At 48.4% G+C, this 53,979-nt stretch carries 53 protein-coding genes, 1 tRNA gene and 1 pseudogene; 10 read left to right on the forward strand and 45 right to left on the reverse strand.

The window, feature by feature from the left end:
* The 28 genes from AB1756_08950 to AB1756_09085 form a co-directional block, all read right to left on the reverse strand.
* Nucleotides 1-252: nicotinate-nucleotide diphosphorylase (carboxylating) (locus AB1756_08950; GenBank protein ID MEW5807456.1), on the reverse strand; the 252-nt coding region annotated here is incomplete at its 3' end.
* On the reverse strand, nt 249-2,891 hold the full coding sequence (locus AB1756_08955; GenBank protein MEW5807457.1) for a valine--tRNA ligase: 2,643 nt from the start codon (nt 2,889-2,891) through the stop codon (nt 249-251). The genes AB1756_08950 and AB1756_08955, both read right to left, overlap by 4 nt.
* A gap of 113 nt (nt 2,892-3,004) precedes the next feature.
* On the reverse strand, nt 3,005-3,817 hold the full coding sequence (locus tag AB1756_08960; protein ID MEW5807458.1) for a response regulator: 813 nt from the start codon (nt 3,815-3,817) through the stop codon (nt 3,005-3,007).
* Between the two features lie 115 nt (nt 3,818-3,932).
* Nucleotides 3,933-4,703, reverse strand: a complete 771-nt coding sequence (locus tag AB1756_08965) for an enoyl-CoA hydratase/isomerase family protein (protein ID MEW5807459.1) — start codon at nt 4,701-4,703, stop codon at nt 3,933-3,935.
* A complete protein-coding gene (locus AB1756_08970; GenBank protein ID MEW5807460.1) occupies nt 4,661-5,077 on the reverse strand; it encodes a cobalamin B12-binding domain-containing protein in 417 nt (138 codons plus the stop codon). The genes AB1756_08965 and AB1756_08970 overlap by 43 nt, the downstream gene beginning before the upstream one ends.
* A 16-nt stretch (nt 5,078-5,093) precedes the next feature.
* Entirely contained in the window at nt 5,094-6,770 is a 1,677-nt protein-coding gene (locus tag AB1756_08975; protein MEW5807461.1) for a methylmalonyl-CoA mutase family protein, read from the reverse strand.
* 51 nt (nt 6,771-6,821) lie between these two features.
* A complete protein-coding gene (locus AB1756_08980) occupies nt 6,822-7,961 on the reverse strand; it encodes an acyl-CoA dehydrogenase family protein (protein MEW5807462.1) in 1,140 nt (379 codons plus the stop codon).
* 35 nt (nt 7,962-7,996) lie between these two features.
* Nucleotides 7,997-9,142, reverse strand: coding sequence for an acyl-CoA dehydrogenase (locus AB1756_08985; GenBank protein MEW5807463.1), 1,146 nt, complete (start codon nt 9,140-9,142; stop codon nt 7,997-7,999).
* A gap of 38 nt (nt 9,143-9,180) precedes the next feature.
* Complete coding sequence (locus AB1756_08990; protein ID MEW5807464.1) at nt 9,181-9,924, reverse strand: enoyl-CoA hydratase-related protein; 744 nt, start codon at nt 9,922-9,924, stop codon at nt 9,181-9,183.
* A 117-nt stretch (nt 9,925-10,041) separates the two neighbouring features.
* Nucleotides 10,042-10,605: a ribosome-associated translation inhibitor RaiA gene (raiA, locus tag AB1756_08995; protein MEW5807465.1), complete on the reverse strand. Its 564-nt coding sequence runs from the start codon at nt 10,603-10,605 to the stop codon at nt 10,042-10,044.
* 126 nt (nt 10,606-10,731) lie between these two features.
* Entirely contained in the window at nt 10,732-12,159 is a 1,428-nt protein-coding gene (rpoN, locus tag AB1756_09000; protein MEW5807466.1) for an RNA polymerase factor sigma-54, read from the reverse strand.
* A 9-nt stretch (nt 12,160-12,168) separates the two neighbouring features.
* Nucleotides 12,169-12,924, reverse strand: coding sequence for an LPS export ABC transporter ATP-binding protein (lptB, locus tag AB1756_09005; GenBank protein ID MEW5807467.1), 756 nt, complete (start codon nt 12,922-12,924; stop codon nt 12,169-12,171).
* A 4-nt stretch (nt 12,925-12,928) separates the two neighbouring features.
* Nucleotides 12,929-14,926 (reverse strand): LPS export ABC transporter periplasmic protein LptC, encoded by a 1,998-nt coding sequence (lptC, locus tag AB1756_09010; GenBank protein ID MEW5807468.1) that lies wholly within the window; start codon nt 14,924-14,926, stop codon nt 12,929-12,931.
* Between the two features lie 113 nt (nt 14,927-15,039).
* Nucleotides 15,040-15,822 (reverse strand): enoyl-CoA hydratase-related protein, encoded by a 783-nt coding sequence (locus AB1756_09015; protein MEW5807469.1) that lies wholly within the window; start codon nt 15,820-15,822, stop codon nt 15,040-15,042.
* Nucleotides 15,823-15,914: 92 nt separating this feature from the next.
* Nucleotides 15,915-16,640 carry an ATP-binding protein gene (locus AB1756_09020; protein ID MEW5807470.1) on the reverse strand — a complete coding sequence of 242 codons (726 nt, stop codon included), beginning with the start codon at nt 16,638-16,640 and terminating at the stop codon, nt 15,915-15,917.
* A 93-nt stretch (nt 16,641-16,733) separates the two neighbouring features.
* On the reverse strand, nt 16,734-17,237 hold the full coding sequence (locus AB1756_09025; protein ID MEW5807471.1) for a biotin/lipoyl-containing protein: 504 nt from the start codon (nt 17,235-17,237) through the stop codon (nt 16,734-16,736).
* The gene (locus AB1756_09030; GenBank protein MEW5807472.1) at nt 17,234-18,745 is read right to left on the reverse strand and encodes an acetyl-CoA carboxylase biotin carboxylase subunit; all 1,512 of its coding nucleotides are present in this window, start codon (nt 18,743-18,745) and stop codon (nt 17,234-17,236) included. The genes AB1756_09025 and AB1756_09030 overlap by 4 nt, the downstream gene beginning before the upstream one ends.
* Before the next feature lie 29 nt (nt 18,746-18,774).
* The gene (locus AB1756_09035) at nt 18,775-19,566 is read right to left on the reverse strand and encodes an enoyl-CoA hydratase-related protein (protein ID MEW5807473.1); all 792 of its coding nucleotides are present in this window, start codon (nt 19,564-19,566) and stop codon (nt 18,775-18,777) included.
* Between the two features lie 11 nt (nt 19,567-19,577).
* A complete protein-coding gene (locus tag AB1756_09040) occupies nt 19,578-21,185 on the reverse strand; it encodes a carboxyl transferase domain-containing protein (GenBank protein ID MEW5807474.1) in 1,608 nt (535 codons plus the stop codon).
* Between the two features lie 34 nt (nt 21,186-21,219).
* Nucleotides 21,220-21,609, reverse strand: a complete 390-nt coding sequence (locus AB1756_09045; protein ID MEW5807475.1) for a Zn-ribbon domain-containing OB-fold protein — start codon at nt 21,607-21,609, stop codon at nt 21,220-21,222.
* A 1-nt stretch (nt 21,610) separates the two neighbouring features.
* Nucleotides 21,611-22,768, reverse strand: a complete 1,158-nt coding sequence (locus tag AB1756_09050) for a thiolase domain-containing protein (protein MEW5807476.1) — start codon at nt 22,766-22,768, stop codon at nt 21,611-21,613.
* An 11-nt stretch (nt 22,769-22,779) separates the two neighbouring features.
* On the reverse strand, nt 22,780-23,832 hold the full coding sequence (locus AB1756_09055; protein ID MEW5807477.1) for a hydroxymethylglutaryl-CoA synthase: 1,053 nt from the start codon (nt 23,830-23,832) through the stop codon (nt 22,780-22,782).
* 182 nt (nt 23,833-24,014) lie between these two features.
* On the reverse strand, nt 24,015-24,875 hold the full coding sequence (locus AB1756_09060) for an RNA polymerase sigma factor RpoD/SigA (GenBank protein ID MEW5807478.1): 861 nt from the start codon (nt 24,873-24,875) through the stop codon (nt 24,015-24,017).
* Between the two features lie 82 nt (nt 24,876-24,957).
* The gene (locus tag AB1756_09065; GenBank protein MEW5807479.1) at nt 24,958-25,410 is read right to left on the reverse strand and encodes an Hsp20/alpha crystallin family protein; all 453 of its coding nucleotides are present in this window, start codon (nt 25,408-25,410) and stop codon (nt 24,958-24,960) included.
* A gap of 1 nt (nt 25,411) precedes the next feature.
* The gene (dnaK, locus tag AB1756_09070; GenBank protein ID MEW5807480.1) at nt 25,412-27,337 is read right to left on the reverse strand and encodes a molecular chaperone DnaK; all 1,926 of its coding nucleotides are present in this window, start codon (nt 27,335-27,337) and stop codon (nt 25,412-25,414) included.
* A gap of 172 nt (nt 27,338-27,509) precedes the next feature.
* Complete coding sequence (locus tag AB1756_09075; GenBank protein MEW5807481.1) at nt 27,510-28,766, reverse strand: DUF4388 domain-containing protein; 1,257 nt, start codon at nt 28,764-28,766, stop codon at nt 27,510-27,512.
* A 7-nt stretch (nt 28,767-28,773) separates the two neighbouring features.
* Nucleotides 28,774-30,756 carry a tetratricopeptide repeat protein gene (locus tag AB1756_09080; GenBank protein ID MEW5807482.1) on the reverse strand — a complete coding sequence of 661 codons (1,983 nt, stop codon included), beginning with the start codon at nt 30,754-30,756 and terminating at the stop codon, nt 28,774-28,776.
* A 39-nt stretch (nt 30,757-30,795) separates the two neighbouring features.
* A complete protein-coding gene (locus tag AB1756_09085) occupies nt 30,796-31,101 on the reverse strand; it encodes a DUF1844 domain-containing protein (GenBank protein ID MEW5807483.1) in 306 nt (101 codons plus the stop codon).
* Between the two features lie 139 nt (nt 31,102-31,240).
* Here AB1756_09085 and mazG point away from each other — a divergent pair, with 139 nt between their 5' ends.
* Nucleotides 31,241-32,023 carry a nucleoside triphosphate pyrophosphohydrolase gene (gene mazG / locus AB1756_09090; protein ID MEW5807484.1) on the forward strand — a complete coding sequence of 261 codons (783 nt, stop codon included), beginning with the start codon at nt 31,241-31,243 and terminating at the stop codon, nt 32,021-32,023.
* On the opposite strand, the gene AB1756_09095 is transcribed toward mazG, so the two are convergent.
* From AB1756_09095 to murJ, 9 genes are all read right to left on the reverse strand, one after another.
* Nucleotides 32,020-32,979 (reverse strand): acetyl-CoA carboxylase carboxyltransferase subunit alpha, encoded by a 960-nt coding sequence (locus AB1756_09095; GenBank protein ID MEW5807485.1) that lies wholly within the window; start codon nt 32,977-32,979, stop codon nt 32,020-32,022. The two genes, mazG and AB1756_09095, sit on opposite strands and share 4 nt — an antisense overlap.
* A gap of 34 nt (nt 32,980-33,013) precedes the next feature.
* On the reverse strand, nt 33,014-35,647 hold the full coding sequence (locus AB1756_09100; GenBank protein MEW5807486.1) for a CBS domain-containing protein: 2,634 nt from the start codon (nt 35,645-35,647) through the stop codon (nt 33,014-33,016).
* 6 nt (nt 35,648-35,653) lie between these two features.
* A complete protein-coding gene (gene xerD / locus AB1756_09105) occupies nt 35,654-36,550 on the reverse strand; it encodes a site-specific tyrosine recombinase XerD (GenBank protein MEW5807487.1) in 897 nt (298 codons plus the stop codon).
* 70 nt (nt 36,551-36,620) lie between these two features.
* Entirely contained in the window at nt 36,621-37,061 is a 441-nt protein-coding gene (dtd, locus tag AB1756_09110) for a D-aminoacyl-tRNA deacylase (GenBank protein ID MEW5807488.1), read from the reverse strand.
* Between the two features lie 37 nt (nt 37,062-37,098).
* Nucleotides 37,099-38,124, reverse strand: a complete 1,026-nt coding sequence (locus AB1756_09115; protein ID MEW5807489.1) for a DUF4340 domain-containing protein — start codon at nt 38,122-38,124, stop codon at nt 37,099-37,101.
* The gene (locus tag AB1756_09120) at nt 38,103-39,710 is read right to left on the reverse strand and encodes a Gldg family protein (protein ID MEW5807490.1); all 1,608 of its coding nucleotides are present in this window, start codon (nt 39,708-39,710) and stop codon (nt 38,103-38,105) included. The genes AB1756_09115 and AB1756_09120 overlap by 22 nt, the downstream gene beginning before the upstream one ends.
* A 1-nt stretch (nt 39,711) precedes the next feature.
* On the reverse strand, nt 39,712-40,497 hold the full coding sequence (locus tag AB1756_09125; GenBank protein MEW5807491.1) for an ABC transporter permease: 786 nt from the start codon (nt 40,495-40,497) through the stop codon (nt 39,712-39,714).
* Entirely contained in the window at nt 40,494-41,237 is a 744-nt protein-coding gene (locus AB1756_09130) for an ATP-binding cassette domain-containing protein (GenBank protein ID MEW5807492.1), read from the reverse strand. The genes AB1756_09125 and AB1756_09130 overlap by 4 nt, the downstream gene beginning before the upstream one ends.
* 133 nt (nt 41,238-41,370) lie before the next feature.
* Nucleotides 41,371-42,957 carry a murein biosynthesis integral membrane protein MurJ gene (murJ, locus tag AB1756_09135; protein ID MEW5807493.1) on the reverse strand — a complete coding sequence of 529 codons (1,587 nt, stop codon included), beginning with the start codon at nt 42,955-42,957 and terminating at the stop codon, nt 41,371-41,373.
* Between the two features lie 157 nt (nt 42,958-43,114).
* Between murJ and AB1756_09140 the strand changes: the two genes are divergently transcribed.
* The 6 genes from AB1756_09140 to AB1756_09165 all read left to right on the forward strand — a co-directional run bounded on the left by AB1756_09140 (nt 43,115) and on the right by AB1756_09165 (nt 47,430).
* Nucleotides 43,115-43,513 (forward strand): single-stranded DNA-binding protein, encoded by a 399-nt coding sequence (locus AB1756_09140; GenBank protein ID MEW5807494.1) that lies wholly within the window; start codon nt 43,115-43,117, stop codon nt 43,511-43,513.
* 161 nt (nt 43,514-43,674) lie between these two features.
* Nucleotides 43,675-44,367, forward strand: coding sequence for a hypothetical protein (locus AB1756_09145; protein ID MEW5807495.1), 693 nt, complete (start codon nt 43,675-43,677; stop codon nt 44,365-44,367).
* 137 nt (nt 44,368-44,504) lie between these two features.
* On the forward strand, nt 44,505-44,780 hold the full coding sequence (locus AB1756_09150) for a 4Fe-4S binding protein (GenBank protein MEW5807496.1): 276 nt from the start codon (nt 44,505-44,507) through the stop codon (nt 44,778-44,780).
* Nucleotides 44,781-44,786: 6 nt separating this feature from the next.
* The gene (locus tag AB1756_09155; protein ID MEW5807497.1) at nt 44,787-45,923 is read left to right on the forward strand and encodes a 2-oxoacid:acceptor oxidoreductase subunit alpha; all 1,137 of its coding nucleotides are present in this window, start codon (nt 44,787-44,789) and stop codon (nt 45,921-45,923) included.
* The gene (locus AB1756_09160) at nt 45,920-46,831 is read left to right on the forward strand and encodes a 2-oxoacid:ferredoxin oxidoreductase subunit beta (protein MEW5807498.1); all 912 of its coding nucleotides are present in this window, start codon (nt 45,920-45,922) and stop codon (nt 46,829-46,831) included. Before AB1756_09155 ends, AB1756_09160 begins: the two co-directional genes overlap by 4 nt.
* Before the next feature lie 50 nt (nt 46,832-46,881).
* Nucleotides 46,882-47,430: a 2-oxoacid:acceptor oxidoreductase family protein gene (locus AB1756_09165; GenBank protein ID MEW5807499.1), complete on the forward strand. Its 549-nt coding sequence runs from the start codon at nt 46,882-46,884 to the stop codon at nt 47,428-47,430.
* 71 nt (nt 47,431-47,501) lie between these two features.
* On the opposite strand, the gene AB1756_09170 is transcribed toward AB1756_09165, so the two are convergent.
* From AB1756_09170 to AB1756_09205, 8 genes and pseudogenes are all read right to left on the reverse strand, one after another.
* On the reverse strand, nt 47,502-48,221 hold the full coding sequence (locus AB1756_09170; protein ID MEW5807500.1) for a tetratricopeptide repeat protein: 720 nt from the start codon (nt 48,219-48,221) through the stop codon (nt 47,502-47,504).
* 20 nt (nt 48,222-48,241) lie between these two features.
* Nucleotides 48,242-48,318 (reverse strand) — tRNA-Arg (locus AB1756_09175).
* A gap of 126 nt (nt 48,319-48,444) precedes the next feature.
* Nucleotides 48,445-48,738, reverse strand: coding sequence for an antitoxin (locus AB1756_09180; protein ID MEW5807501.1), 294 nt, complete (start codon nt 48,736-48,738; stop codon nt 48,445-48,447).
* Nucleotides 48,731-49,018, reverse strand: a complete 288-nt coding sequence (locus AB1756_09185; protein MEW5807502.1) for a BrnT family toxin — start codon at nt 49,016-49,018, stop codon at nt 48,731-48,733. Before AB1756_09185 ends, AB1756_09180 begins: the two co-directional genes overlap by 8 nt.
* Nucleotides 49,019-49,192: 174 nt before the next feature.
* On the reverse strand, nt 49,193-49,471 hold the full coding sequence (locus AB1756_09190) for a DUF2283 domain-containing protein (protein ID MEW5807503.1): 279 nt from the start codon (nt 49,469-49,471) through the stop codon (nt 49,193-49,195).
* Nucleotides 49,464-49,730, reverse strand: coding sequence for a DUF4258 domain-containing protein (locus AB1756_09195; GenBank protein MEW5807504.1), 267 nt, complete (start codon nt 49,728-49,730; stop codon nt 49,464-49,466). The genes AB1756_09190 and AB1756_09195 overlap by 8 nt, the downstream gene beginning before the upstream one ends.
* A 144-nt stretch (nt 49,731-49,874) precedes the next feature.
* Complete coding sequence (locus AB1756_09200) at nt 49,875-50,267, reverse strand: hypothetical protein (protein ID MEW5807505.1); 393 nt, start codon at nt 50,265-50,267, stop codon at nt 49,875-49,877.
* Nucleotides 50,268-50,581: 314 nt separating this feature from the next.
* A pseudogene (locus AB1756_09205) lies at nt 50,582-50,821 on the reverse strand (tyrosine-type recombinase/integrase).
* Between the two features lie 650 nt (nt 50,822-51,471).
* On the opposite strand from AB1756_09205, the gene AB1756_09210 reads away from it, so the two are divergent.
* From AB1756_09210 to AB1756_09220, 3 genes are all read left to right on the forward strand, one after another.
* The gene (locus AB1756_09210; protein MEW5807506.1) at nt 51,472-52,758 is read left to right on the forward strand and encodes a TrpB-like pyridoxal phosphate-dependent enzyme; all 1,287 of its coding nucleotides are present in this window, start codon (nt 51,472-51,474) and stop codon (nt 52,756-52,758) included.
* 404 nt (nt 52,759-53,162) lie between these two features.
* A complete protein-coding gene (locus AB1756_09215) occupies nt 53,163-53,753 on the forward strand; it encodes a hypothetical protein (protein ID MEW5807507.1) in 591 nt (196 codons plus the stop codon).
* 42 nt (nt 53,754-53,795) lie between these two features.
* Nucleotides 53,796-53,979: hypothetical protein (locus AB1756_09220; protein ID MEW5807508.1), on the forward strand; the 184-nt coding region annotated here is incomplete at its 3' end.

The raw sequence follows: 53,979 nt of genomic DNA on the forward strand, positions 1-53,979 counted from the left end.
CCTAACCGAATCGCCGTCAAGATGGAACGGCTTGAATAATACCTCTTCCTCGAGGATCTGAAACGCCCTTCGCGCCACCTGTAGCCCGGCTGCTATCATCTCTTCGTTTGCGATGATATGTCCGCGAGCTATGACATCCTTTTCGATAACGGCCCTTGTCGTGATATCTCCCTTCCCGATATCCTCTCTGAGCGCCATCTTCAGAATGGCATCAACGCTTTTTGCGGAAACTCCATTGGCGATTGTCTTCATTTTCCGGCTTTAGTGATCAATGTTAGATTCTTGAGAAGCTTCTTCTTCTTTTCCAGAAGTTCTCTGTGAATCTGTTTTTCCTTTTCCACGATATCCTTGGGGGCATTTGATAGAAAGGCTTCGTTGCTAAGCTTCTTGTTCTTGTTACCGATTTCCTTGTCGAGTTTAGTGATCTCTCTCTCGATTCTGTTCTTTTCCCTGCTCGTGTCGATGATACCCTTCAGGGGTATGGCGACTTCAAACCCTGAAGCGACACATCTGGCATGAAATTCTTCGGGGAGAGGATCTTCTGTGATCTGAACTTTGGTGCTCCTCGTCAGATTCATGATGTGCGCCTCGTTGTCAGCGGCGAGTTTCAGCCTTTTCCTCTTATCGCTTCGGATGATCAATTCAATCTTTCTGGAAGGATCGATGTTATTCTCTGCCCGAAGATTTCTGATCCTGGTGATAAGCTCCATGAGGATCGCCATCTCTCCCTCTGCCTTTTCATCAAAGCATTCTTCCTGTGCTACGGGGTATGGTGCCACCGTGATGGAATCTCCCTGATGCGGAATCTTCTGCCATAATTCTTCTGTTAAAAAGGGCATAAAAGGATGAAGCAGTCTAAGGACCTTGTCCAGCACTTCGACAAGAACGGCCATACTGACCTCTTTCCTTTTCTCGTCTCCCATGAGCAGGGATGGTTTCACGAGCTCGATATACCAATCACAGAACTGATGCCAGAGGAAATGATAGAGTTGATTGGCGGCTTGATCGAAGCGGTAGGACCCCAGGGTCCGATTAACATCGCCGACAAGTTTGTTAACTGCGCTCAAGATCCAGCGGTCAACAAGGATCAAATCCTTCAGGTCATAGGTAAGCTTGATCGAGCCTTCCGGAAGACTGCCAAGGACAAACCGTGTCGCGTTCCAGAGCTTGTTGGCAAATGCCCGATATCCTGCCATACGTTCAGGAGCAAGCGGGATGTCCATCCCTGGGGCGGCGAGGATGGCCAGCGTGAATCGAACGGCATCTGTTCCATACTGCAACATGATCTCTTCGGTGTCGATAACATTTCCCTTGGATTTGGACATCTTATGTCCCTTCTCGTCCCGAATCAACCCGTTGTAGTAAACGCCCCTGAATGGAACGTCACCGCCGAATTTAAGGCCCATCATGATCATTCTGGCCACCCAGAAGAAGATGATGTCGAACCCTGTGATGAGAGTGGTTGTCGGGTAGTACCTCTTCAGGTCGGTCGTTTGTTCAGGCCATCCCATGGCGGAGAATGGCCAGAGTGCGGATGAGAACCACGTATCCAGTACATCTTCATCCTGCTTGAGTTCCTTATTCTCACATCTGGAGCATGCCGCAGGTTCCTTCACGTCCACCATGATCTCCCCGCAGGAGCAGTACCAAGCCGGAATCCTGTGCCCCCACCAGAGCTGCCTCGATATGCACCAGTCATGGATGTTTCGCATCCATTCGAAGTATGTTTTCTTCCAAATATCAGGTATGAACCTGATCCTGCCCTCATCGACAACCGTAATTGCAGGAGCAGCCAGTGTTTCCATCTTCATGAACCATTGGGTAGAAACAAGCGGCTCTACGACGGTGTTGCATCTCTGACATTTGCCGATCGAATATGTGTAATTCTTTACGTCTGAGAGAAGCTTTTCCCTCCGTAACCTCTCCACGATGAGCTTCCTGCATTTATAGCGGTCAAGCGACTTGAACTCGCCGGCATTCTCGTTCATCTTCCCCTCCTCGTCTATCACGACTATCAGTGGAAGCTTAAGCCGCTTGGATACTGCGAAGTCGTTGAAATCATGTGCTGGCGTTACTTTCACGGCCCCTGTTCCGAATTCCGGGTCGACAAAGTGATCTGCAATGATTGGAATCTCTCTTTCCATGATGGGCAGGATGATAGTTTGGCCGAGCAGTTTTTCGTAGCGCTTATCCGAAGGATTCACGGCAACGGCCGTGTCGCCCAGCATCGTTTCCGGTCGCGTTGTTGCGACCGTTACGTGAGCCTTTTTCCCTTTCAGAGGGTAGAGGATGTAATAGAGCTTCCCCTGAATCTCTCCATGAACAACTTCCAGATCGGAGAGAGCCGTCTTGCAGCGAGGGCACCAGTTCACGATGTACTTATCCCGGTAGATTAGCCCTTCCCTGTAGAGCCTGACGAAGACCTCTCTCACGGCACGCGAGAGCATCGGATCAAGGGTGAATCTTGTGCGTGACCAATCGCAGGATGATCCCAGTCTCTTCAAGGTTTCTATAATCTTTTCCGAGTACTGTTTCTTCCATTCCCAGACCCTTTCTTCGAATTTCTGTCTTCCAAGCATCTGTCTGGCGGTTCCTTCTTTCTGGAGTTCCCTCTCCACCACGATCTGCGTGGCGATGCCGGCATGGTCGTATCCAGGCAGCCAGAGGACATCGTACCCAGACATTCTCTTCCATCGCACAACAATGTCTTGAAGTGTGTAATTCAACGCATGGCCGACATGTAGCGTTCCCGTGATGTTGGGAGGAGGTATCACTATGCAGAATGGTTCTCTCTCCGAAAGAGGATCTGCCTTGAAGAATTCTTTCTCGATCCAGAATGAGTACCACTTCTTTTCAAATTTTTCGGGCAAGTATTCCTTTTCTATCTCCATGACCTTCCATCACTTCTTTTTCAACAATCTGCTCATCGTCTCCTCTAATAAAAAAAGTAGGTCTGCAAGCCTACTTTAGCAATAAACTTTAGTTTTTTTAGGGATGCATCCGATCATTCGGAAGCATGTTCTTCCAGTTCTTTGATCCGTTCCCTGATGATCCTTTCCGCTGTTTCTGATATGGTCTCTTTTATCACTTTCTTTACAAAATCTTCGGACAGCATTTGGAAGACCTTTCTGGCGATGGATTCAATCTCCTCCTCGGATAATCGCAGGAAGGGCTGTTCTGCATATTCTGGTTCTCTCTCATTCTCAGAACCTGCGCCTGATCTCCGAGTTTGAAAACGCTCTTCGCCTTTCTGTTCAACATGCACCGGAGCTTTTTGAGTCTTGAAATGAGGAGAGATTGCGGCAGTAGAGTCGGATATCTCGAGCGCCGTATCGAGATCAACCGGAAAATCTTCTATTTCTGATTCGCTTGGATGAATTCGGGCCTCTGACTGTCCAACCTCTTCATGAGCCGAAGCTTCCAGTTCAGGGATGGCAGGCTCTTCCATGACGGGATTCAGAATCTTTTCCACTTTTTCTATGAGGAACCTTGATTCGAAGGGCTTTGTTAGGATCCCATCAGCGCCGGACATTTCCGCTCTATCCCTGTCAAACGGTTCGAAAGCCCCTGAAAGGAGGAGCACTGGGACATGGGAAAAGTCAGCCATGCTTTTAATCGTGCTGCAGAGTGTGTAACCGTCCATTTCCGGCATGATCGTGTCTGCCAGAACGATATCCGGAAGATACTGGTTGAATTTTGAAAGCGCTTCCCTTCCATTCCCTGCACAGAAGACCTCGTAATCACCACCCATGAAGGCCATTTCTATAACTTTCTGTATCGTTATGCTATCATCAGCAACAAGTATCTTCTTTTTCATAACAGGTAGGAAGGCTTTAACCTATTTCATTGCTGAAAAATATCACTCAAGCCAAGAGTTGTCAAGCCTTTTGCGTAGCACGCCTGACACGAAATGATAATTTGAAGATTAGCCTTTATAAAGATATGGCATGAAGGTGAGCAAGATGGGATTCCATGACCAACCGGCTGGAGAGGCTGATCCGCCCTGACATGTTGATGGTTTTCTTGATTAAATCGATCTGCCTGAAATCCAGTCGCGAGATTCTTTGTGCCATCGATCGTGCTTTCATCAGAATTTCTCCATCTCTCAAAGCGCGATCGTTGTCGTCATAATCCTTCGGCACCAGTCCGATCATTTCGGCCTCACGAAGATTGATCCTTCTTCCCTCGATCAGGATTGAAGAGCTTTTCCTCCTTCCCGCAACCCGGGCGAGTCTAAAATTGCCTCCCCATCCCGTTATGAATCCCCTCGAGGTTCCAGGATGCTGAAAGTAACTCCCAGGAGAAGCAAGGATGATATCGCAGGCCAGAGCCAGGTCAAACCCGCCGCCGATACAATAACCTTCCACTGCGGATATGAATATGATTTTAGATAAAGAGATGATGGAAAAGATTCTTTGACCTGATTCGGAGTAATCCACTCCGTCCCGACTGTTGAGCCCTTTCAGTTCCTGCATGTCGGCGCCGGCAGCAAAGCCGTCGCCGTGTCCGGATGAAATAATTGCCACTTTGATTGAGCCATAATTCCTAATTGTAGTTATGGCCTGCAGGAAAGAGGCCATAAATGATCGATCTAGAATATTGATGCCGTTCGACCGTTCTATCCGGACCTCGGCAATGGGTGGGGAAATCTTCAAATTGATCATTTCTTGAGTTGTCGAGGCTGAATGTTCATCTTGACCCATTCGATTATCTCCCTGGTGGAAGCTCCGGGAGTGAATAACTCCAGAACACCTTTCTCTTTCAATCCCGGGATGTCTTCTTTAGGGATGATGCCTCCTCCAAATAGCTTGATGTCGTCAGCCCCTCGTTCTGAGAGGAGCTGTAGGACGCTAGGAAAAAGATGATTGTGGGCTCCGGAGAGGATGCTTAATCCAATGGCATCAACATCTTCCTGAATGGCAGTCTGAACGACCATCTCAGGGGTCTGATGAAGGCCTGTGTATATGACCTCGAAACCCGCATCTCTCAGGGCGCGTGCTATGATCTTAGCCCCCCTGTCATGGCCATCGAGACCGATTTTCCCGATGAGAAGTCTGATCTTCTTCTTTTCAGGCATAATGTTCCACCTCTCTTCAGATGACGGAAGCTTCCCTGTACTCGCCAAAGACTTTCTTCATAGTATCGCAGATCTCGCCGATACTGGCATAGGCTCTCACAGCATCGAGTATGCGGGGCATGAGATTCTCCCCGCCATGTGCTGCTTCCATGAGCCTATCCAGACATTCCTTCACTTTTCCAGCGTTCCTCATGTTCTTGACGTTCTGCAATCTCTTCTTCTGTTCAATCTCGGTCTCTTCGCCGATCTTCAGTATCTCGATTGGCTTTTCCTCTTCCATGATGTACTTGTTCACGCCGACGACCGTCTTTTCTTTACGGTCCAGTTGCTGCTGATAACGGTAGGCAGCATCTGCAATCTCCTTCTGCGGAAATCCTGCCTCGATGGCGTTGACCATCCCTCCCATCTCATCGATCCTGTTGATATAACCCATGGCCTCCTCTTCTATCTTATCGGTAAGCGCTTCGACAAAGTAAGATCCCCCAAGAGGGTCGATGCTATTGGCAACACCGCTTTCTTCGGCGATGATCTGCTGTGTCCTGAGAGCGATCCGGACGGCTTTTTCAGTGGGAAGAGCGAGAGTCTCATCCATTGAGTTCGTGTGGAGCGATTGCGTTCCGCCAAGGACAGCAGCGAGAGCTTGAATGGTGACCCTCACGATGTTATTGTGCGGCTGCTGCGCGGTTAGAGAACATCCTGCCGTCTGCGTGTGAAACCGAAGCATCCAGGATCTGGGATCCTTTACCTTGAACCTTTCTCTCATGACCCGGGACCAGATCCTCCGCGCGGCTCTCATCTTGGCGATCTCCTCAAAAAAGTCGTTGTGGGAGTTGAAGAAAAAGGAGAGCCTGGGAGCAAAACCGTCAATATCGAGGCCAGCCTCTATCCCCGCCTTGACATATTCGATCCCATCGGCAAGCGTAAAGGCGAGTTCCTGTACGGCAGTCGATCCTGCTTCCCGGATGTGATAGCCGCTGATGCTGATCGTGTTCCACTTTGGTACTTTTTTCATGCAGTATGCCATGATGTCTGTGATGATCCTTATAGAAGGGCGCGGCGGGTATATCCATTCCTTCTGGGCGATGTATTCCTTGAGGATGTCATTCTGGATCGTTCCCTCGAGTTTATAGCTCTGGACTCCCTGTTTCTCCCCTACCGCAATGTACATGGCAAACAGGACTGAAGCCGGTGCATTGATTGTCATAGATGTCGATATTTTATCCAGAGGGATCCCGTCGAAGAGAACCTCCATGTCGGCGAGCGTGTCTATGGCAACCCCTTCCTTGCCTACTTCTCCCTGTGCAAGGGGATGGTCCGAATCTATCCCCATAAGGGTAGGAAGATCGAAGGCAACACTTAGCCCAGTCTGTCCGTGGTCGAGAAGGTAGTGATACCTGTTGTTGGTGTCCTTTGCCGTCCCAAAGCCAGAGAATTGCCTCATGGTCCAGAGGCGTCCCCGGTACATTGTGGGATGGATCCCGCGGGTATAAGGATACTCTCCTGGAAATCCGAGTTTTTCATAGTAATCAAAGTTCGCGAGGTCTTCCAGTGTGTAGAGCCTTTCGATCGGCATGCTGGAGACCGTTGTGAAAGAAATTGATCTTTCCTTGTTCTCGTTAAGATGAGGCTTGAGCGTCTGTTCGAGCCATTCCTTCTTGCTCTTCGCTCTGTTCTTTGATCTTGACACTTCCATCTCTCTTAAACAAAGATGTTAGCTTAAAGGTTATCAATTTCACCTGATTCTTCATGCGAGTAGCCTTCTCGCGATGATGAGCCTCTGGATCTCAGAAGTTCCTTCATAGATCGTTGTCACGCGGGCGTCCCTGAAGTATCTCTCTACGCTGTACTCTTTCGAATAACCGTAGGCACCATGGATCTGAAGCGCCATGGATGCCACATGGCAGGCCGTTTCTGATGCGAAGAGCTTGGCCATGGATGCCTCTTTCGTGAAGGACTGAACGTTGGCTTCCCTCAGCATGGAAGCATGCATGACGAGGAGTCTGGCCGCCTCGATCCGCGTGGCCATGTCAGCGAGCATGAACTGAATGGCCTGAAGCTCTGCAATGGGCCTCCCGAAAGCTTCCCTCTGTCTTGCATAAAAATTAGCCTCATCGAGGGCAGCCTGGGCGATACCTACAGCCTGCGCACCAACACTGATCCTCGAACCATCCAGCGAATGGAGGGCAATTCTCAACCCGTCCCCTTCCTTTCCCAGCAGGTTCTCAGCGGGAACCTTGCAATCCTCAAGTACGATGTCCGCTGTCTTGGAACATCGCAACCCCATTTTGTCTTCGACTTTTCCAAAGCTAAATCCCTTGAAGTTCCTCTCGACAATGAAGGCGCTGATGGCTTCTCTCCTGGAAGGGTCCATCGAAGCCAAGACAACGAAAATCTCTCCCACGATGGCGTTAGTCACCCATGCCTTTGTACCGTTCAGGATATACTGTTCACCTTGCTTCTCTGCCCGGCATCTAACATTGGCTGCATCTGAGCCAGCGCCAGGTTCCGTCAGGGCAAAGCCGCCGATCATCTTTCCAGAGGCCAGTGGTCGTAGGTATCTCTCCTTCTGTTCTTCAGTACCGAATCTGTAAATGGGATAGACGCATACAGAATTAGTCACGCTCACAGTGATAGCGACTGAAGCAGAAACCTTTGCAATCTCCTCGATGGCAAGGGCGTAAGAGATGGAATCTAGGCCCGAACCACCGTACTTTTCTGGAGCGGTCATTCCGAGCAATCCGAGCTCTCCCATTTTGGAAGTGATCACAGCCGGGAATTCCTCTTTACTCTCGAGGTTGCTGATGACAGGTTTGAGTTCAGTCTGGACGAAATCCCTGACCATATCCCTTATCATCAGCTGTTCTTGTGTAAATTCCAATCGCATGTTCCTCTCTTGCTCTGCATGATAATCATCTAAAATTAGTTTCCTTTGAGGATAAGGCCCGAGATGATCAGCCTCTGGATTTCTGATGTCCCTTCGTAGATCTCGGTGATCTTTGCATCTCTAAAGAAACGTTCCATTGGGTACTCGTTGATGTATCCGTAGCCCCCGAAGATCTGAATCCCCTTGATGGCAGATTTCATTGCCACTTCGGAAGCAAAGAGCTTGGCCATGGAAGATTCCAGGGTGTACTTTGCGCCGGAATCCCTCTTCATTGCAGCCCTGTAATTGAGAAGCCTCGCCGCCTCTATCTCCGTCGCCATGTCCGAGAGCATCCATTGGATTGCCTGAAACTCCGAGATCGGTTTCCCGAACTGAACCCTCTCTTTAGAATACTTGAGGGATTCATCAAGGATTGCCTGGGCGATCCCCACCGCCTGCGATGCGATCCCGATCCTTCCCTCTTCAAGCGCGTTCATTGCGATCTTGAACCCGTCCCCTTCCTTTCCGAGTAAGTTCTCACTGGGCACCTCGCAATTCTCAAGGACGATCTCGCAGGCTCCGGAGCATGTAATGCCAAGCTTGACCTCGTCTTTTCCCTTCGTCAGGCCGGAGAAATCCTTTTCCACGATGAAGGCGCTGATTCCTTTTGTTTTTTTCCCCCTATCCGTCATTGCAAAGATGATCATGTAATCGGCAGCGACACCGTTTGTCACGAATAGCTTGGTCCCGTTGAGAATGTACCTGTCTCCTTTAAAGACAGCAGTGGATTGCTGGTTTCCGGCATCGGATCCGGCGTTGGCCTCAGTCAGGCAGAAGGCGCCGATCTTTTCTCCCTTTGCGCAGGGAGAAAGATACTTGCGCTTCTGTTCCTCTGTACCAAAGAATAGGACAGGATGGCAATAAAGGGAATTATTTACCGAGATGATGACGCCTGTCGAAGCGCAGCATCGCGAGATCTCTTCCACGGCGATGACGTAGCTGACGCAATCCATCCCTCCTCCTCCATACTCCTCTGGAATCATGATGCCCATAAGGTTCAATCCGGCAGCCTTTCTGACATTTTCAAACGGGTATTCTCGCGTCTTATCATGCTCTGCCGCTTTCGGCTTTATCTCCTTCTCCGCAAAGGCTCTGATGGTCTGCTTCAACATGCTGTGTTCTTCGGATAATTGAAAATTCATGAGTCCGCTCCTTCTGACATATTATTCTCTGTTGAACATCATTCCTTCTTGTTTAAGAACAGATCTATTCTTTCCTTGACATGAGGCTCAGAGAAGCAGAGAGCAAAGTTGTATCGTTCCAGCAGGAGCGCTTCGCCGGGGTGAAGGTTTCTCGTATGAAGGGAAAGTTCTTTGATGACACGGATGGCATGCCTGTCTCTTTCAGAAAATGTTTTGATGAGTTTCGCCACCTCGGAATCAAGGTCCTCCTGATCGATGATGGAATGAAAAATCGAGATTTTCACTGGATGGGTGGATGAAAGGTCGATCCCATCCAGAAGGAACCGAAAAAGCCCTTCTTTTCCGAAAAGCTCCATGAGGTTTGTGAGCATCCCCATGACCGGGATGTACCCTTTCTCCAGCATGAGACTGGAGATAATGGTCGAGCGGCACGCTATGATGAAATCAGAAAAAAGGACGGTCTCCAGGATCGGTCCACAGATGAAACCGCGGATTTCCGAGATGACCGGGATCCTCAGTGAAAGGATCCTCTCCATGCATCTTCTCGAATATTCCTGTGCCTCAGCTCTCTCACCAACTTCAAAATTCTTCAGGCTCTTCTCTTCCGGAAAGCCATTGATGTTAAAGATCAGGAAATGGGTATCGCTGCGGAGGGTCTTTTCGAGTTCTTCATGGAGAGCTTGGAAGAAGCATGAGACATGGAGAGAGTCCGAATCGGTGAAATCGAATTTAATGGTGCCCGTTCTGCTCCCGGCGTGATAATCTCCTGTTTGGCTATTCATCACAGAATCCATCGGCATCCCGAATCTTTTATTATGCGTTATGCACTCAATTTGTGTGTTCATATTATCAGCTTTTTTCAAAACCTGTCAATATTGCGAGATTGCGTGGTAAACGGGTTAGGATTCTGGTTCGATGAGGCCGAAATCTCCGTTTTTTCTTCTGTAAATGACATTAATCTTCCGTGAGCGGAAGTTCCGGAAAACGAGGAAATCTCCCTTGGAGTTGTCCATCTGCAGGATGGCCTCCTCGATAGTCATCGGTTTTGCTTCCTGTGTTTCGGTCTTTACAATCCTGGGGAGAGATTTTTCCATTTCTATAGATTCTATCCTGGGATTCTGAGTGCCTGTTGCCCGCAGAGAAGAGGCGGCTAGCCCGGGCATTCTGCTGCTTCTCTTTCTTCCCATCAGTTTCTCCTTGTACCTCCTTGCCTGCTTTTCGATTTTATCGAGAACAGCGCTGATGGAGGCGTACATATCCTGAGTGATCTTCTTTCCGCTGAAGGTAGCATTCTTTCCTTTCAGGGTGATCTCAGCGATATGTCTGTATTTCTCGATCGCCAGAATGATATGTACTTCCATGATATTTTCAACGAATCTTTCCATCCTCTTCAGCTTCTCAGTCGTGAAGTCTTTGATCGCTTTCGATACTTCAAAATGCCGGCCGGTAAAATAAACTTTCATGCTCTTTCTCCTTTTAAACCGACTCTTCTTTCAAAAATTCGTTATAGAAAGCACCGTAAGAATTCGATGTCTCGGGCATCTGTTCACCATGTGAAGAAAGGAGCGCCTTGCAGGTGGGTTGATTCATCAATTCGGAAAGACCTGTCTCCGGATGTTTGATGAGGGAATCCTCAAGTTTTCCCTGTACTTGGCAACCGTCCTCCTGGCGATCTTCAATCCGCGGGTGGAGAGGATCTTAGCTATGTTTGAATCGCTCAGCGGTTTCTTTGGGTCTTCTTGATCGATGAGTTGCTTGATGCTGTTTTTGACGGCCAAGGATGAGACATCCTCCCCCTCCGAGGAGGCAAGGCCGCTGTGGAAGAAGAACTTCATCTCGAAGAGCCCACGCGGCGTGTGCATGTATTTGTTGTTGACGACGCGGCAGACAGTCGATTCATGGACTCCGATGTCCTCTGCCACGTCACGCAATACCATTGGTTTTAATCGCTCAATACCATGATCTAGGAAATTCCTCTGGAAGTTCACGATGCTACGTGCCACCTTGTAGATTGTCCTCTGTCTCTCTTCAAGGCTCTTGATCAGCCGGAAGGCTGATCTGAGCTTATTCCTCACAAACTCCTTGGCTTCGTTCTGGTCTTCATAACTTCCCCGTTCTGCCATCCTCCTATACATCGGGCTGATGCGCAGCTTGGGGAGCCCTTCATCGTTAAGCTGTATCACCCACTCGTCCTCAACCTTGAAGACGTATACATCTGGAATGACGTAATGCGATTTTTCTGTGCTGTATTTCCTGCCTGGTTTCGGCTCTAGCCCCTTGATTATCTCGATGTAGCTCTCAAGCTTCTTCATCGTGCATCCCAGGATTGAGGCAAGCTCCCTGTAATGCTTCTTCTGAAGCTTGTCGAGATGCCGCTCGACAATCTCATAAACGGCTCTGTCTTCTATGCCAAATATTCTTAGCTGAATTTTCAGGCATTCAGTTAGGTCTCTTGCCGCCACTCCGACGGGATCGAACTCCTGGATCAGCATTAGGGTCTTTTCGATATCTTCCATCTGGAAATTGCCTGAATCTCTGATCTCTTCGCGAGTCGCCTTCAGGTACCCGTCCTCATCTAAATTGCCAATGATGACCTCTCCGATCTCCTTCTGTTCCTGCGATAGAGAAGTCATGTGGAGCTGCCAGAGGAGATGGTCGGCAAGAGTGCTTGGCTTCGTGAGGACGTTTTCGAATGTGGGAGTGTCTTCTTTCTCTTCTCTCTGGTATTCCGGTACCCAGCTATCCTCGAGATTCCGGAAGAAGGCTTCATAATCCGTCTCATCGCTTTCTCTCTCTTTCGGCGGCGCTGCACCATCCACTTCATATTTTTTTGCCGTTTCCAGGGAGACGCCTTCATCAATGGTCTCTTCGAGAACGGGATTTTCCACGAGTTCCTGGGAAATCTCTTCCTGAAGCTCGAGCTTGGACATCTGAAGAAGTTTTATGGCTTGCTGCAGAGAGGGAGTCATGATGAGCTTTTGGCTCATCTTCAAAGTCAATTTTTGTTCTAGCACCATCGTTGCTCCCTACAGGCTGAAGCGGTCTCCCAGATAAATCTTCCTGACATCCGGGTCGTTCGTTAGCTTTGCAGGGTCTCCTTCCCTGAATATCCTGCCCATATTAATAATATACGCTCTATCGGTGATCTGTAAAGTTTCGCGGACATTGTGGTCGGTGATGAGAATCCCAATTCCCTTCTCTTTCAGGAGGGATACGATCTTCTGTATGTCCGAGACGGCGATTGGATCGATTCCGGCAAAGGGTTCATCGAGAAGCATGAAATGGGGGGAAAGAACAAGCGCTCGCGCTATCTCCACCCTTCTCCTTTCTCCGCCTGAGAGTGAATATGTCCTGTTCTTCGACAGGTGGGCGATGCGAAATTCTTTGAGGAGGGCATCGCATCTCGATCTGATCTCTTCTCTTGGAAGGTTGAGCGTCTCAAGGATGGCAATGAGATTCTCCTCAACGGTCATCTTTCGAAAGGCAGACGCCTCCTGAGGAAGGTAGCCGATTCCTTTTCGTGCCCTGACATACATGGGAAGATCGGTGATATCTTCCCCGTTTAGGAAGATCTTTCCCTCTTCGGGGGGGACGAGGCCGAGGATCAGATAAAAGCAGGTCGTCTTTCCGGCTCCGTTTGGTCCAAGAAGTCCCACGACCTCACCTTCATGGATCTCAAGGAAAACGTCATCGACTACGCTCCTGCCGCGGTATTTTTTTGCAAGCCCCTCCGCTCTCAGTATTTTCTTTTCGATAAATTGCTCCTTTGTGCAGCGATTCAAGATCTCATTTGAGGGTGATCCAGGTCCTGCCCCCCTCTTTGGAAAGCAGGCTTATCTTATCTTCAGCCATATCAAATGTCAAGGAAGCGCTGACGGCTATCTCTTTCTCCTGATGGTTGTAAATCCTTGCTGGCTCTGCATTTCCGCTGATTGTCGCAAGCCTGCTCGCAACCGCATAGTCAATTTTTCCTCCGGTTGCACGGAATCCATCTCCTTTGAGTTGAACCTTCAAAATTGCTATAATCCTTTCAACATTCCCGCTCTCATCAAAGTAGATATCCATCTCCTGACAGGAGAGCTCCCTCCCTGTGCATTTCAAGGTGACATTCCCCTGGTAAGCGGCCTTCTTTTGATCCTGGAGATATATAAGAGAATCGGATTGGACGATGGCGGGACGAGAGAGTTTCTTTGGGGCAGAGTCCTTGCTCTCCTTCTCATCAGCCAGAGCGGTCAACTTTCCGAATCTGCTGATCACCTTGCCACGCGCTTCGAATTTCCTTTCTTTCAGATGGATGAAGATGTCATCGGCATTGATGCTGTTATCTTCCTGCCATGCCATTGCGTTTCCGGAATGATGGACCACCTCATCTTTCTGCAAGAAGAGGGTGTTGGAAGCAATGAAGACCGCTTTTTCGTCATCGAAGAGGTAGAGCCTTTCTTCCGTTCCTCTCACGCCCTCGTATCTGCTCTTGACCTTTCCTGAAGCCTTCAGCGTGGAGTCGTTGACAATTTCAATCTCGCTTGCCTGGACCGACCAGTCTTCCATGATCATCCGAGGAAGTCTTCCTCTACTCTCCATCATCACGACCCTGGAATCGTTCTTTACGTAGTCAACTTCCTCCGCTTCGGCGCGGAGATCTCCTCTGCGGTACAGGACCTTTTCCTCCGCGTGTCCCCTCTCGACGGTATCATCTCCGCCGATAGTGACTCGAAGAAGGCCACAGGAGAGGTCTTCAACTACACTGGAACCTTTTGCTCTTTCATCTTCATGCCTCTTTACTTCAGCCATGACACTGCCTTTGAATTCGAGATGGGTGGTGCCCTGTTCATCCTTCTTTATCTCCGTGAAGTCGGCTTTGATAGTCATTGGTTCCTGCTCGGTAGGGAAAGTCGATGTGTCCCGAAGCTGGAGAGAAACCCGATCTTTACAGATAATTCTTTTAACTATACTATCATGGAAGAAGATCTCCATACTATCGGCTTGGAGTGAGCCAAAGCTCCTCCTTCCACCTCTTTCAAATCCCATTTCTCCCAGGACATTCCCGAAAAGAACAATGCTCTTCATTTGCTTCGCATCGCGCTCCGAGTGGATACGAGCCTCGGTGGCTGTTACAGTCGTCATTGGATCGCTGATCCTGACCCCGCCTTCGAGAAGACCTTCGCCCAGAGCCAGATCTCCCCGGAAGGAATAGGCCTGAGCTATAATTTTATTTTTTTTCGATGGAATTTCCAGATGGAAGTTTGGTGAGAGGATAGCCTCTTCTCTGTTCAGATCATAAGTCATAGACGAGGAAATGGCGTGGATATTTTCTCTTCTTATTCTGACCTCTTTATCCGCTCTCACTTTTTCCTCTTTTTCTTCGAAGAAGAGTGATTCAGTTTCGATTTCCGTACCATCCTCGGTGGCAAGCCTTACGTGGCCCTCCACGGCGATCCTTCTCTCCTTTCCCTCTGGTTCAAGCATGATTCCCCTGTCTGCAGAGGTTGCTATCTTTTTGCCATCTTTTGAATGGATAACAAGGGAATTAATCCCTTCAAGGCGCAGGAGCCCTTTCTCGAGTTGGAAGAATTTTTCAGCATTCAAGTTGAACGATTCCCGGTCGTCCCGAAGTCCTTTCATCTCGAATCTTTCCAGTCTGGTTACTTCTTTCTCCGCAGCATTACCGGGATGATTGATTGGGAGCGGAGTCTTTCTGTAAGAAATGACCTTATAAACGATGTAAGAGGTAAAGGGGACGAGGAAGAGGACGATGGAGATCTTCAAAATGGTCAGCTTTTTCATCTTCTCACAGGCTCATGGCAGAAATATTATATTTCTTGAATATCGATTTATCCATCGCACACATGAAAAAGGCGGTCGTGAGACCGCCTTTCGAAGGAGTATGATTCTGCCTTCTATTTGCCGGCGAATCTAGCCATCCTCTTCTCCATAAAAGCTTTCATCCCTTCGTGCATATCTTCGGTGCCGCAAAGCAGGCCAAATAGAGTTGCCTCAAGGAATAACCCTTCTTCGATCGGCATCTCAAGCCCCATGTTCACCGCTTCAAGAGCATATCTGATGGCAAGCGGTCCCTTGGACATGATCTTTTTCGCCATCGCTTCACAGGCTGGAAACAGTTCATCTGGTTTCGTGATCTTGTTGATAAGCCCGATCCTGCAAGCCTCATTGGCATCTATCATATCTCCCATAAGGATTAATTCCAATCCTCTCCCTTTTCCAAGCAGCCTCGCGAGACGCTGCGTTCCCCCATATCCCGGAATAATACCCAGATTCACTTCAGGCTGCCCGAACTTGGCGTTTTCCGAGGCGATCCTGATCGTGCAGGCCATGGCAAGCTCGCATCCTCCGCCAAGCGCAAATCCGTTGATGGCGGCAATAACGGGCTTTCCCAGATTCTCTATCCTGCTAAAGACACTCTGTCCATTCAGTGCAAAGTCTTTGCCTTCCTGAGGAGTCAGCAGAGAAATCTCGGCGATGTCAGCTCCAGCTACGAATGCCTTCTGTCCACTGCCCGTAAGGATGACGACGCTGATTGATCCATCATTTCCCGCATCACAGATCGCCTCATTGAGCTCTTCCAATGTTTTTTTATTCAGCGCATTCAACTTATCCGGGCGATTGATGGTGATCCAACCAATTCCTTCTCTCTTTTCATAAAGAATGTTTGTATAAGTCATAATTTTCCACCTTTCTTTGAATGATTATTATGGTAGCAATGGCATCTATGGAATATGCGTCATGCGAAACGATTATGCTTAACTGCTATTGATCATTCGTCGCCGAAACGAAAGCGGGCTTGCCGGATGTTGCTCCTGTAATCATCGCCTTTGATCTCTATGGAAACGCACATCTCGTAAAGTCTCGACCGGAGTCTTGCACCGATCCTCCTTTCCAGGCTTTCTCCATCGGCATCAATGGGAACATCCGGAAGATTAGACGTGATTATGACTGTCTTCTTCTCGTTGTATCTGGTGTTGATAATGTGCTCGAGAGTTTCCCTGACCCAGTCCGTCATCTTCCCCACTCCAAGATCATCGAGGACAAGGACATCCGCTGATATGACAGGGGCCAGGATATCCATCTCTGTAGTTCCAGATAAAGGGTTGTAGCTGTTCTGTATCTCCTTGAGTAGGTCCCTAAAGTCATAAAAAATGCCATAAACCCCTTTCTCTAGGATGAGAGCCTTCAGTATTCCAACGGCGATGTGGGTCTTTCCAACTCCGCAGTGGCCGAGCAGAAGAAGACCAGCCTCATTGAGCGGATATTCCCTGACGAATTTCTGAGCAATCTTCTTAACCTTCCTGTGCGAGGGATGGATCTCTTCGAAATTGTCAAGGTCGCAGTGCTGGTAGCGTTTTGGGATTCTTGCCATCCGGGAGAGATTCTTCATCCTTTCCTCCCTGTAACAGGAGCACCGCACGGCAATGGTCTTGGCTCCTTCCTGCTTGATCTCGAAGCCGGTGCCACCACAGATGTCGCAAATATCCTTCTTCATAATTTTGCATCAGAGATCTTAAGGATTCTCAAGAATAGCAAAAAAGCAGATGCCTTTCAATCACTTCATGACTGAATCAATTGATTGCTCCTGTCATTCGAGGAATTCGAGAATGGGATCGGCGAGATTGACCTGGTCTCCAACGTTGACCATGATCTTCTTTATGATGGCATCCCTGTGGGCGATGATGTTGTTTTCCATCTTCATGGCTTCGATGATGGCGACCGTCTGCCCTGTTTGGATGAAGTCGCCCTCCTTGAAGAGGATCTTTATCACTTTTCCAGGCATGGGCGCCTGAACTATGTTGCCTCCTTTCTTCTCTCCCATGATAGGGATCTGGTGAGTGGCATGAGCCAAGGCCTTCTCTAGGAGAAATTCTTCTTCCCTGACAGAGACATGGTACGTTCCGCCATTCTCACCAAGAAGAACCTTGAAGTTTTCTCCATCGACGTCGAGAATGAGGTGGCCCTTTTCAATGCTTTTTGCATTTACCTGATGATAGAAACGCTCTCCAACTTTTGCTGAATATCCCCCCGCGATCTTCTCGAGGGAAATGGAGCGTATTTCACCGGAAATTTTGAATTCGAGCTTCTTCATCTGCCAGACTCTCCTACTCTCCAGTAGCCGACCGTTTGCCAAGGCGATGGTCTCATACGTGTTCCTTCAGCCATTTGACCAAAAGGGATCCTTCCATTTCTTTCCGATTCCATGAGCGCAGCGGCAATCAATGCTATATCGCAGTACTTTTTGCTTTCTCGCTTCCACGAGCCGAGGTGTTCTTCGATGAACTTCGTGTGCGTGTTTCCAGCTTCAAATTCCGGATGGCCGATGATCTCGGTCAGGAAAGCAATGTTGTTCTTGATCCCAAGGATTTTGTATTCGGAGAGAGTTACCCTCATCTTCTTTAGAGCCATCGCCCTGTTCTCTGCGAAGACGATGAGTTTAGAAAGGATCGGGTCATAATGGACCGGCACTTCAAAACCCTGGTAGATTCCAGAGTCGACCCTGATTCCCGGCCCGACTGGTTCCCTCAGTACCAAGATTTTTCCGGGAGATGGGAGGAAATTGTTCTCTGGATCCTCAGCATAGATCCTGCACTCGATAGAATGTCCTCTCTGGAATAGCTTTTCCTGGGAGAGTGTTAATTTCTCTCCTGAGGCGATCCTCAACTGTTCGCATACGATATCTACCCCTGTGGTCATCTCTGTGATAGGATGCTCGACCTGAACCCTGGTGTTCATCTCCAGGAAGTAGAATCTCTGGTTCTGATCGAGAAGGAACTCGACTGTTCCAGCATTTCTATATCCGGCAGTCAGAGCTATCTTGATGGCTGTCGCTCCCATCTCCTTTCTCAGTTCAGGAGTCAGTGCTGGAGATGGAGTTTCTTCTACGATCTTCTGGTATCTCCTCTGAATGGAACACTCCCTCTCGAAGAGATGAATGGCATTCCCGTGATGATCCACGAGGATCTGGAACTCTATGTGTCTCGGTCGCTCAAGAAATTTTTCGAGGTAGATGCGCCCGTCACCGAATGCTTTCTCGGCCTCCCTCGCAGCGGCTTGGGCTGAGCCCAGAAGGTCGCTTTCCCTGGAGATAATCCTCATCCCCTTACCGCCTCCACCAGCAGAGGCCTTAATGATGACGGGATATCCTATCTGAGATGCAAAGCGCTCAAGACTTTTCGGATCATTTCCGGCTGATGTCATCCCTGGAATTATGGGGATGCCCTGCTTGGACATCATCTTTCTTGCAGTGACCTTATCTCCCATGAGAGCTACGGCATCACAGGGAGGACCGATAAAGATCAGACTTTCGTCGAAACATCTCCTTGAAAAATGGGAGTTCTCCGCGAGGAATCCGTATCCAGGATGTATGGCTTCCGCTCCGCGCTCTTTCGCCGCCTTGATGATGGCCTCAATGTTGAGATAGCTAGAAAGTGGATCAGGAAATCCTATGCGTACTGCCTCATCCGCATATTGAAGATGGAGACTGTGCTCATCGGCATCCGAATAAATGGCTATCGTATGAATCCCCATCAGGCGGCATGCTTTCATGACCCTGATTGCGATCTCTCCCCTGTTAGCGACCAGAATTTTCTTGAACATTCATCTTCCCAATGGCGTGAATTCCTTGTTTACTCTGTCCACTTTGGCTTTCTCTTTTCAAGAAAGGCGGTGAGTCCTTCCTGTCCCTCATCGCTCAAGCGAAGGCGTGCGATCATTTCCGTGGTGAATTCCTTGGCTTCGACGAGCGTCATCGATGGAACTCTTAGCGCTAGCTCCTTGCACGATGCGATTGCCTGCGGGCCATTCTGGAGGATCATCGATACAACATCCTGAACGGCATCGTCGAGGAGATCTACAGAAACGACCTTGTGGACTAGCCCAAACTCCTTTGCGGCGACGGCACCAAACTGTTCCCCGGTGAGCATGATTCTGCGGCAGACACTCTCCCCTATCTTTCTCAGAAGGATGGGATATATGGTGGCAGGGGCTATCCCGACCTTCACCTCACTCAGAGAAAAGGTCGCTTCTTCAGAAGCGATCACAATGTCACAGGCGGCAACGAGTCCAACTCCGCCGCCAAAGACAGCTCCGTGGACGCGGCAGATGACAGGTACAGGCATGGAGAAGATTCCCTGAACCATCTCAGCGAGCCTGAGAGCATCCTGGCGGTTTTCCTCAAGCGTAAAAGTCCTCGCTCTTCTCATCCACTCAAGATCGGCGCCAGCGCAAAAGTTCTTTCCCTCCGCCTTCAGAAGGACTACCCGTATCCTGTCGCTCGTGGAAGCTTCCCTGAAAGCCTCTATCAGTTCAAGGATGGTTATGTCATCGAATGCATTGTGCTTCTCCGGTCGCGACAGGATTACTTTAAAGACCTTTCCCTCTTCGCCTGTGACAATCCTAGTGTAGGAACGCTTTGACATCACACTGCCCTTTACATTCTGAAGACACCAAAGTTGTGATCGGGAATGGGAATGTTGAGAGATGCGGATATTGCAAGAGATAGAGCCGTCCTCGTTTCCATCGGGTCAAGGATACCATCATCCCACAATCTTGCCGTGGAATAGTAAGGGCTTCCCTCATTTTGATATTTTTCCAGAATTGGGAACTTGAATCTCTCTTGCTCTTCCGGAGTCATGGCCTTTCCCATGCGCGCCAGTTGTTCCAGCTTTACTTGGAGGAGGACATTGGCGGCCTGCTCTCCTCCCATGACCGATATCTTTGAAGTCGGCCACATCCAGAGGAGCCTTGGCAGATAGCCTTTTCCGCACATGGCGTAGTTTCCAGCTCCATGAGAGGCTCCCACAATAATTGTGAACTTTGGAACATTGGCGTTGGCGACGGCATGGACCATCTTTGCGCCATCCTTAGCTATCCCTCCGTGCTCATACTCCTTACCGACAATAAACCCGGTGATGTTCTGCAGGAACAGGAGAGGAATCTTTCTCACCGAACACATGGATACGAAGTGCGCCCCTTTCAGCGAAGATTCGGAGAAGAGGACGCCGTTGTTTCCAAGTATTCCTACGGGATAGCCCATGATCCTCGCGAAGCCGCAGACGAGGCTCGTCCCATAAAAGGGTTTGAATTCATGGAACCTGCTTCCATCAACGATCCTCGCGATGATCTCCCGCATGTCGAAAGGTTTTCTGAGGTCTTTTGGAACTATACCGTAAAGCTCCTCAGGCGGATAGGCAGGATCCTCCGGTTCCGTCATATCAAGCTCGAATTTTCTCGGAGCTGATAGATTCTCAACGATATTCCTGCAGATCTCGAGTGCATGCCTATCATTCATGGCATAATGGTCGGTGACCCCGGATATCCTGCAATGGACATCGGCGCCGCCAAGCTCTTCTGGAGTTACATCTACACCCGTGGCTGCCTTAACCAAGGGGGGACCGCCGATGAAGATCGTCCCCTGATTCTTGACTATGATCGCTTCATCGCTCATCGCAGGTTGATAGGCACCACCGGCAGTGCAGGAGCCTAGCACGACAGAGATCTGGGTAATCCCCTTAGCCGACATCTTTGCTTGGTTGCAGAAGAGCCTTCCGAAATGCTCCTTGTCTGGAAATACACCATCCTGCAAAGGAAGAAAGATGCCTCCAGAATCAACCAGATAGATGCAGGGCAACCTGTTTTCTTCGGCAATGGTCTGGGATCTGATATGCTTCTTAATCGTGATTGGATAGTAGGTACCCCCTTTAACTGTGGGGTCGTTTGCCATGATCATCACTTCACGGTCATGTACCAGCCCGATGCCAGTCACGATCCCCGCGCACGGGGCTTCATTGTCATACATGTCCCAGGCCGCAAGAGGCGAAAGCTCCAGAAAGGGAGTGTTGCGATCGAGGAGAAGCTCGATCCTCTCCCTAACGAAAAGCTTTCCAAGGGATTGCTGTCTCTCATGTGCGTGGGGGGGGCCTCCTTTCCTCACCCGGGCAAGCCGCTCCTTTAATTCGGAGACGGCCTTTTTCATATACTCTTGATTCTCCTTGAATTCCTGATTCTTTGTATCTATCTTCGTTTCAATCCTATACATAGTCGTTCTGTGAACTCTCTTTCAATCAACCATATCAAGCAAGAACAAACTTGTATCCATACTGAAGTATGCCGGCTTTTCCTTCCTCCTGGATCTTTCGGAACTCTACTCTCACCTTCTTTCCGATGTCTAGCTCCTTGAAGTCGCAATCGGCGATCTGTGCCATTAATCTGACGCCGTCCATGAGCTCGATGATGCCGATGGCAAAAGGAGCCTGATCTTTGAAAGGTGCTGGCGGAACGCGGATTATCGTATAGGTTACTATCCTTCCCTCGTCGGGAAGGATGTACTTATCGAATGTCCTCCCGCCGCAGGAGGCGCAGACGAGTCTCGGTGGAAAGTGGACCTTGCCGCACTTCGTGCAACGCCCTGCTTCCAGTCTGTATCTTTGCGGAATTTCCCGCCAGTATCGTGGTTCTGACATATCACTTGCTCTCCAGAATGTGGACGAGGGCGCTTCCTCCGCTTCCTCCCATGTTCTGAGTCAGCCCTCGTCTTGCATTTTTAACCTGTCTTGCTCCCCCTTTTCCTCTGAGCTGTTCTACGATCTCGATGGCCTGTGCCACTCCGGTTGCTCCAACGGGGTGTCCCTTAGATTTCAATCCGCCGCTAGTGTTGATTGGTATCTTTCCTCCGATAGCTGTAAGTCCACTTTTCGTTGCTTCCCCACCTTTCCCTCTATCCACAAAGCCGAGTGCCTCTATGATGCATATCTCGGCAATGGTGAAACAATCATGGACTTCGGCAAGATCTATCTCATCCGGCTTCACACCTGCCATCTTGTATGCCATTTCAGCTGCTCTGGATGTTGCATTGAAAGCGGTGAGATCCTGCCTATCATATAGTCCGATGGTATCCGTGGCGTGCCCTGATCCAGAGATGACTACCGGCAGGTTCTTTGACAGCTTGAATGCCATCTCTATCGGGGAGAGGATGACGCAGGCGGCTCCGTCGGTGATTGGAGAGCAGTCTAAGACGGTCAGAGGATCCGCTATCATTGTGGAGTTGATGACTTCATCCACGTTGACCTTCTGCTGGTACTGGGCATTTGGGTTATTAAGACCATTCTCATGGTTCTTGACAGCGACGAGAGCAAGCTGCTCCCGGGTTGTCCTGTACCTCCTCATATGTTCTCTGGCAATCATGGCATAGAGCCCCGGGAACGTCACGCCGTGGAAGACTTCATACTCTTGATCGGCTGCAGTGGCTAGGGCATATGTGGCTCCATCCCCGCTTACATCGGTCATTTTCTCCACGCCGCCCACCAGGACAATATCGCTCATCCCGGAGGCCACATCGATGAACCCCTGCCTGAGGGCAATCCCGCCAGATGCACATGCTGATTCCACACGGACAGCCGGGATAGGCGCAACCCCCAAATAATCAGCGAGCAGAGATCCCAGATGCTCCTGTCCCGCGAAGAGGCCACCAGACATACAGCCAACATACATGGCATCGATCCGGTCTATTCCCGCGTCGTCGATCGCGGCAAGAGCGGCTTCGACGAAGATATTTCTGAGAGACTTCTCCCAGAGTTCTCCCCACTTTTGCATTCCCACTCCTATAATCGCTACTTCACGCATCTTTCCTTTCCTCATGATTCAATCTTTTTAATTTTTCCGCGGAATTTCGAATAGGTTCCATAGTCGATGTAGATCTTATGGTTGTCAAGCATATCCTGCGTGAATGGGGCCAGCTTCCTGACCTTTTCGATCCTGTCGGTAACTCTGAAAATGAACCCATCACTCCCGGAACCAGAACCATAGGAAACCATGAAGATCCTGTCTCCCTCATTTGCCACATCGAGGATGGATGTCAATCCCATTGGCGATGAGCCGGAATATGTGTTTCCCAGCTTTGGGACGAGCCAGCCCTGTTCTATCTGCTCCTTACTGAATCCGAGCATCTTACCGACACGCATCGGGAACTTCCCATTCGGCTGATGAAAGACGGCAAAGGTAAAATCTTGCGGTCTATAACCCGTTTTTTCAAGGAGCCTCTGTCCGCAACCCAAGATATGCTTGAAATAAGCCGGTTCCCCCGTAAATCTTCCAGCATGTCTTGGATAATACTGGTACTCTCTTCTCCAAAAGTCCGGGGTATCAGTCATGAACGATTCAGTGAATTCGAGTTCTGCAACGATGTCGCTCTTTCCGAAGAGGAAAGCGGCAGCACCAGCTGAAGCGGAATATTCCAGGGCATCACCTGGGGCCCCCTGTGATGTATCGGCTCCAATGGCAAGTCCATACTTGATCTCGCCCGCCTTGACCAGCCCCGCACAAATGAACATCGCTTCGGAGCCGGCTTTACATGCGAATTCAAAGTCGGCACAGTGTACGTAGGGTGTTGCTCCAACGGCATCGGCTACGATAGTCCCGCTGGGTTTGACGGCATAGGGATGGGATTCGGAACCAATGTAAATGGCTCCTATCTCCTGCGGGTCGATCGCTCCTCTTTTTATGGCGTATCGGGCGGCTTCAACAGACATGGTGATAACGTCCTGATCGGGGGCGGGAACCGATTTCTCTTCGAGCATCAATCCTCTCTTGTAGCTCTGTGCATCCACACCCCATACTTCTGCTATCTCCTCAACTCTGATGCGATACCTCGGGACATAGGCACCGTAGCCGACGATTCCAACTGACATGAGTCTGCCTCCTTAATGCTAAATCCTCATAGATTGAGGTTGAGGAAAAATCTTCTGAGAAAAAATTCTCTATGATAAGAGAGTAAAACAGGCAACTTGTTTCCAAAAAAGAGGCTATAAGCCTTATTAAGTTAAAGAATTATAGGCAGGAAGAAGAGGAATGTCAATATGATAGCGCTGTCTCAATTGAGGTAGCCGCGGAGTTGCTGACATTTCTGAGAGTGGTTCAGCTTGGCCAGCGCCTGGGCTTCGATCTGACGGATCCTCTCTCTCGAGAGATTCAGTATCTCTCCGATCTCCTTCAGTGTTTTTGGTTCCTGGTCGTCCAGGCCGAATCGCATCCGGAGGACAAGTTCCTCTTTTTCGTCCAGGTCTTCCAGGCAGGATTTTATCTGCAGTTTCAGGGATGACCGGATGAGCATGATGTCGGCAGAAGGGATGGAATCCTGTTCAAGTTTGTCCTGAAGTTGAAACTCATGCTCTTCATCAATAACTTCATCGAGAGATATATTTTCGTCAGAAGCCTGGAGAAGAACGTTTATATCCTCCACGGAAAGGTCCATCTGTTCTGCGATCTCTTCAGGAGAAGGGGTTCTCTCGAGTTCAATCGAAAGTGTGGATACTGTTTTTCCTATCCTGTAAAGAAGGTTGGCCTGTTTCTGAGGCAACCGAAAGGCGCCACTGTGGTCGGATAGGGCATGGATTATCGCCTGACGGATCCACCAGACGGCATAGGTGATGAATTTGACGTTTTTCTTCGGATCGAACCTCTTGGCAGCTTCAATCAAGCCTATGTTTCCCTCATTGATGAGATCGAGGAAAGAGAGCCCGCATCCACGATATCTCTTGGCATAGCTGACGACGAATCTCAGGTTCGCCTCGACGAGCTTCCGGAGCGCTTCCTTGTTCCCCTTTTGTATCTGCTCCCCTAGTTTTCTCTCTTCCTCTGGGGTGATTCTTGGAATCCGAGAGATTTCTTTGAGATATTTTTTAAGTGATTCGGAGGCAACGGCTCGCTTGGAGTTCTTCTTCCCATCTTCCATTTTCCACCAACAGGTTTGAAAAATTATTATACCACCAAGGAAAGCAAGGCCATACAATTTCTCGTGGAATCTGAGGGATTGTTCAGGATCCGCTGACCCTAACTTTGATCTTCTTCGGTTTTGATTCTTCTTTCTTTGGAAGGAAGATGTTGAGGACACCATTCTTGAACGAGGCACATACTTTTTCTGTCTCAACTCCAGGAGGCAGCATGAAGGTTCTCGAGAAGACTCCATAAGCTCTCTCAATGCGATGGTAACTTCCCCCTTTCGTCTCGCGGTCCATCTTTCTGTCGCCACTCACGGTCAGCGCACTTTGCGAGATGCTGATATCGATGTCATTCTCACGGATCCCCGGAAGCTCGATGCTGATCGTGGCGCCTTGTTCGTCATCATAGAAGTCAGCTAGCGGAGACCACCCGGAATAAATGTCTCCTCCACCAAGATCCGTATGGGATAGCGCTGCCTCGAAAAGTCTGTTCATTCTCTCCTGAATGGAAAGCAGGTCCTTAAAAGGGTCCCATTTTACGATTGGCATGTTATCTCCTCTTGTTCTCATCTACATCAACGAATTCCGCATCGATGACGCCGTCGTCCTTTTTTCCGGAAGGACCTTTCTGTTCGCTCGCTTCGAACCCTCCCTGCGCCGTCGTGGTCTGTGATCTGGAAGCTTGCTGATAGATGATTTCTGCAAGCTTGTGAGATGCTTTCGTCAGTCTCTCCATTGCCAGGTTGATCTTCTCCGTTCCCCCGGTTTCCATCACTTTCTTCAAGTCGTCGCATGCCTCCCGGATCGTTCTGGCTTCCGCTTCAGGTATCTTGTCCTTGTGCTCATCCAATAGCTTTTCAGTCTGATAGACTAGCGCGTCAGCACGGTTTCTCACTTCCACTTCTTCCCTTCTCTTCTTGTCTTCTTCAGCGTGACTGGTCGCCTCCTTGACCATCTTCTCCACCTCTTCCTTGGAGAGACCGCTCGATGCCGTGATCGTGATCTTCTGGTCCTTTCCGGTTCCCAGGTCTTTGGCGGTCACATCCAGGATGCCATTGGCATCGATATCAAAGGTCACTTCTATCTGTGGAACCCCTCTGGGAGCTGGCATTATCCCCACCAGGTGGAATCTGCCGAGGGTCTTATTGTCCTTGGCCATTTCACGTTCGCCCTGCAGGACATGAATCTCTACGGACGTCTGATTATCGGCTGCCGTGGAGAAGATTTCACCCTTTCTCGTAGGAATCGTTGTGTTTCGCTGGATCAATCTAGTGAAAACCCCACCGAGCGTCTCGATTCCGAGAGAGAGCGGAGTTACATCTAGAAGAAGGATGTCCTTGATGTCTCCACCGAGGACGCCTGCCTGAATAGCCGCACCGATCGCGACGACCTCGTCCGGATTGACTCCCTTATGGGGATCCTTTCCGAAGAGGTCCTTCACGATCTGCTGGACTTTTGGGATCCTCGTGGATCCACCCACGAGAACGACTTCATCGATCTGTCTTGGGGATAATCCTGCATCGGATAGAGCCTGATTGCAGGGAGGGATCAACTTCTGAAAAATATCTTCAACCAGCTGTTCGAACTTTGTCCTCGTCAGCTTCATGCTCAGGTGCTTAGGCCCTGAAGCGTCGGCAGTGATGAAGGGAAGATTGATCTCGGTTTCCATCAATGTCGAAAGCTCGATCTTCGCCTTCTCAGCAGCCTCTTTGAGCCTCTGAAGAGCCATCTTGTCTTTGCTAAGATCGATCCCCTGATCTTTTTTATACTCGCTGATTATCCACTCCACGAGCCTCTGGTCCAGGTCGTCCCCGCCGAGATGCGTATCTCCGTTCGTAGATTTTACTTCAACGAGTCCTTCCCCTACTTCGAGAATGGAGATATCAAAGGTGCCGCCGCCAAAGTCGAAAACAGCAATCGTCTCGTCCTTCTTCTTGTCCAGGCCGTAGGCCAGCGCTGCGGCAGTGGGTTCGTTTACGATCCTCTCGACAGTCAACCCTGCTATCTTTCCGGCATCCTTCGTAGCCTGTCTCTGAGAATCATTGAAATAAGCGGGAACAGTGATGACGGCCCTTTCGACCTTTTCTCCCAGATACTCTTCGGCGGCCTGTCTCAACTTCTGAAGGATCATGGCGGAAATCTCAGGCGGAGAGTGCTTCCTATTTTTCACTTCCACCCAGGCATCCCCATTCTCAGCAATGATCACTTTGAACGGAACCATTTTTATCTCTGCTCCCACCTCGCTGTACTTTCTTCCCATGAACCTCTTTATGGAAAAAATGGTATTTTCCGGATTCGTGATGGCCTGCCTCTTGGCTATCTGACCAACCAGCCTCTCTGCCTTGTCGGTAAAAGCCACTATGGAAGGAGTTAGCCGGCTCCCCTCCGGGTTTGTGATGACAGAAGCCTCCCCCCCCTCCATGATGGCTACTACAGAATTCGTCGTCCCTAAATCTATCCCGATGATCTTGCTCATCTCTTCCTCCCTGTATCAAAGAATGATAAAAAACCCGACTTTATATAAGATGATAGTTGAAACCTGTCAAGGCACGACGATTAAATAACGGCTTACTCCTCCAATCCAACATGAGCCACCCTCAGTCTATGCAGAATCCATCTGGAAAGTCAGTGGATGTCCATAAAAATGTTTACGTCCCGATCTCCCCCTCTTCCCGAAAGCTTTGAATGATTACCTTTTGGATGGAGGAAAAGTTATTGATGATCATGAGGTCCTCATCGGGTTCGCCTGAACCGTTAAGCCCCCAGAGCCTGTAAGCATCGTCGAAAAGCACGTAGCGGTAACTATTCCCCCAGGGGTCCATGAGATGACTTTCCCTTAGGTAGCCCGCACGCACCAGCTCTTCCAGTTCGGCTGGGAACTTTCTCTTATTAAAGTAGTATATCTTCAAAGCTTTATCTATAGTACCTAGTTTCGTCTTGCTCGTGTATTTCAGGATCTCATGATGATACAGGTTTCCTGAAGTCAAGATGTTCTTTCCGGGAGAAACCAGAGGAATAAAAATGATGGAGATCACGGTCATAAAGACCAGAGCAAAGAGAAAGAGCCAGTTGGTTCCACCTTCAATCTTGGTGCCGGCAGTGCTTTTCTCTCTTTCGGATTGAGCTTCGGCGACTTTGATAAGATTCCGGTTCAGGAGTTCATAGAGGATCCTGGACGTCTCGAACTCTCCCAAGTCAGACTTGATGGCGATCTCTTCAACGGAGGATCTTCCATCAAGGAAATTATATATGAGGGCTTCACTGGGGCTCAGCTTGATTCTCGAGGTTTCCCCTTCCTTCCCGAAGCCAAAATCGATGTCCTCGTTTAAGATTGATTCCGAATTCTCCATTGCCACAACATCTTCTCTAAGGACTTTTTCGAAGATCATATCTTTGGACTTTATCTTCCTTTCGATCATCTGGAGTTCATCACTCATCCGGGCGCATTCCATCATGATGCTTTCAGCAGAAATGGGGCTAAAGTTCTCGCGATCGTATTCCAGTCTTTCATCCTGATCGAAGTCATAGTCTCCGTCTTTCCAGAGGAAGATCCTGTAAGCGATCATCTTCACCTGACGTGTGAGCGCTTCTCTCAGTTCATCTCTTTTGATGAAACCTTCTGAAACCATGATGTGGCCGAGTCTTTGCAGGGTCTTTCTCTGTATCGCGAGGGCTTTTTCGAGTTGACGAGTGGATATCTTTCCATTCTTGATCAGAACCTGCCCGAGTCTTTCCTCGAGTTCCCTCTGGGATGTATCTGCCCAGACGATATATCCATTTAGGAAAGATACTGTGATCAGCTCTTCTGCACTTTTCACTCTCAATATTCCTGACTTCCTCTGCAGGGAGATGAGCTGGAAAATGTCGGCCATGCTGAAATCTTTCAATGTCCCTTTTAAAGCCATTAGCCTGCTATTCCCTCCTGAAAAGAATGTTCCAGTTCCCAATCAACCAGCTTGAGGCAATCGTTAGACCGGCAAACGCGATCGATAGCATGGAAACGGGATTAGCGCTGGGTTCCAGACTTGTGATGACGTACCTCAAGAACAGGAGCCAGGTAATCCCGAAGAGCCAAAAGAACGTGATGATGTAGGAAACAAGTAGTTTCCCTCTTGCGTTTTGAGCAACACCCGGAAAGAAGATTGAAGAGATAAGCAGGTTCTTTCTCTTCCTGTTTTCATAGATCTCGATCTCCATCATCTTCCTGGCTTTGGCTTCCGGCTCGAGTCCGTCCATCTTGACGAAGAGATGAAGGCATTGCGTGCAGTGCGTGGAGCTATCGCTGTAAATCCTGCATTTTTGGCAGAATGGTTTGCCGCAGCGGACGCAGGAAGTCACCCATGGTTTCTCTGCGAATGATAAGATCATGAAAAGAAAAAGAGATGCTGCCGAGAGAGCGGAAAGCATGTTGAGAAACAGGAATGCTGGGTTCTTTCCCTTTTCAGGATCCCGGAAGCCATCCTGGAGGATCTTACCGTTCCCGAGCGCTCTCTTCCATATCCCAGGGACTCTGATCATGGCATCTATTACTTCCGCGCCGTGGTTGGTCGATCTCCTGCTGGCCATCAAGGAGGACACTTCTGCGCTATCAAGGGCTTTTGCCCTGGCGATGCTTTCCTCAGCCTCCTTGAAATGGAAAAGTTCCGACTGCGCCAGACTCATGTTGTAATAGGCCAGAATGAAGTCTGGTTTCTTTCCGATTGCCTTCCGATAATTTGCAATGGCCTCAGGATACTGTTCAAACAGGAAGAAGATGTTGCCTATGTTGTTGTAAGCACCAAATAAATCGGGATTGATTTGCAGGCATTCCATGTAATGGTCGTAGGCTTCTCGGTAATAGCCTCCCTTCTTGTAGTGATCAGCAATCAGGAAATGGAAGGTCGGGTCGCCGGTGTGATTCTTGATCTGCTCGCTCAGGCCAATGATGATCTGTGGATCGTAATTTCCGGAAATGGAATCAACGATCACCCGGTTCTCTTCATTAGTAGCAGCATCAAAAAGTGAACGCGTGATCTTTAATCCGGGAATGGCAAAAAAAAGGAAGAAAAACAGCAAGATGCACACGATCCGCTCTTTATTTTTCATGTACCGGAACATGATCAAGGGCCAGTAGATGATGAAGAAAATGCCTCCCAGAATGCTAAGGAAGGGAGCAAGAAGAACGGCCCATCCTGCTGCTATTACAGTAGATTCTGTCATGCGACCTGTGAGATGCTCATAGATCTCGTGTCTCAACAGCTTATTGTATTTAAGTAACATGGAGATGGAAAAGAATGCGAAGAAGAAAGAAAGAGACAAGATAATCAGCAGGAGAAAGTATGCCAGGATGATGATCCTTACCCAGAAATTCTCAAAATGGATAAAGAGACCCTTGATGAATTCTCCCAGCAACTTCATCATCCCCGACCCGTTCTTCCAGTGCGTCCTTGCAAGTTCGAATCTTGCCTGGGGAAACGAGGAATCAAAATATTTCGCAAGCTCGAAGCTATTCCTTGCTTTTTCAAAATTACCTTCCTTGAAATAATTACTTCCCTCAAAATTCAGAGCACGTGCTATCAAAGGAATCTTCTGTATCCCCTCCTGCTGACAGAAGGATTTCAGAAGGTCCATTTGTTTTTCTGCATCCTCCATGCGGTTTGCCAGAAGGAAGGCCTTTCTCTTGAACCAGAAGAAGTTGATCCTGTTCTCAAAGTTCTCAAAATCGAAGCTCTTGAGTCCAGCCGACATCTCGAGATGTCCTGCGGAGGAGATATCAGTGGTCATGCCAGGATCGGAGGTGATGGCATCTTTCTCCTGAAGAGAAGCGGAAAGAAGGAGGGTAAGAGAAAATACTGGAATGGCTGTAGAAAGAACGAGTAGGATCTTAAGGAAGTCTTTCCAGTTGTGAAAGGTCATAGAGCCTTAAGATAAGGATGAGATTTCATCAGCCAAGGTTCAATTCTTTACTTCTTTCGATTTCGTCACGTATCTTATCCGCAGGTCATAGAGGATATTCTCGATCAATTCGCTCTCGGAAGCACTGAGATTTCCTTTCGATTTCTCTTTGAGCATGCAGAGGATGTCGATAGCCTGCTTGGCAGCCTCGAGATCCAGCTTACTCTCACCGGTGATAGGATTCTGAGCCTCTCCGAGCGAAACAAGAGCCTGAGCGCTCATGGAGAGAACGAAGGAGGAGAAGTCAATCGTGGAAGTTTCTTTCCACTTTTGCTTGTCGTCCGATGGGCTTCCGTTGCCGCTCATGATGGTCACCCCTTTTTATTGTCATTGTGAAATTTAACACCCCTTCATCCTAAATGCAATATAAATGAATGGCTTGATTAAACTGATGTTGAAAGCACCACTACGATTGTTTAGAATGTAACGGAAATTCAATGAGAAGATGATGAGAAAGGCGGATTTTCAGGAGCTCGTCCACATTATGGAACGATTGCGTGAACCTGGAGGTTGTCCATGGGACCGGGAACAGACGCTGGAGACGCTGAAGGATTTTCTCATAGAAGAAGCCTATGAGGTGCTGGAAGCGATCAACAACAGGGATCTCGCTCATCTCAAGGAGGAACTCGGTGACCTCCTCTACCAGATTCTGTTCATTTCGAGAATCGCCGAGGAGGAGAATCAGTTTGATATACATGATGTCGTATCAGGAATCGCCGATAAAATGAAGAGAAGGCATCCCCACGTTTTTGGAACGGAGGATCTCAGAACAGCGGAACATGTTCTCGAGAGATGGGAAGAGATCAAGATGGAGGAGAAGAATGGGCATGTAAACTCTTCGACGCTGGCCGGGATTCCAGCTGCCCTGCCCGCCCTTCAGAAAGCGAAGAGGATTTCCGAGAAGGTCGCTCGCGTCGGCTTCGACTGGGAGACTGTCACAGATATAATGGAGAAACTGAACGAAGAGGTATCTGAGCTATCCGATTCAATCCAACATGAAGATTTTTCACGATCAGAAGAGGAGATTGGAGATCTTCTCTTCGTCATCGTCAATGTGGGAAGGAGGCTCGGTATAGATCCGGAAGTGGCCCTCCAGCGCTCTAACATGAAATTCATCAAAAGGTTCGAGTACGTGGAGAAAGAGCTTAAATCGAGAGGGAAGAAACCTTCCAGTAGCACTCTGGAAGAAATGGAATATCTATGGAAGGAGGCCAAGAAGTATGATTAGAGGAAACTTCCCCACTCGGAGATCTTCCCCATCCTTCTGAATTTTTCGTAACGCTTTCTGATTCTTTCCTCTGGATCCATATCAATAAGTTCTCTCAGCTGCCTGATGAAATACTGGTCCAGGGTATCTGCCATTCTCCTGAGATCGCTGTGTGCCCCGCCGGGCCCTTCCGGTATGATCTCATCGATGACACCGAGCTCCCTGAGGTCCTGAGATGTTATCTTCATGCTCTTCGCAGCGACTTTTGCCTTCGTCTGATCACGGTATAGGATAGCAGCACACCCTTCCGGGCTGATGACCGAGTATATGGCAAACTCAAGCATATTGATAACGTCTCCCACGCCAAGGGCAAGCGCTCCGCCGCTTCCCCCTTCCCCTGTCACGGTTATGATTAACGGGACCTTCAGCCTTGCCATTTCCCTAAGGTTGTATGCGATGGCTTCCGCTTGCCCTCTCTCTTCGGCGCCGATCCCGGGATAGGCACCAGGAGTATCGATAAAGGTGAATATAGGTCTTCCAAACTTCTCCGCGATCTTCATGATCCGGATTGCCTTACGGTAACCCTCTGGTTTGGGCATTCCGAAATTCCTGAAGATCTTCTCTTTTGTGTCCCGGCCCTTCTGATGCCCAACCACGGCTACTGGGATGCCTCTATAGAAAGCAAGTCCTCCAACAATCGCCGGGTCATCGGCAAATTTCCTATCGCCGTGGATCTCCACGAAATCCACGAAGAGATGGCCGATGTAATCGCGAGTGTAAGGTCTTCGGGGATGCCTTGCAACAAGCGTCTTCTGCCAGGGAGTAAGGTTGGAGTAAATCTCCGCTCTCACAACGTCGAGCTTCTTCCTGAGTCTTTGAAGTTCTCTCTCTTTGGCTTCATCACCGGTGAAGCCGGAGAGTTCCTCGATCCGTTTCTCCAGTTCTAAGATCGGTTGCTCAAAGTTTTCTTCTTCCATTTTTATAACATTTAAACGAAATGGGGAGATAGTGTCAAGTTTTTTGTGATTTTTTAATGAGATGCTTTGCAAGAGCGAGTTCATCTCTGCGGCTCTTCACCTTGCCATCAACCTTTGCGAGGAGCACTAAATTGAAGATCCTGGAGTACTCCGGACCTGGCAAGAGCCCCAGCGCTTTCAGGTCGTTTCCATCGATCTCCAGATCAAGGTTGCGGAAATGGAGGAGGAATTTTGTAAGGCTTTTCTTTAGCTCTATTCTTTCGGTTCTGGCGATGACAAACAGGATGATCTCGAGGGGAAGATTGCGGACGGAAGAGAAGATATCACTCGTTCTGATACTTTCTTTCTTGCGGATGGACAACATGAGCTGATGGATCCTTTCCTTGTATCCCACCAGGACCTCCCTGTGTTTGCTATTCAGGCTCAACCTCTGAGCGATCTTTATCCTTCCTTCCTCATCGATGGAATCGGCAAGGGCCATTAGATAGATCAACCAGTTTTCCGGCTTCTCTCCTCTGTACAGGAGACGGTACCAGGAGAGAACCTCCTCGATGCGCTCCAGGAAGGCAATGAGTGACTTCGTCAGTTTGATCTCACGGGAGATGAAGTCGAGGAGGTGGAAGGAATCCATCATCCTGACTGCCTTGACCGGATGCTCATCATCGAAGAGGAGTTGAAGCTCCTTCGTGATCCTGCGGCCAGAGAGCCGTTCAAAGATTCCCTTGCGGGAGGCCACCTCGATGAGATGCTGCGTCTCTTTGGCAAGCTCGAAGCCTAGTCTTGTGGCAAATCGTATGGCTCTGTAAGCCCGGGTCGGATCCTCGATGAAGCTAAGGCTATGGATGACCCGAATCATCCCTTCCCGCAGGTCTCTCCTCCCTCCGAAGTAATCGACTAGCATCCCGTACTCTCTTCTGTTGATCTTGATGGCCAGAGCGTTAATCGTGAAGTCTCTGCGATAGAGATCCTGCCGGATCATCCCTCTCTCGATGGTGGGAAGCGCAGCCGGATACTCGTAGTATTCCGTCCTTGCAGAGGCGATATCGATCTTGAGATGATTGTCGATGATGACAACGGCCGTCTGGAATTTGGCCGTCGCCCTGGCTCTACCCTTCAAGGCCTTTGCAAGCTGTCTTGCGTATTTTATGCCGTTTCCCTCGACTACCAGATCGATGTCGATATTCTCCTCGTCCAGTATCAGGTCTCTCACTATCCCGCCGACGAGGTATACATCAAGAGCGCTCTTATCGGCCGTTTCTCCAGCTACTTTAAGGATGCGGGAGACTTTTTTGGGAAGTCTCTTATCCATCATTGGTCTGAGGTCTTCCGTGAAGACTCCTCCCTCGCCTCGGGAGGGAAGTTTCCCTTTCTTCACCTGTTCCTCATAAAGGTTCCTGAAGAGAGCCATCCTCGTAATTATCCCGCGGACATCGTCGGGGCTTTTCCCGATGAGAACGAAACGGAGATTCTTCTCTATCATTACCTTCTGGACTTCCGAGAGATCCGCCTCTTCGGGAAGTATCTCGAGCGTGTCGAGCATGATTTCCCTGACAGTCGTCTTTCCCATTCCATGATAGATCGCTGTATCAATCATCTGTCTGGTGACGGCTCCCACGACTCTCCCCTTCTCGGTCAACGGAAAGGCATTGACCCTAGACCGATTCATAAACTCCAGGGCTTTCTCGATAGCGATGCTGGATGGAGCGCTGAAGACAACCTTCGACATAATGTCCCCGGCACGTATGGCTGGAGAAAGAAGTCTTTCGATTACTCCCAGGAGTCTATCTCTCGCCTCAACGAGCGTCATGTCCTTGATAGTCGCCGATGATGCAGAAGCATGACCGCCACCACCGAAAGCCTCTGCTACCTTGCCTGCGTTAAGCGATGGGATCTTGCTCCTGCCGATCAGGAAGATTCGATCTTCCATCTCAATTAGGGTATAGAAGTGTACGATGTTCTCTGAAGCGCAGTACTGGTGGACTACAAGGGCGGCATCGGGGATGTACCTCTCTTTTCGCACCATGGAGATCGTGACATCTTCGCCTTTGATGTGGAAGGTTCTGGAAGAGGTGATGAGGTCGTTGTAGAGGATGATCTGCTCTGAACTCAAACCTCTCTTGAGCGCAGATGAGACAACCCTCAGATCGGCACCGCATCCAAGAAGAAAGCCTACCGCCGTGAGGTCCTCAGGCGTCGTTGTCGGAAAGAGGAGAAAACCGGTATCCTCGTAAATTCCTATCGCCATCAAGGTCGCTTCCTTCGGCTCTATAGGGATCTTCTTATCTCTCAACATCTTCGTCACGATGGTGGTTGTCGAACCAACGGGAAGAATATGCTTCATGCCACGCTTATCCGCCAGGCCTGCATCTGGATGATGATCGATGAATTCTAAGTCCAGATTGTGTTTATGTCTGATGAAATCGGTCAGGCTACCTAGACGTTCTATGTTTTGAGTATCGACCAGGATGACTTTCCTGACACTGGAAGGATCAAGGAGTTTCAACTTCATTTCCTGAAGGTGGAAATAGCCGCTCTTCAGAAAATCCCTTACGGCCGGCTCTTTGGAGCCTGGGAAGACGATCTCCGCCTCAGGGTATATCTTCCTGACGCCGATCATGGCGCCGATGCAATCAAAATCGGCATTAAGATGTGTCGTTATGATTATCATGAGAACTTAAGCCCTAGGGTGAAAATCTCTGAAAATCTTCTTGAGCCTCTCACGGCTGATGTGCGTGTAGATTTGAGTCGTGGATATGTCCGAATGGCCAAGCATCATCTGAACGGACCTCAGATCCGCACCGTGAGCGAGGAGGTGTGTGGCAAAGGAATGTCTCACCGTATGCGGACTCAACGGTTTCGTTATCCCAGCCTGTCTCGCATATTTCTTGATGATCTTCCAGAAACCCTGCCGGGTCATCTTCCCTCCCCTGCTGTTCAGGAAGAGAAAAGGGCTTGCCCTTTTATTAAGGAAATGCCTGCGTCCCTGAGAAAGATAAATCCTTAAAATAGCGGTGCAGGTATCCCCTATCGGCACGATCCTTTCTTTGGAGCCTTTCCCCATGCATGTGAGGAAACCGGCGTCGATCTTTACATCCTTCAACTCGAGCGAGATGATCTCACTCGCTCTCAAACCGGTGGCATATAGAGTTTCGAGCATCGCCTTATCTCTCAGTTCAGAGGGGTTTGTCATGGCCGGTGCATTCAGTAGTTTCTCGATCTCCTCATAGTTCAGAAACTCTGGAAGATGTTTCCACGTTTTGGGATTCTCGATGTTTACCGTTGGATTATCCTTAATGATCTGCTCCGAGATTAGGAATTTATAGAATTGTCGCAGAGAAACTAGCCAGCGCGCGATGCTACGGGAGGAGAGACCCGATTCCTTCATCCTTCTCATGATTTTGAGCAGATCTTCCCGGCTCGCATCTCCGAGGCTCCTCCGAGATTTTTTTAACTCTTCTGCAGCTTTTGCGATATCCGAAACGTAGGATGAGACTGTGTTGTGCGAGAGCCCTTTCTCGGAGACAAGAAAATCTGCATAGATTCGAACGAAAGAGTTCTTTCCCTCACTCATACTATTGCAATTCTATATGATTATCAGCTATTTATAAACGATATATTTTGTGCCATCGATGTCGGAGATTCTATTTAGGGTCGATAAGAAAAGTGACGGGACCATCGTTGATGAGCTCTACCTCCATCTTTTCCTGGAATCTGCCAGAGGCCACGTTGATTCCAGATTCTCTGAGTCTGTCAATGAAAATTTCATAGAGGAGCCTTGCTTTATCCGGTGGGGCGGCTCCATCGAAGCTCGGTCTGTTTCCCTTTCGCGTCTTCGCCGCCAGCGTGAATTGAGAGACGACGAGGATCTCACCATCTACCTCTTTGATAGCGAGGTTCATCTTTCCATTCTCGTCCTCGAATATCCGGAAGCTCGCAACCTTATCAGCGAAGTAGAGTGCATCTTTAGAAGTATCCTGCTGTTCCACGCCTATGAAGATTAGAAGCCCTTTCCCTATCCGGGCAACGCATTCCCCTGAAACCCGGACCAGAGCCGACTTAACTCTCTGCACCAGAACCTTCATAACAAACTTCTTGCCGTTCTCAGGGGATCGATGCGAATCATTGCTTCTTCTCCATTTCCATCGAAGATTTCACAGGAAGATTTTCTGTGGATGAAGGAGATTTAATAAAGTCTTGAGCTTTAAAGTTAAGGTCATCGAGGATGCTTCTCCTGACCGAAAAAACTCCGGGACGCTCCGCTCTCTTTGCATAGACGAATTCTCTATCGCTTCCAGCTTCCTTCCGCTCATTTCCGAGGAGGAGAGTCTGCTCACCTTCATCCGTCCTCAAACTGACGCGGGCCACGGGCTCTTCAAGTCCATAGACACTCAGATCTGAAGGATTCACCTCGTGAAAGGCTTCGATCCATAAGGAGCATATCCTTCTCAGCATATTCTCTACTTTTTCTCTATCTGCACTGGATTTATCAGGGGCCGTCACCTCCCATTCCGTCAGATTTCTCTCCAGTTTTATCGTCTCTCCAGATCGCTGCAAGACGAAACATTTCACGCTCTCGAATACTATGTCGAATGCATTCTTGTCCCGGAAGTGATCGGAGTCTCTGTCCAGACGAAAGACAAGCGATCCATGAACCAGGTATATCCTCGGATCTCCTTCCACTGCAAGATATCTTCCCTCGCCTATAGGGCTTCTTCGCCCGACTTTCATTGTCTTCGAAGCCTGTCCTCTGATATCGAGTTGCACCGAAAGCTCCGGAGCGTCCAGCCCGTATTTTTTCAGGTTGCCGGAATTTTCTTCCACAATTCTGTCAAACTTAAAGGAACCGAGATAGGAGATGAGAGATGATATCTCGCCTGAATCGGCTTTATCGGAGATTGGCTGCTCTATGAACCATGCATCATCATTATTTCCTCTTGAGAGAACTATCCTTCTTTCTCCTTTCAGGATCGTGAGCCGCTGAAAGTTCCCCTCGTCCAGAGCCAGGAGTCTCTGGCTTTCTCCCTTGATCTTTTTTTCCTTCTCCCTCCTGGGAAGCTCGAAGAAGTAAAGGAAGAAGAGGAGGAACACAAGGAGAATGAAAAGTATGATGGTCGTTCCATATCTCAAAGATTTCTTCTCCACCACCAGACAAGGACCCCTGCTATGAGAAGAAGCTCTGGAAAAAGAAGGACGGAAAGTTTGAAGATAGTTCTGTAATCTCTGTCGGTCAGATCCAGTCTTGATGCCCTCAAGGTTCCAGTTCTAACGGAGATAAGATCTTCCGTGCCGGAGAGCCAGTTGACAACATTAATGAAGAAGTCACAGTTGTTATATTTATCGTAATGGGTGTTGATGACGAAGTCAGAATCCCCCATCACCACCAGCCTCATCTCATCCTTGCTTTGAGCCTCTTCGGGTTCAATCCTTTCTGCGGCTTCTCCCTTCGATTTACCCGGGAATGATGCCTTCTCTTCGGCTTCTATTTTCTTCGAAGCCGTTGCCACGACGGACAGAGGGCCGGTCTTATCTTTTGAGCTTGTGTTGAGAACTCCTCTCTCGAAGATGCTGGCAACGTCTGCGGCTGCGAAAGCGGAGGAAGAAGTCGTGGCGATCTCGTCAAGCGTTACTGAATAATCGCCAAAAGAAGGAATAAAGGAAACGGACCTTGCCTGAGGCAGCATTATCATCTCTTTGAAGTCGTGTGTTATGGGGTGTCTTGCAAAATCTTTGATGATTGGATCGAGCCCCAGGCGCGAACCGAAGAAAGGGATTTCCTGCCTGTCCACGATCACATCTTCGCCTACAGAAAGGCCCCAATCCGAGGCAAGCTTTTCGAGCCCAGTCTGCATGGTCGGATCCAGAAGAATGAAGACTCTTCCGCCTTCATTGAGAAAGTCGTCGATGAGCCTGATTTCGTAGTCGAAGAAACTCTTTCTGGGTCCAGAGACAACGAGTACGGAACAGCCATCGGGGACCCGTTGAGCCGTCGAGAGCAGGATCTTCTCCACTTTGTAATTCTCGAATTCAAGCATCTTGCGGATGTAGAGGTATCCATCAGCCTCGCCGGAATCCAAGTCATGTTCACCATGACCTTCCGTGAAGTAGATTATCTTAGGGTTCTTCTGGGATACTTTGATCAGGGAGTTCGTGATTCCAGACTCATCGATCTGTACGGTAAGCGTCTCCTGTTCCCCAGATCTGATTACAAGGACCTTGTCCTGTTTGACCCCATACTTATCGCTCAGTTGCGGATCTCTTTCCGGATCGATGAACTCAAAGCTGATCCTTCCAGAGTAACGCTGATAATTCTTAAGCAGATCTTTAAGTTTTTCCTTCTCCGGATCCCCGGATCTGAAGAAGGCGAGAATAGACACATCTTCCTTTAGAGACCTCACGACTTTTGTAGTCTGGTCGGAGAGCGAATGAATCTTGGCTTCCGTTAGGTCCCATCGCCGGCTGAACCCCCCTGCAATGAAATTTATGATGACGATTGCTGCAATGAGGGCAAGCACCTGTATCGTGATGTTGGCTCCCATGGCGGAGCGCCTACTCTTCAATGACTCGCGGATGGCACCAAGATTATAGGCAATGAAAAAGATCAGGAGGACAACACCCAGGACGGCGTGGGTTAATATCCAGATGTTGAATTCATCGATGATAAAGTAATTGATGATGCAGAAGACAAGAAGGATGACACCGGCAAGCCCCGAGAACTGTGCGAGCGCTTTCATCTTATCTTCCCCTCTGAATGTCGATGGATTCCTTTGTCAAAAAGATGCTGACGATGATGATGGAGATGAAGTAGATGATATCTTTGGTATCAATGGTCCCTTTTACGAATCCGGTGATGTGGGATGAAACAGAGAGATAGGAAAGGATCGCCCCCAGTCTTCCGCCGACAGCCTCGGAAGGCCAATCAATGACGAAAAGCATCAGCATAATGATGAAGCTTCCTATAGCTGCGACGATCTGGTTTTCCGTCATGGAAGAAACAAAGAGACCAATGGAAAGGAAGGCAATCAGCGCGAGCCAGATGCCCAGGTAGCCCGTGAAGAGTGGCCCCTTTTCGGGGTCTCCGTAGAGTGCAAGAATACCCATATAGATAAAGGTGAGAAGGATCAGGATAGTTCCCATCAGCAATGCCGCTATGAATTTGGCAGCAACCAACTGGCCGGTCGTGATGGGCGATGTGAGGAGAAGCTCTTCAGTCCTCTGCTTCTTCTCCTCAGAGAAAGTCCTCATGCTTAGCAGCGGCGTGATGAAGAGAAAGATGACCAGCATGTTCCTCAGAAGAGGCGAGGCGATCATGTCGTTGAGGTTGACCTGTTCAAGAAGCTCGGCATTCCCGTAGATCTGAGAAAGGTAGGTGTAATTCGCGAGCAGGAGGCTGAATTGGGAGACGAGATTGAAAAAGAAATAGCCCGTCAGGATGAGAAAGCCAGTCAGGACGACGTAAGCAGTGGGAGAATAGAAATATGATTTCATCTCTTTTATGATCAGGATGAAGACTTTCATCATATCCTCTGCTCTCTTTCTTCTTCCCCTCGCTCCTCCGCAATTAGTTTCAGAAAGACATCCTCGAGGCTTTCTTTTGCACCTGAGGTCAGATTCTCCAAAGTGTCCTGAACTACGATCTTTCCCCTGTTGATGATGATGACCCTCCCGCAGGTCATGGAAACTTCGGGAAGGATATGCGTACTCAGGAGGATTGTATGTTCCCGCGCAAAAGACCTGATCAGCTCACGGATCTCTCGTATCTGCTGCGGATCAAGGCCGGCAGTCGGTTCATCGAAGATAAGGACTTCAGGATTGTGGATTATACCGTTTGCTATAGCAACCCTCTGCCTGTATCCCCTGGATAGGTTTCCAATCAGCCTTTTGCGCACCTGGCCGAGAAAGCATCTTTCCATCGCACGGCTCTTTTCTCGTTTAAGAGCTTTTCCGTAAAGACCTTTCAATCTCCCCATGAATCCCAGAAAATCATCCACTGTCTTGTCGAGATAGAGAGGCGGATTCTCCGGCACGTAACCGATCCTTCTCCTGACTTCCAGAGGATTCCTGACGACATCAAAGCCTGCTACTCTTGCATTGCCGGACGATGGAAGGAGGTATGTCGAAAGAATCCGCATGGTTGTTGTCTTCCCTGCCCCGTTCGGGCCCAGGAATCCTACGATCTCTCCCTTCCCGATGGTGAAGGAGATATCGTCGATGGCGGCATAGTCGCCAAAATATTTTTTCAGCTTAACTACTTCGATCATGATACATACCGATAAAAAACTTATTATATTCTACATCAAAGAAATTAAAACATGCCAACCACGATGCTTATATCAGGAGAACAAACATCGCTATTTCCATCACGAGATTGCATGTGCGAACATGTGATCCTGGCTAAATGCGCTTGCGAGAGAAGATCTCGCGGATCTCCTCAACCCTGAAGAAATAGCTCAAGATGAAAGTCATCATAGCTCCTGCTAGCACCACTATCAGGATGTTTGCGGCATTGAGCAAGACGACTCGCGGGTCGAGGAAGCGCGCGATCTCCATGTAGAGGACGTTGCATGCAACTCCCATGAACGTGGAGATCAGGATCATTTTGATGATGAGCGTCCCGATCCCCATGTCCTTGAAGCTTCCAACTTTTGCAATGAGTCTGCGCGCAAGAAACGTCAAATTGATTGTTGCAGCAAGGGAAGTACACAGTGGCATAGCCAGATACGGGCTTACATTAGGCAGCGTAAGGAGCCGGAAGAGATAGATCAAGGCGAGGTTCATGATGATCTTGATGCCGATAACCATGGCGCTGATCTTTACAGGAGTCTTCGTGTCCCCCATGGCATAAAAGGTGGGGACTATGATCTTGACCAGCGAATAGGCAAAGAGTCCCAGGGCGTAGAAGAGAAGCGTGTTGGCCGTTTGAAGCGTGTCCGCTTCAAGGAATTTTCCTCTCTCGTAGAGTATCCTGATGATGGGAGTTCTGAGTGCAATGATGCCGGCCGTCGCTGGCACCGTAAGGACGGCGGCAAGCCTGATCGATTTTGCTATCGTTATCTTAAGGGCATTGATATCTCCTTCTGCCGCATCCTTTGAGACAGCAGACAGGTTGGCAGTGGCGATGGCAACCCCGAAGAGGCCGATAGGAAGCATCATGATCCGGAAAGAATAATTTAGCCAGGAGACCGGTCCATCCCCGAAGTAAGAGGCTATCTGATTGTCGACAAGAATGTTGATCTGCGTTGCGGCAAGCCCGAAGGTCGCCGGAGCCATCAGCGAAACTATCCTCGCGAGACCGGGGTGAGAAAAGTTCCATGAAAATCGGTATCGGTAGTCAATCCGGATCGCCTGTGGAACCTGGATGAAGAGCTGCCCAAGGCCTCCAAGGAATGCGCCTACAGCCATGGAGACGATCGGTTCCTGACCGATGGATGGCATGACCGGAGAGAGAAAGATTCCGCAAAGAATGCAACAGATGTTGAATACAGCGGGAGCGAAGGCGGGAATGAAGAACCTGTTGAAAGTGTTAAGAATCCCCATGAAGATGGCTGCGATCGCTACGAACAGGAGGAACGGTGACATGATTCTCGTCAGCTTGATGGTGAGCTGCATCTTCTCCGGAGTGAAGCCTGAGGCGAGAACGTATACAAAATACCTTGCAAAGACGAAGATGACAAGAGTGAAACCGCTCAGGATAACGAGCAGCAAGTTGATCACGATGTTAGCAAGTTTCATAGCTTCGAGCCTTCCCGCTTCCTTTAGATATCTGGTGAATGTGGGAACGAAGGACGCACTCATTGCTCCTTCTGCGAAGAGATCTCTCAGAAGATTGGGAATGCGGAATGCCACTATGAAGGCGTCGGTCAAAAACCCGGCTCCAAAGTAGGCGGCTAGAACCTGCTCTCTCACAACACCCAGGATCCTGCTGATCAATGTCGCGAGACTCACAAGTCCTGCAGCGGTGCTTATCCTGCTCTTCTTCATGATCAAGTGATTTTCTCAGATTTCCCCGATCCGTTCAACATGTATCGCGAGCAAGTCCATCCTGCCATGCATAAATTTCACTTGACAGGAGTATCCCTTATGATAAATTTATGAACCTCCCGTAGAAACCAGTTTTATCAAATAAGGAGAACCTCGTATGGCTAGCGTAAACAAGGTCATCTTGATCGGAAACCTCGGGAGAGACCCAGAACTTCGTTACACACCGGGCGGCCTCGCCGTGACAACGTTCACCATGGCAACCAATGAGATCTGGACGGACAAGAGCGGCGAAAAGAAGACCAGAACGGAATGGCACAGAGTGGTCGTTTGGGGCAAGCAGGCAGAGGCCTGCAGCGAGTATCTCAGCAAGGGGAAACAGGTCTATGTGGAGGGCTCGATTCAGACTAGGTCGTGGGATGACAAGAACGGAACAAAGAGGTTTGTAACTGAGGTCAGAGCACAGAGGGTCGTAATGCTGGGGAAGGCTGAGGAGAGAGTTCCCGAAGAGGTCTTCGGCGAAGAAACACCCGCTAACGACAGCGAAATTCCCTTCTAAGACATTTGCTTTATGAATGTTATATCTGAGGCGTCCTGTCTCGAATTGCAGGGGGCATACCCGACCCATTTAGAAATTGCGCATCTGCCGTTCGTCCTATATAATTTACATTCAAACTTTTGTTTCAAAGGCTGAACATTCACGAAATGTTTTCGAAATCAATGACACGGGAAATTTTCTTTTTCCTTCTCTTCTACACTTTCCCGCTTTGTGCCCAGACCATCGAGAAGATAATCCTTGTCGAACCCGAAAATGGCAAGATCACGAACAACAAACCGCTTTTTAAGATCCTCGTGGAAGGAGATGATATATCCCCGTCAACCAAATACAGAATCGAACTGAGCCGGGATGACTTTGAGACCGTCGAGCAGACGTTCGAGCAGATCTCCGAAAAGAGAGGGTGGTCCATCCACGAGTACGAGAACGAAAAAGGGGCCATCTATCGCGCTCAGAAGCCCCTTCCCGACGGTGTCTATCAGTGGAGAGCATCCGTTTACGATGGAATCTCTTACATCGATGGAAAACAGACTTCTTCGTTCATAGTTGATTCGATACCTCCAGTGGAAGTAACAGGACTAGATCTCGAGTTCGACCCAACGACTGGATTCACCCATCTGCGTTGGGATTCCGTCTTTCTCGATGCCAACGGGAACAGCGAGCAGGTCGACCATTACAACATCTATAGATATGAAAAGAGAAGTTTCTTCTTCGTCATCAGGGTATTCTATATCGGATCGACGGAAACAACTTCATTCATCGATAAAGATGTCAATAAGAATATTCCTGGAAAGGTGATTTATTATAAAGTCGTTGCGGTGGATAAAGCAGGAAACGAACTGGGTCGAAAGTACTGATCCTTTTTTGCTATAAAAAAATCTGTCCCTCTTTTCCTACACCAATTCTCTGCGGATAGCAGTAATGATGTGTAATTATTCACAATTTATGCTAAAATTTCTGCCCCTTTGGAAAGCTTGAGAAAAGAAGGATTGCTATGAAAAAGGCGAAAAACCTCAATCTTGCATGGATCAACGACGAAGAGAAAAGTCTCGATCTTCTGGACAATATTGAGGTCACGGAGAAGGTCATCATCAACCTTGCCTGGTGCAAGGGGTGCGGGATCTGCGCCGAGTTTTGTCCCAAGAAATCTCTCGGCATGGGAAGAGATGCCAAGGCACATGTCGTGAATCTGGAGAGTTGCAATAGCTGTGGATTATGCTATCTCAGATGCCCGGATTTTGCCATAAAGGTTCCGGGCTATAAAGGATAAACGTCGATGAAAAACAGAAATCTGGTTTTCATTCAGGGAAATGAAGCCTGTGCAGAGGGGGCTCTGCTTGCAGGCGTCCGATTCTTTGCAGGGTATCCTATCACTCCCTCAACGGAAATTGCAGAAGAAATGGCAAAAAAGCTTCCTGCTTTTGGTGGTCGTTTCATCCAGATGGAAGATGAGATCGCGAGCGTTGCCGCCATCTGCGGTGCATCAGAAGCAGGCGTGAAGTCGATGACCGCAACGTCTGGACCGGGATTTTCCCTGATGCAAGAGAACATCGGTTACGCTTACTTCACAGAGATTCCAATCGTAATTGTGAACGTGCAGCGCGGTGGCCCTTCGACAGGCCTCCCCACGAAAGTGTCGCAATCAGATACAATGCAGGCCCGCTGGGGCACCCATGGCGATTATACCGCCATAGCTGTTGCGCCAAACTCCGTCAGAGATTCGCTCTATCAAACGATCCGGGCGGTCAACCTTGCTGAAAAGTACAGAACCCCGGTCATAGTCTTACTCGACGAAGTGCTCGGACACATGAGAGAGAAGATCGAGATCCCGGATGAGAGCGAAGTCGAGATCATCAACAGGACGAGGCCAACGGTTTCACGGGATGATTTCATTCCTTATGGCAATAATGAAACCGGGGTCAACCCCTTCCCCATTTTCGGAAGCGGTTACAGAACCCATGTTACAGGTCTTACGCATGACATTCATGGATTTCCCACCTCCAACCCTCCTGAAGTGGCGGCCCTCCTTAGCAGACTCAGAAGAAAGATCGATTCCGATGCGAAGAGCATGATGGAGTTTGAAGAGGAGATGCTGGACGATGCGGAGATCGCTTTTGTTGCATATGGCATCGTGGCAAGAGCCGCCCGACAAGCCGTCCTCATCGGAAGAAAGCAGGGAAAAAAGCTGGGGCTTCTCACACTCAAGACCATATGGCCCTTTCCCGATGAGAAGGTCTCCAAGCTTCTAACTCATGTTGATTCTATCATCGTGCCTGAACTGAACATGGGGCAGATCATCCTTGAAGTGGAAAGGATTAATAGGAATGGGAAACAGATCCTGGGAGTTAATAAATTCGACGGAGAGATTCTCTCGCCCATAGAGATTCTTGCAAAGGCAGAGGAGATCAGATGAAAGAGATACAGGAATCGGATCATACAAACATCATCTATCAATACCTGAGGGATGATGCCAAGTGGCCGCATGTCTGGTGCTCGGGTTGTGGGAATGGGATGATCACGTCATCGCTTCTCCGCGCGATCCATCAGATGGGCTGGAAAAAGGATGAAGTTGTTATAGTTTCCGGAATCGGTTGCTCGAGTCGGCTGCCCACCTATGTTGATTTCAACACGCTGCATACGACACATGGTAGGGCCATCGCCTTCGCAACGGGTGTTAAGCTCGGCAATCCCGACCTCAACCTCATCGTCGTGACCGGTGATGGCGACGGACTGGCCATAGGAGGAAATCACTTCATCCATGCTTGCCGCCGGAACGTCAACCTGACGGTGATCCTCGTGAACAACTACATCTATGGGATGACTGGAGGACAGTACTCCCCAACCACTCCGAAGGGTAAGTTCGCCACGACGGCCCCTTACGGCAACCTGGAACCGCCATTTGACCCTTCGGAGCTTGCGAAAGCTGCAGGCGCGACCTTTGTTGGAAGGACAACCGTCTACCATGCCGTGCAGATGGACAAGCTCATCCTTCAAGCCCTTCAGAAGAAAGGGTTTTCCTTCGTTGAGATCCTTGCTGATTGCCCCACGCTTTACGGTCGATTGAACAGGCAGGGAACCCCAGTAGATATGATCAACATTTTCAAGGAAATGGCCATTCCTATCGCACAGGCTTCGAAGCTCGCTCCGGAGAAACTGCAGGGGCGCATCACTACAGGAGTCCTATGGAACATCGTGAGACCGGAATTCTGCGAAGAATATGATAAGATCATCCAGATAGCCAGAGAAAAGAAAGCGAAGATGGATAAGGTAGAAGAGGAATATCTTAGCAAGAAAAGGACCGAAGAGGTCGAAGAACTTTAGAATAACAGGATGTTCGATCCGGCTGAACGAAAAAAATCGAGGATTCAGGAATGAGCACAGAAAAGAAAGACAGATACGAAATAAGGCTATCTGGCTCTGGCGGCCAGGGTCTTATTCTGGCGGGGGTCATTCTGGGCGAAGCAGCCGGGATCCACGATGGGAAGAATGTTGTCCAGACTCAAAGTTACGGTCCCGAAGCCAGAGGTGGCGCAAGTCGCTCCGATGTCATCATCTCGGATTATGAGATATATTACCCTAAGACTATGAAGCTTGACCTTCTCCTTGCCCTCACCAAGGAGGCCTATGATAAGTACAGGGGGGACCTGAAGGATAACGGCCTGCTGATCGTAGATTCATGGGATTTCAAAGAAGCACCTGAAAATGCGGTTTTCCTTCCGATGGTGAGAGAGGCAAGAGAAACGCTCAAGAAGCCGATGGTGGGCAACATCATTGCGCTCGGCGTGATCGCCGAGCTGAGCGGGATCGTATCGAAGGAAGCCCTCACTAAGACAGTCTTGGAAAGGGTTCCGAAAGGAACTGAAGAGATAAATTGCCAAGCTTTAGAACTCGGCTACAGTCTCGCTCGCCAATTTAAATGACCCTTATTCTTTGCTAACACTCATGCTCATCGCGAGCAAGGCTAATAGGCATGCTTGCGAAATTAGAAAGCTTAACTTTGCAGCTTGTTTGCTGCTTCTTGGTAGCTGCTTGTTCCAGGGAATTCCATTGCTATCCTTCTATAGATCTCCTTAGCTTCCAATACCTTTCCCTGGAATTCCATGCTCTTTGCGAGGTTCAGAAGAGCATCGGCTTTCGGATAAAGCGTTTGATTGTCTTCTGTAAGCTCTTTCCATATCCTTGCAGAGGTTTCGAAGTCCTTTTTCAAGAAGTAAGATCTGGCCAGGGAGGATTTCGCAAGATCAATTAGGAGAAGGCCTGTCTCCTTTTTGATGAATTTCTCCAATCGAGAAATCGCTTCATCATAGTTCCCGAGGTTCATATGGCACAGACCGCTGTAATACAGGGCTATCGATGCCGATTTGCTCCTACCATAGCTGTTGACCACTGTATCGAAACTTTTCAGGGCTTCCCTGTTCTTCTCTTCTTCCGTAGGGAATCTCAGGGCAGATGCCGGAAGTTTAGCATCGGGTCCAGGATTTACAGGAGCGTGAAGCTTCTGCAGACCCTTATTGAAAATCTCCGATGCTCTTTCATCTCTGTATCCAGAATAGAAGACGATGAGATATGCCAGGATCGCGATAATGGCAACGATCCCGGCTCCGTAGGCAATGGGTTTCCAGTTCCCCTCAACGTACATGCTGGCCCTCGTGACCGCAGAGACAAACTCATCCTTCTTCATCTGCTTTCTTGTGATTCTATGTTTTCCCATGAATCTTACCTCAATAAGAATGGTGGGCCTGAGAGGACTTGAACCCCCGACACGGAGATTAGGAATCTCCTGCTCTGTCCACCTGAGCTACAGGCCCGTATCTTTTGTAACGCTTTAATTTACTATAGGTTGGCTCATCTTGTCAAATGGAGTGAAAACTTCGGATACTCACCATCCGAACGGCACGATGCTTGCCTCGCAAGCGGCATGACGCCGAAGACCATCAGCTTAAGCGAGTAGTTATGCTTCCTTTTTCAATTAAACGACCAGAAACATACTTATGAAGAAGGCTTGAAATCAACGTTTGGTAAGGAACACCCTCTTCCAATGCTCGTTTTTGAATTGCAAGCAAATCCTTGTTCGATATCCTAATATTTATTCTCCGATCCTTCTTGAAAGTCTCTTTTGCATACTTCTGAAAGCGCTCCATCTCTCTTTTAAAACGAGGGACAGACTTCCATTCTCCTCGTTCAACCGATTCAAGAATTCTTTTCTCTTCTGGATCTAACTTAGCCATTGCTTTTCACCCCTCCTAAATATTTCTTTGTAGCCTTGCGACTTGGAATAATTGTCTTCAAAATTACCTTGTTCTCCATTTCAAGATATGGTACCGAATAGACATACCCTTCTACATCGATGACAAATACTTGCTGCCCTTTATATTTCTCCTGGTTCGGATGCTTCAAGATGTCTAATATATCTCCTTGTTCGATATGAAAGACAACCTCTTCAAAAGAGATTCCCCGTTCTTCTTTTAATCTTTCATTTTTCTCGTTATCCCATTCAAAATATTTCACGATTCAAAATATGTCACAATGTGTGCCTATTGTCAATTAGTCTTTGATTGTGTAGCGTAAGCATAACGCACCGCTAAGCTGCGGCGAAGCGGCGCGGCTGTTGCCACGCAAGAGCCGTGACACCCCAGGTGGCAGCTTGAGCAGATAGTTAGAAAGTTCATTTATACTGCAAGTTCAAGCAGCAAGCAAAGGCGCCAGATCTCCCTTCTTGATCAAAGGGAGTCCAAGTTCGCGAAGGATTCGATTTAGCGCAGTGGCTGTAACTTTCGTAGGTGATGTTATCTCAATTCCAATAAGTTGACCGCTTCTGCTGTAATCCAATATCATCCCTGGTTCGATGCGTTGACTCCTATAACTTTTCTGTCCAGGACGCCGAGGGAGATAGTAATATGCAGCCACAGGACGACCGTGCCTAAATGTTACTTCGAGGTATGATTCATTCATCCTAATCATTCTCCAATGGATAAGCTGTTATGACAACTAACAATTTCATTTCGTAATCGGGCTCTACAATAACTTGCCAGCGTTTACGACGGTGACGAGTATGAATCACCCAGCGCCCTTCAACAATATCTTTCTGAAAGCCTGAAGCCCGTTCCAGCATGTGGCGAAGTTCTACCTCAGTAAACCTTCGATCGAGCATTCGTTTAAGAAGGTGTGGGCTAAATTCAAGTTCCCATTTCCACCAGTCTGGCCATTTTATTCTTAGCAGATCAGATTACCTCACCACCAAAATATAACATGCATTCCAATATTGAACATATCTTTCTAACGGTGGCGCTCAGCGGCCGGCGCCTGGCGCGGTGCTTGCACCGCAAGCAGCGTGACAGGCTGGCTGGCCCGCTGGAGCGCCTGGTTAAACGTCATGTTTAGTTTTCTGGCAAATATAAGCATAAAGAAGCAAGGTACAAACAATTAAAATTATCGGAAATAAAAAAGCATAGAGAAAATTCAGGTTATTGATCCAAAGTATAAGCTTAAAGCCAACTATAGCATAAGCAACTGATAAAGCACTCCCAATAAGGAAAATATTCAGGAATTCACGGCCTGTAACTTCTGGAGGTTCCTTGTCATCAGGATAACCATGACTCCAGCGCTTCCAATTCCCAACTGTTTTCAGCGCTAGCCAGATGCCAATAAAGGCCGATTGACCCATTTGAAGAGATGCTACATATAAAACGCGTTCAACTAGACCTGTGATACTCGCATGCCAAGCTCGGGGACGCAAAGTACTTTTTCCTGTCTGCATGCGGTTGATATCTTTCCAGAGTCTTGCAGAAACTAAGCAAATAAATGGATGAGCTATAACTGTCGCGAAAAAGTACCCTATAAATATCGCAATAACGTTTTCCAGATTAGTTTCCCTCTCTCGTAAAGGACGTTTAACTAGTGCTTATATAGTTTCTTTGGAACTAAGCTTTGTACTACATCCCAACCATATAGTACGCCCGTCTATGATTTCTTCATCTTCGTATATCCTTCTAATACACCTTCATCCAACCCTTCCTGGATATCCTTATGCGTGTTATATTGTTTCTATATAATTCCCCGCCCTTGAAATCCTCACAAACTGTCCATCGGGCTGCGAACGCCCTTCCCTCCACGATTCAGCACATGGGTGTAAATCATCGTCGTCTTGACGTCCTTGTGTCCCAAAAGCTCCTGTATCGTTCGGATGTCATAGCCGTCCTCGAGGAGATGCGTGGCAAAGGAGTAGCGGAAGGTATGGCATGAGGCTCTCTTGGAAAGCCCTACCTTCCGAACCGCCTGATGAACGGCTTTTTGAAGAATCGACTCATTGACAGGATCTATCTTGTCGGTCGGATTCTCGATGGGACCGATGTAGGATTGGGAAGGTTGAACAGAAACGGCTTTCATCCGGTGCACAGAGCCTCCAACGATAAGTGGCAAAGAATCAAAACGAGTTTCTTATACTATACGAGAAAAATCTTGTCAACATGCGAGTCGATCCAAGGGCAGGCGACATAAAAGGAGGTAAAAGAACATAACTGATATTCATATCCATTTATCAATTTTTCTTTAAATGCAAAGTTTGCAAATTCATTTTGCATTTTTTGTGCACCTTTAGCACTAGAAATAGCATTTCACGCAATAAATACTACAGGCCCAACCTTTCATTGAGCTTTTAATTTATAATATGAATGATTACCCTGTAAAATCTTCTTAAGATAATTCTGGTAATAATTCTTAATTTTTGAAATATAGAAGTTGCTTTTATCATGGAGTTGAGAATGAAGACTCAGTATAAAGCCTCATGATATTTTAATCTTGTTTGAAAATTTCTTTTCAAATATACTATTCACTCATTAAAAGCTTATCATGTACTCCAGACGAATAATAGGAAGAAAGAAGTGCCTATGAAATGAAATCCTGTTGAGTATTTAAATGTTTAGTGCGAAGGGATGAGCTTGAAAAATTGCAAGGAGGACAGAATGAAAAATCAGATTAATTTTTTGCCGGAAGAGATGCCGAAGAAGTGGTACAACATTCTGCCAGATCTGGCAACAAACTTGGAGCCTCTTCCTCCACCTGAGGGTGAGCAAATAAAGAATCTACCCGATCTCATGATTGGTCCTTGCCTGGAACAAGAGTTTTCTGATAAGAGGTGGATTGATATTCCGGAGGATTTGCTTGAAATCTATGCTAAAGCGGGAAGGCCGCGGCCTTTGTTTCGAGCTATTAACCTGGAGAAGAAGCTTCAAACGCCAGCAAAACTTTTTTATAAAGGGGAGTTTTTCAGTCCAACGGGGAGTCACAAGGTCAATACGGCATTAGCGCAAGCGTATTATGCCAAGAAGCAGGGCATTAAAAGGTTAACGACAGAAACAGGAGCTGGTCAGTGGGGAACAGCCCTCTCCTATGCTTGCGCTGTCATAGGATTGGAATGCACTGTATTCTGGGTGAGAGCAGTTCATGACTGGAAAAAGGAAAGAAGGTCTCTTATGAAAATGATGGGTGCCGAGGTACATGCTTCTCCCAGTGATAAAACAAAGGCGGGCAAGATACTTTATGAAGAAAATCATCAGCACCCTGGTTCCTTGGCCATTGCCATTTCTGAAGGCTTGGAAGAAGCTCAAAAAGGCTCGGATGTGGCTTATAGCTTAGGGTCTGTTCTCAATCATGTGCTTATGCATCAGAGTATAATCGGCTTGGAAACGCAGAAGCAATTTAAAAAAATTGGAATCTATCCCCATATCATGGTTTCTTGCCTGGGAGGTGGGAGCAATTTCGGTGGTTTTGTACTGCCCTTTGTTGGTGATGTTCTGACCGAGGGGAAGAAGATTCAGTTTATCGCGGCTCAGAGTCAATCCTCCCCTAATTTAACAGGGGAATATAAATATGACTTTGCCGATTATGCGGAAATCACGCCAAAACTTAAAATGTATACCTTGGGTCATCGAACAGAATTTAAGCCCATCAAAGGCGATGGATTACGATACCATGGTGCTTCTCCCATTATTAGTTTGTTGAGGCATCATGGATATATTGATACCGTTGCCTATCCCATTGATGAGAAGTATGTCTTTTCTAGGGCGATGGAATTTATGCAAACGGAAGGCTGGCTTCCAGCTCCTGAATCCGCTTATAGCATTGCCTGCGCCATCGATGAAGCATTGAAGTGCAAGGATTCGGGTGAAGAAAAAGTCATTGCCTTTAATGTGAGCGGACATGGATTTTTAGATATCAATGGATATAGAGAAGTATTGGAACTGAAATAAAGTCATCACAATTTCATCCCGAATTGTTTGAAGTTTTTCCATCCCCGAGAAGATTGCCAGGATTGTTTCTGGTTGAAGAGCCGTGAAAATATCTGTCATAATGAAAGAAATAGCCACGGAGTTTATTTGGGAAGGAAGCGGGCTTTTCGTTCCCAGCGGAACGATGGCCAATCTGGTTTGCACACTAATATCTTCTTGGCCGCCTTCGTGAGATCCTCTGCAAACCCGAGAGGGATTCTGTGCTCTTCCATGAGAATATGGATGGCGTGTCCCATTGTCCGTGAGGAGAGCAAATGTATAGGTTGCTTTTCTCTTGGAATTTTATTATTCTCACATTCACGAAAGGAAGAAAAAAGGATGCTCTTCACGATCGATGAGCTTCCTTAATTTCCTGAGGAGGCAGCATGGCAGATAAAGATAAGAAAGTGGCAAGAAGAAGATATTTCCTTCTCAATTCATCACAACCAGAGATTTTCAGCAGAATACTCATTCTCTTCATGCTGGCAGTCCTGATCACGGCGTGGGCCTTTTACCTGATGGCAAATCGGGAGATCGAGAATGAATGGTATAAGGCCCACTCAACGCTGAAGTACGTGTCACAGATGTTCCTTCCCTGGCTCATCATGGCCAACATCGCGGGTATTGCTATCGTTGCCACCTTCCTCATTTTTTTAACGCATAAGATCGCAGGGGCGAGCTACCGTATCAAGAAGGATCTGGAAGTGATAAAAAAGGGAAATCTCTCCAAGAAGATAAAACTGAGGAAGAAGGACCAACTCCATGATGTTGCGGAAGCAGTGAATCACGCTTTCGAGGAAATCAGAGAAAGAATGGAGAAGGTAGCTGCCTCGGTTATCGACATGGAGATGAAGATCAATTCTACCCTCTACTATCTTGGTGATGGGAACGACAGGGAGCGGGCACGAGAGGAAGCGGCCAAACTAATTTCTGATATCAGACATGTTAAGGATTATCTGGAGTCCATCGCTCCATGATCTCTGATGCTACATGGAAATCGCACATGAATTAATCACATCATGAACGGATCATCAAAAGATATTCAGAAGATATTTTCTCCGTTGCTTCTTGCCATTTTCTTCTCGCTGCTCCTCTATCTGGCTTCTCTCATACTCGGCTTCGATAAGACGGACCCCGGTAGACCTTGCGGCGATTGTCATGGTTCTATAGATCCAAATGCTCCCCCGGTTCATCTAAGTGACA

It is taken from the genome of Acidobacteriota bacterium, from assembly GCA_040752675.1.
Lineage (GTDB): Bacteria > Acidobacteriota > Polarisedimenticolia > JBFMGF01 > JBFMGF01 > JBFMGF01.

Excerpts from the sequence above, each read along its gene's own strand:
- xerD (MEW5807487.1), bottom strand. The coding sequence starts at position 36,550 with ATGAGTGAGGGAAAGAACTCTTTCGTTCGAATCTATGCAGATTTTCTT.
- lptC (MEW5807468.1), bottom strand. The coding sequence starts at position 14,926 with ATGAAAAAGCTGACCATTTTGAAGATCTCCATCGTCCTCTTCCTCGTC.
- AB1756_09145 (MEW5807495.1), top strand. The coding sequence starts at position 43,675 with ATGACACGGGAAATTTTCTTTTTCCTTCTCTTCTACACTTTCCCGCTT.
- AB1756_09065 (MEW5807479.1), bottom strand. The coding sequence starts at position 25,410 with ATGCCAATCGTAAAATGGGACCCTTTTAAGGACCTGCTTTCCATTCAG.
- dtd (MEW5807488.1), bottom strand. The coding sequence starts at position 37,061 with ATGAAGGTTCTGGTGCAGAGAGTTAAGTCGGCTCTGGTCCGGGTTTCA.
- AB1756_09055 (MEW5807477.1), bottom strand. The coding sequence starts at position 23,832 with ATGTCAGTTGGAATCGTCGGCTACGGTGCCTATGTCCCGAGGTATCGC.
- AB1756_08990 (MEW5807464.1), bottom strand. The coding sequence starts at position 9,924 with ATGAATAGCCAAACAGGAGATTATCACGCCGGGAGCAGAACGGGCACC.
- AB1756_09095 (MEW5807485.1), bottom strand. The coding sequence starts at position 32,979 with ATGGAAGAAGAAAACTTTGAGCAACCGATCTTAGAACTGGAGAAACGG.
- AB1756_09210 (MEW5807506.1), top strand. The coding sequence starts at position 51,472 with ATGAAAAATCAGATTAATTTTTTGCCGGAAGAGATGCCGAAGAAGTGG.
- AB1756_09125 (MEW5807491.1), bottom strand. The coding sequence starts at position 40,497 with ATGATGAAAGTCTTCATCCTGATCATAAAAGAGATGAAATCATATTTC.
- AB1756_09130 (MEW5807492.1), bottom strand. The coding sequence starts at position 41,237 with ATGATCGAAGTAGTTAAGCTGAAAAAATATTTTGGCGACTATGCCGCC.
- raiA (MEW5807465.1), bottom strand. The coding sequence starts at position 10,605 with ATGAAAGTTTATTTTACCGGCCGGCATTTTGAAGTATCGAAAGCGATC.
- AB1756_08970 (MEW5807460.1), bottom strand. The coding sequence starts at position 5,077 with ATGCCTGAAAAGAAGAAGATCAGACTTCTCATCGGGAAAATCGGTCTC.
- AB1756_09120 (MEW5807490.1), bottom strand. The coding sequence starts at position 39,710 with ATGAAAGCGCTCGCACAGTTCTCGGGGCTTGCCGGTGTCATCCTTCTT.
- AB1756_09150 (MEW5807496.1), top strand. The coding sequence starts at position 44,505 with ATGAAAAAGGCGAAAAACCTCAATCTTGCATGGATCAACGACGAAGAG.
- AB1756_08960 (MEW5807458.1), bottom strand. The coding sequence starts at position 3,817 with ATGAAAAAGAAGATACTTGTTGCTGATGATAGCATAACGATACAGAAA.
- AB1756_09160 (MEW5807498.1), top strand. The coding sequence starts at position 45,920 with ATGAAAGAGATACAGGAATCGGATCATACAAACATCATCTATCAATAC.
- AB1756_09215 (MEW5807507.1), top strand. The coding sequence starts at position 53,163 with ATGGCAGATAAAGATAAGAAAGTGGCAAGAAGAAGATATTTCCTTCTC.
- AB1756_09165 (MEW5807499.1), top strand. The coding sequence starts at position 46,882 with ATGAGCACAGAAAAGAAAGACAGATACGAAATAAGGCTATCTGGCTCT.
- AB1756_09045 (MEW5807475.1), bottom strand. The coding sequence starts at position 21,609 with ATGTCAGAACCACGATACTGGCGGGAAATTCCGCAAAGATACAGACTG.
- AB1756_09030 (MEW5807472.1), bottom strand. The coding sequence starts at position 18,745 with ATGTTCAAGAAAATTCTGGTCGCTAACAGGGGAGAGATCGCAATCAGG.
- AB1756_08985 (MEW5807463.1), bottom strand. The coding sequence starts at position 9,142 with ATGAATTTTCAATTATCCGAAGAACACAGCATGTTGAAGCAGACCATC.
- AB1756_09020 (MEW5807470.1), bottom strand. The coding sequence starts at position 16,640 with ATGAAGAAGGATATTTGCGACATCTGTGGTGGCACCGGCTTCGAGATC.
- AB1756_09140 (MEW5807494.1), top strand. The coding sequence starts at position 43,115 with ATGGCTAGCGTAAACAAGGTCATCTTGATCGGAAACCTCGGGAGAGAC.
- AB1756_09025 (MEW5807471.1), bottom strand. The coding sequence starts at position 17,237 with ATGAAGAAGCTCGAATTCAAAATTTCCGGTGAAATACGCTCCATTTCC.
- mazG (MEW5807484.1), top strand. The coding sequence starts at position 31,241 with ATGATGAGAAAGGCGGATTTTCAGGAGCTCGTCCACATTATGGAACGA.
- AB1756_09075 (MEW5807481.1), bottom strand. The coding sequence starts at position 28,766 with ATGGCTTTAAAAGGGACATTGAAAGATTTCAGCATGGCCGACATTTTC.
- rpoN (MEW5807466.1), bottom strand. The coding sequence starts at position 12,159 with ATGGTGCTAGAACAAAAATTGACTTTGAAGATGAGCCAAAAGCTCATC.
- AB1756_09170 (MEW5807500.1), bottom strand. The coding sequence starts at position 48,221 with ATGGGAAAACATAGAATCACAAGAAAGCAGATGAAGAAGGATGAGTTT.
- AB1756_09060 (MEW5807478.1), bottom strand. The coding sequence starts at position 24,875 with ATGGAAGATGGGAAGAAGAACTCCAAGCGAGCCGTTGCCTCCGAATCA.
- AB1756_09040 (MEW5807474.1), bottom strand. The coding sequence starts at position 21,185 with ATGTATAGGATTGAAACGAAGATAGATACAAAGAATCAGGAATTCAAG.
- AB1756_09015 (MEW5807469.1), bottom strand. The coding sequence starts at position 15,822 with ATGACTTATACAAACATTCTTTATGAAAAGAGAGAAGGAATTGGTTGG.
- AB1756_09085 (MEW5807483.1), bottom strand. The coding sequence starts at position 31,101 with ATGAGCGGCAACGGAAGCCCATCGGACGACAAGCAAAAGTGGAAAGAA.
- AB1756_09155 (MEW5807497.1), top strand. The coding sequence starts at position 44,787 with ATGAAAAACAGAAATCTGGTTTTCATTCAGGGAAATGAAGCCTGTGCA.
- AB1756_09200 (MEW5807505.1), bottom strand. The coding sequence starts at position 50,267 with ATGCAGACAGGAAAAAGTACTTTGCGTCCCCGAGCTTGGCATGCGAGT.
- murJ (MEW5807493.1), bottom strand. The coding sequence starts at position 42,957 with ATGAAGAAGAGCAGGATAAGCACCGCTGCAGGACTTGTGAGTCTCGCG.
- AB1756_09100 (MEW5807486.1), bottom strand. The coding sequence starts at position 35,647 with ATGATAATCATAACGACACATCTTAATGCCGATTTTGATTGCATCGGC.
- AB1756_08955 (MEW5807457.1), bottom strand. The coding sequence starts at position 2,891 with ATGGAGATAGAAAAGGAATACTTGCCCGAAAAATTTGAAAAGAAGTGG.
- dnaK (MEW5807480.1), bottom strand. The coding sequence starts at position 27,337 with ATGAGCAAGATCATCGGGATAGATTTAGGGACGACGAATTCTGTAGTA.
- AB1756_08965 (MEW5807459.1), bottom strand. The coding sequence starts at position 4,703 with ATGGGTCAAGATGAACATTCAGCCTCGACAACTCAAGAAATGATCAAT.
- AB1756_09035 (MEW5807473.1), bottom strand. The coding sequence starts at position 19,566 with ATGTCAAAGCGTTCCTACACTAGGATTGTCACAGGCGAAGAGGGAAAG.
- AB1756_09080 (MEW5807482.1), bottom strand. The coding sequence starts at position 30,756 with ATGACCTTTCACAACTGGAAAGACTTCCTTAAGATCCTACTCGTTCTT.
- AB1756_09180 (MEW5807501.1), bottom strand. The coding sequence starts at position 48,738 with ATGGCTAAGTTAGATCCAGAAGAGAAAAGAATTCTTGAATCGGTTGAA.
- AB1756_08980 (MEW5807462.1), bottom strand. The coding sequence starts at position 7,961 with ATGCGATTGGAATTTACACAAGAACAGCTGATGATAAGGGATATGGTC.
- AB1756_09050 (MEW5807476.1), bottom strand. The coding sequence starts at position 22,768 with ATGCGTGAAGTAGCGATTATAGGAGTGGGAATGCAAAAGTGGGGAGAA.
- AB1756_08975 (MEW5807461.1), bottom strand. The coding sequence starts at position 6,770 with ATGGAAGTGTCAAGATCAAAGAACAGAGCGAAGAGCAAGAAGGAATGG.
- AB1756_09190 (MEW5807503.1), bottom strand. The coding sequence starts at position 49,471 with ATGATTAGGATGAATGAATCATACCTCGAAGTAACATTTAGGCACGGT.